At 63.6% G+C, this 55,489-nt stretch carries 57 protein-coding genes (2 of these 57 cut by a window edge); 29 read left to right on the forward strand and 28 right to left on the reverse strand.

Annotated elements, in window-relative coordinates:
* Nucleotides 1-469 carry the 3' end of a serine protease gene (locus ACZ52D_RS03570; RefSeq protein WP_464442567.1) on the forward strand. Its footprint begins 1,307 nt before the window's first position, so only the last 469 of its 1,776 coding nucleotides appear in the window; the start codon falls outside the window, past its left edge; it ends in the stop codon at nt 467-469.
* A 95-nt stretch (nt 470-564) separates the two neighbouring features.
* Here the strand turns inward: ACZ52D_RS03570 and ACZ52D_RS03575 are convergent, their stop codons facing one another.
* The 4 genes from ACZ52D_RS03575 to ACZ52D_RS03590 form a co-directional block, all read right to left on the reverse strand.
* Nucleotides 565-1,206: an SDR family NAD(P)-dependent oxidoreductase gene (locus ACZ52D_RS03575; RefSeq protein WP_222455295.1), complete on the reverse strand. Its 642-nt coding sequence runs from the start codon at nt 1,204-1,206 to the stop codon at nt 565-567.
* Nucleotides 1,207-1,242: 36 nt separating this feature from the next.
* Nucleotides 1,243-1,767, reverse strand: a complete 525-nt coding sequence (locus tag ACZ52D_RS03580) for a DUF1178 family protein (RefSeq protein WP_464442568.1) — start codon at nt 1,765-1,767, stop codon at nt 1,243-1,245.
* 67 nt (nt 1,768-1,834) lie between these two features.
* Entirely contained in the window at nt 1,835-2,608 is a 774-nt protein-coding gene (locus tag ACZ52D_RS03585) for an EcsC family protein (RefSeq protein WP_369926050.1), read from the reverse strand.
* A 47-nt stretch (nt 2,609-2,655) separates the two neighbouring features.
* A complete protein-coding gene (locus tag ACZ52D_RS03590; RefSeq protein ID WP_222455298.1) occupies nt 2,656-3,144 on the reverse strand; it encodes a GNAT family N-acetyltransferase in 489 nt (162 codons plus the stop codon).
* 106 nt (nt 3,145-3,250) lie between these two features.
* Between ACZ52D_RS03590 and ACZ52D_RS03595 the strand changes: the two genes are divergently transcribed.
* Both ACZ52D_RS03595 and ACZ52D_RS03600 read left to right on the forward strand, forming a co-directional pair.
* A complete protein-coding gene (locus tag ACZ52D_RS03595; RefSeq protein ID WP_222455299.1) occupies nt 3,251-3,856 on the forward strand; it encodes a flavin reductase family protein in 606 nt (201 codons plus the stop codon).
* Between the two features lie 9 nt (nt 3,857-3,865).
* Nucleotides 3,866-4,507: a CatB-related O-acetyltransferase gene (locus tag ACZ52D_RS03600; RefSeq protein WP_417474237.1), complete on the forward strand. Its 642-nt coding sequence runs from the start codon at nt 3,866-3,868 to the stop codon at nt 4,505-4,507.
* A 106-nt stretch (nt 4,508-4,613) separates the two neighbouring features.
* Here the strand turns inward: ACZ52D_RS03600 and ACZ52D_RS03605 are convergent, their stop codons facing one another.
* The gene (locus tag ACZ52D_RS03605) at nt 4,614-6,257 is read right to left on the reverse strand and encodes a SulP family inorganic anion transporter (RefSeq protein WP_369926043.1); all 1,644 of its coding nucleotides are present in this window, start codon (nt 6,255-6,257) and stop codon (nt 4,614-4,616) included.
* Between the two features lie 384 nt (nt 6,258-6,641).
* Between ACZ52D_RS03605 and ACZ52D_RS03610 the strand changes: the two genes are divergently transcribed.
* Together ACZ52D_RS03610 and ACZ52D_RS03615 are read left to right on the forward strand one after the other, a co-directional pair.
* Nucleotides 6,642-7,505, forward strand: a complete 864-nt coding sequence (locus ACZ52D_RS03610) for an S-methyl-5'-thioadenosine phosphorylase (protein WP_464443112.1) — start codon at nt 6,642-6,644, stop codon at nt 7,503-7,505.
* 352 nt (nt 7,506-7,857) lie between these two features.
* Nucleotides 7,858-8,397, forward strand: a complete 540-nt coding sequence (locus tag ACZ52D_RS03615) for an adenine phosphoribosyltransferase (protein WP_222455302.1) — start codon at nt 7,858-7,860, stop codon at nt 8,395-8,397.
* 255 nt (nt 8,398-8,652) lie between these two features.
* Here the strand turns inward: ACZ52D_RS03615 and ACZ52D_RS03620 are convergent, their stop codons facing one another.
* The 11 genes from ACZ52D_RS03620 to coxB form a co-directional block, all read right to left on the reverse strand.
* Entirely contained in the window at nt 8,653-10,071 is a 1,419-nt protein-coding gene (locus ACZ52D_RS03620; RefSeq protein WP_464442569.1) for an FAD-binding oxidoreductase, read from the reverse strand.
* 94 nt (nt 10,072-10,165) lie between these two features.
* A complete protein-coding gene (locus tag ACZ52D_RS03625; RefSeq protein ID WP_464442570.1) occupies nt 10,166-11,008 on the reverse strand; it encodes an MBL fold metallo-hydrolase in 843 nt (280 codons plus the stop codon).
* 288 nt (nt 11,009-11,296) lie between these two features.
* Complete coding sequence (locus ACZ52D_RS03630) at nt 11,297-11,887, reverse strand: GNAT family N-acetyltransferase (RefSeq protein WP_222455305.1); 591 nt, start codon at nt 11,885-11,887, stop codon at nt 11,297-11,299.
* Nucleotides 11,887-13,149 carry a M16 family metallopeptidase gene (locus ACZ52D_RS03635; RefSeq protein ID WP_464442571.1) on the reverse strand — a complete coding sequence of 421 codons (1,263 nt, stop codon included), beginning with the start codon at nt 13,147-13,149 and terminating at the stop codon, nt 11,887-11,889. Before ACZ52D_RS03635 ends, ACZ52D_RS03630 begins: the two co-directional genes overlap by 1 nt.
* A complete protein-coding gene (gene thrC, locus ACZ52D_RS03640) occupies nt 13,146-14,534 on the reverse strand; it encodes a threonine synthase (RefSeq protein WP_464442572.1) in 1,389 nt (462 codons plus the stop codon). The genes ACZ52D_RS03635 and thrC overlap by 4 nt, the downstream gene beginning before the upstream one ends.
* Before the next feature lie 5 nt (nt 14,535-14,539).
* Nucleotides 14,540-15,223 (reverse strand): SURF1 family protein, encoded by a 684-nt coding sequence (locus ACZ52D_RS03645; RefSeq protein ID WP_464442573.1) that lies wholly within the window; start codon nt 15,221-15,223, stop codon nt 14,540-14,542.
* A 116-nt stretch (nt 15,224-15,339) separates the two neighbouring features.
* Nucleotides 15,340-16,149: a cytochrome c oxidase subunit 3 gene (locus ACZ52D_RS03650; protein ID WP_417474249.1), complete on the reverse strand. Its 810-nt coding sequence runs from the start codon at nt 16,147-16,149 to the stop codon at nt 15,340-15,342.
* A gap of 24 nt (nt 16,150-16,173) precedes the next feature.
* The gene (locus ACZ52D_RS03655) at nt 16,174-16,761 is read right to left on the reverse strand and encodes a cytochrome c oxidase assembly protein (protein WP_369926029.1); all 588 of its coding nucleotides are present in this window, start codon (nt 16,759-16,761) and stop codon (nt 16,174-16,176) included.
* Nucleotides 16,761-16,949: a hypothetical protein gene (locus ACZ52D_RS03660; RefSeq protein ID WP_222455311.1), complete on the reverse strand. Its 189-nt coding sequence runs from the start codon at nt 16,947-16,949 to the stop codon at nt 16,761-16,763. Before ACZ52D_RS03660 ends, ACZ52D_RS03655 begins: the two co-directional genes overlap by 1 nt.
* Before the next feature lies 1 nt (nt 16,950).
* A complete protein-coding gene (gene cyoE / locus ACZ52D_RS03665) occupies nt 16,951-17,892 on the reverse strand; it encodes a heme o synthase (RefSeq protein ID WP_222455312.1) in 942 nt (313 codons plus the stop codon).
* A gap of 99 nt (nt 17,893-17,991) precedes the next feature.
* Entirely contained in the window at nt 17,992-18,837 is an 846-nt protein-coding gene (gene coxB, locus ACZ52D_RS03670) for a cytochrome c oxidase subunit II (protein ID WP_369926026.1), read from the reverse strand.
* On the opposite strand from coxB, the gene ACZ52D_RS03675 reads away from it, so the two are divergent.
* The 6 genes from ACZ52D_RS03675 (at nt 18,731) to ACZ52D_RS03700 (ending at nt 26,283) form a co-directional block, all read left to right on the forward strand.
* Nucleotides 18,731-19,006, forward strand: a complete 276-nt coding sequence (locus tag ACZ52D_RS03675) for a hypothetical protein (RefSeq protein WP_417474428.1) — start codon at nt 18,731-18,733, stop codon at nt 19,004-19,006. The two genes, coxB and ACZ52D_RS03675, sit on opposite strands and share 107 nt — an antisense overlap.
* A 25-nt stretch (nt 19,007-19,031) precedes the next feature.
* On the forward strand, nt 19,032-20,453 hold the full coding sequence (tldD, locus tag ACZ52D_RS03680) for a metalloprotease TldD (protein ID WP_464442574.1): 1,422 nt from the start codon (nt 19,032-19,034) through the stop codon (nt 20,451-20,453).
* Nucleotides 20,454-20,719: 266 nt separating this feature from the next.
* A complete protein-coding gene (gene dprA, locus ACZ52D_RS03685) occupies nt 20,720-21,910 on the forward strand; it encodes a DNA-processing protein DprA (RefSeq protein ID WP_464442575.1) in 1,191 nt (396 codons plus the stop codon).
* A gap of 231 nt (nt 21,911-22,141) precedes the next feature.
* A complete protein-coding gene (gene topA / locus ACZ52D_RS03690) occupies nt 22,142-24,784 on the forward strand; it encodes a type I DNA topoisomerase (RefSeq protein ID WP_464442576.1) in 2,643 nt (880 codons plus the stop codon).
* Nucleotides 24,785-24,931: 147 nt separating this feature from the next.
* Entirely contained in the window at nt 24,932-25,654 is a 723-nt protein-coding gene (locus ACZ52D_RS03695) for a CoA transferase subunit A (RefSeq protein ID WP_464442577.1), read from the forward strand.
* On the forward strand, nt 25,654-26,283 hold the full coding sequence (locus tag ACZ52D_RS03700; protein ID WP_464442578.1) for a CoA transferase subunit B: 630 nt from the start codon (nt 25,654-25,656) through the stop codon (nt 26,281-26,283). Before ACZ52D_RS03695 ends, ACZ52D_RS03700 begins: the two co-directional genes overlap by 1 nt.
* Nucleotides 26,284-26,341: 58 nt before the next feature.
* Here the strand turns inward: ACZ52D_RS03700 and ACZ52D_RS03705 are convergent, their stop codons facing one another.
* Complete coding sequence (locus tag ACZ52D_RS03705) at nt 26,342-26,818, reverse strand: hypothetical protein (protein ID WP_464442579.1); 477 nt, start codon at nt 26,816-26,818, stop codon at nt 26,342-26,344.
* Nucleotides 26,819-27,028: 210 nt separating this feature from the next.
* Here ACZ52D_RS03705 and ACZ52D_RS03710 point away from each other — a divergent pair, with 210 nt between their 5' ends.
* Nucleotides 27,029-27,598, forward strand: a complete 570-nt coding sequence (locus tag ACZ52D_RS03710) for a TetR/AcrR family transcriptional regulator (protein ID WP_464442580.1) — start codon at nt 27,029-27,031, stop codon at nt 27,596-27,598.
* Between the two features lie 7 nt (nt 27,599-27,605).
* Here ACZ52D_RS03710 and ACZ52D_RS03715 read toward each other — a convergent pair whose 3' ends face one another.
* A complete protein-coding gene (locus ACZ52D_RS03715) occupies nt 27,606-28,430 on the reverse strand; it encodes a lytic transglycosylase domain-containing protein (protein WP_464442581.1) in 825 nt (274 codons plus the stop codon).
* Nucleotides 28,431-28,784: 354 nt separating this feature from the next.
* On the opposite strand from ACZ52D_RS03715, the gene ACZ52D_RS03720 reads away from it, so the two are divergent.
* The 17 genes from ACZ52D_RS03720 to ACZ52D_RS03800 all read left to right on the forward strand — a co-directional run bounded on the left by ACZ52D_RS03720 (nt 28,785) and on the right by ACZ52D_RS03800 (nt 44,848).
* Nucleotides 28,785-28,964: a Flp family type IVb pilin gene (locus ACZ52D_RS03720; RefSeq protein WP_222455322.1), complete on the forward strand. Its 180-nt coding sequence runs from the start codon at nt 28,785-28,787 to the stop codon at nt 28,962-28,964.
* Between the two features lie 313 nt (nt 28,965-29,277).
* Nucleotides 29,278-29,457 carry a Flp family type IVb pilin gene (locus ACZ52D_RS03725; protein ID WP_222455322.1) on the forward strand — a complete coding sequence of 60 codons (180 nt, stop codon included), beginning with the start codon at nt 29,278-29,280 and terminating at the stop codon, nt 29,455-29,457.
* Between the two features lie 85 nt (nt 29,458-29,542).
* Entirely contained in the window at nt 29,543-29,719 is a 177-nt protein-coding gene (locus ACZ52D_RS03730; RefSeq protein ID WP_222455323.1) for a hypothetical protein, read from the forward strand.
* A gap of 119 nt (nt 29,720-29,838) precedes the next feature.
* Nucleotides 29,839-30,696 carry a Flp pilus assembly protein CpaB gene (gene cpaB / locus ACZ52D_RS03735; RefSeq protein ID WP_464442582.1) on the forward strand — a complete coding sequence of 286 codons (858 nt, stop codon included), beginning with the start codon at nt 29,839-29,841 and terminating at the stop codon, nt 30,694-30,696.
* 224 nt (nt 30,697-30,920) lie between these two features.
* On the forward strand, nt 30,921-32,327 hold the full coding sequence (locus tag ACZ52D_RS03740) for a type II and III secretion system protein family protein (protein ID WP_464442583.1): 1,407 nt from the start codon (nt 30,921-30,923) through the stop codon (nt 32,325-32,327).
* 15 nt (nt 32,328-32,342) lie between these two features.
* Nucleotides 32,343-32,972 (forward strand): OmpA family protein, encoded by a 630-nt coding sequence (locus ACZ52D_RS03745; RefSeq protein WP_464442584.1) that lies wholly within the window; start codon nt 32,343-32,345, stop codon nt 32,970-32,972.
* Nucleotides 32,973-33,129: 157 nt separating this feature from the next.
* Nucleotides 33,130-34,356, forward strand: coding sequence for an AAA family ATPase (locus tag ACZ52D_RS03750; RefSeq protein ID WP_464442585.1), 1,227 nt, complete (start codon nt 33,130-33,132; stop codon nt 34,354-34,356).
* 24 nt (nt 34,357-34,380) lie between these two features.
* A complete protein-coding gene (locus tag ACZ52D_RS03755; RefSeq protein WP_369926006.1) occupies nt 34,381-35,820 on the forward strand; it encodes a CpaF family protein in 1,440 nt (479 codons plus the stop codon).
* Nucleotides 35,820-36,788: a type II secretion system F family protein gene (locus ACZ52D_RS03760; protein ID WP_222455329.1), complete on the forward strand. Its 969-nt coding sequence runs from the start codon at nt 35,820-35,822 to the stop codon at nt 36,786-36,788. Before ACZ52D_RS03755 ends, ACZ52D_RS03760 begins: the two co-directional genes overlap by 1 nt.
* 10 nt (nt 36,789-36,798) lie before the next feature.
* On the forward strand, nt 36,799-37,779 hold the full coding sequence (locus ACZ52D_RS03765) for a type II secretion system F family protein (protein ID WP_222455330.1): 981 nt from the start codon (nt 36,799-36,801) through the stop codon (nt 37,777-37,779).
* Between the two features lie 4 nt (nt 37,780-37,783).
* The gene (locus ACZ52D_RS03770; protein ID WP_464442586.1) at nt 37,784-38,374 is read left to right on the forward strand and encodes a tetratricopeptide repeat protein; all 591 of its coding nucleotides are present in this window, start codon (nt 37,784-37,786) and stop codon (nt 38,372-38,374) included.
* Between the two features lie 29 nt (nt 38,375-38,403).
* Nucleotides 38,404-39,252, forward strand: a complete 849-nt coding sequence (locus ACZ52D_RS03775) for a tetratricopeptide repeat protein (protein WP_222455332.1) — start codon at nt 38,404-38,406, stop codon at nt 39,250-39,252.
* A 3-nt stretch (nt 39,253-39,255) separates the two neighbouring features.
* Nucleotides 39,256-39,753 (forward strand): prepilin peptidase, encoded by a 498-nt coding sequence (locus ACZ52D_RS03780; RefSeq protein ID WP_369926002.1) that lies wholly within the window; start codon nt 39,256-39,258, stop codon nt 39,751-39,753.
* 123 nt (nt 39,754-39,876) lie between these two features.
* A complete protein-coding gene (locus ACZ52D_RS03785) occupies nt 39,877-41,184 on the forward strand; it encodes a hypothetical protein (protein ID WP_222455334.1) in 1,308 nt (435 codons plus the stop codon).
* Nucleotides 41,185-41,260: 76 nt separating this feature from the next.
* Nucleotides 41,261-43,678 (forward strand): ligase-associated DNA damage response DEXH box helicase, encoded by a 2,418-nt coding sequence (locus ACZ52D_RS03790; RefSeq protein WP_464442587.1) that lies wholly within the window; start codon nt 41,261-41,263, stop codon nt 43,676-43,678.
* A gap of 37 nt (nt 43,679-43,715) precedes the next feature.
* Nucleotides 43,716-44,366 (forward strand): ligase-associated DNA damage response endonuclease PdeM, encoded by a 651-nt coding sequence (gene pdeM / locus ACZ52D_RS03795; RefSeq protein WP_464442588.1) that lies wholly within the window; start codon nt 43,716-43,718, stop codon nt 44,364-44,366.
* A gap of 74 nt (nt 44,367-44,440) precedes the next feature.
* Complete coding sequence (locus ACZ52D_RS03800) at nt 44,441-44,848, forward strand: PaaI family thioesterase (RefSeq protein WP_464442589.1); 408 nt, start codon at nt 44,441-44,443, stop codon at nt 44,846-44,848.
* An 88-nt stretch (nt 44,849-44,936) separates the two neighbouring features.
* Here ACZ52D_RS03800 and folD read toward each other — a convergent pair whose 3' ends face one another.
* The 10 genes from folD to ACZ52D_RS03850 form a co-directional block, all read right to left on the reverse strand.
* Complete coding sequence (folD, locus tag ACZ52D_RS03805; protein WP_222455338.1) at nt 44,937-45,827, reverse strand: bifunctional methylenetetrahydrofolate dehydrogenase/methenyltetrahydrofolate cyclohydrolase FolD; 891 nt, start codon at nt 45,825-45,827, stop codon at nt 44,937-44,939.
* 36 nt (nt 45,828-45,863) lie between these two features.
* Complete coding sequence (locus ACZ52D_RS03810; RefSeq protein WP_222455339.1) at nt 45,864-46,169, reverse strand: chorismate mutase; 306 nt, start codon at nt 46,167-46,169, stop codon at nt 45,864-45,866.
* Nucleotides 46,170-46,227: 58 nt separating this feature from the next.
* The gene (locus tag ACZ52D_RS03815) at nt 46,228-47,904 is read right to left on the reverse strand and encodes a formate--tetrahydrofolate ligase (RefSeq protein WP_222455340.1); all 1,677 of its coding nucleotides are present in this window, start codon (nt 47,902-47,904) and stop codon (nt 46,228-46,230) included.
* 190 nt (nt 47,905-48,094) lie between these two features.
* Complete coding sequence (locus ACZ52D_RS03820; protein WP_464442590.1) at nt 48,095-48,670, reverse strand: MOSC domain-containing protein; 576 nt, start codon at nt 48,668-48,670, stop codon at nt 48,095-48,097.
* 175 nt (nt 48,671-48,845) lie between these two features.
* Nucleotides 48,846-50,759: an ATP-dependent zinc metalloprotease FtsH gene (gene ftsH / locus ACZ52D_RS03825; protein WP_369925991.1), complete on the reverse strand. Its 1,914-nt coding sequence runs from the start codon at nt 50,757-50,759 to the stop codon at nt 48,846-48,848.
* 78 nt (nt 50,760-50,837) lie between these two features.
* Entirely contained in the window at nt 50,838-52,091 is a 1,254-nt protein-coding gene (tilS, locus tag ACZ52D_RS03830; RefSeq protein WP_222455342.1) for a tRNA lysidine(34) synthetase TilS, read from the reverse strand.
* A complete protein-coding gene (gene ybgF, locus ACZ52D_RS03835; protein WP_222455343.1) occupies nt 52,088-52,924 on the reverse strand; it encodes a tol-pal system protein YbgF in 837 nt (278 codons plus the stop codon). The genes tilS and ybgF overlap by 4 nt, the downstream gene beginning before the upstream one ends.
* A 4-nt stretch (nt 52,925-52,928) precedes the next feature.
* Nucleotides 52,929-53,441 (reverse strand): peptidoglycan-associated lipoprotein Pal, encoded by a 513-nt coding sequence (pal, locus tag ACZ52D_RS03840; RefSeq protein ID WP_222455344.1) that lies wholly within the window; start codon nt 53,439-53,441, stop codon nt 52,929-52,931.
* 87 nt (nt 53,442-53,528) lie between these two features.
* The gene (gene tolB / locus ACZ52D_RS03845) at nt 53,529-54,854 is read right to left on the reverse strand and encodes a Tol-Pal system beta propeller repeat protein TolB (protein ID WP_464442591.1); all 1,326 of its coding nucleotides are present in this window, start codon (nt 54,852-54,854) and stop codon (nt 53,529-53,531) included.
* Nucleotides 54,851-55,489 carry the 3' portion of an energy transducer TonB gene (locus ACZ52D_RS03850; RefSeq protein ID WP_464442592.1) on the reverse strand. Its footprint extends 513 nt past the window's final position, so 639 of the gene's 1,152 nt are visible here — the last part of the coding sequence; its start codon lies beyond the right edge, outside the window; the stop codon is at nt 54,851-54,853. The genes tolB and ACZ52D_RS03850 overlap by 4 nt, the downstream gene beginning before the upstream one ends.

A 55,489-nucleotide genomic window follows, 5' to 3' on the forward strand; every position in this document is an offset into this window, starting at 1 on the left:
AAACGGCCTTGCCATCCTGCGCCCCACGGAACCCTTGGTGCCCGCGGCCGTGGCCGAGCTGAGCGCGGGATCGCCGCGGCTTCAGTCGGAAGTCGCCGTTTCGGGCTTTTCCTACGAAGGCGTGCTTGGCGCTCCCAGCCTGACCTGGGGCAAGGTTGCAGATGTCAAAAGCCTTGAAGGCGACGGCGATGTGACCCGGCTGGCGATGACCGTGCAACCCGGCGATGCCGGCGGGCCGGTACTGGATCGGACTGGCGCCGTGCTGGGCATGCTGCTGCCCCAGCGGAACGACGAAAAACAGCTGCCCGAGGAGGTGAACTTCGCAGTCAACGCCGAAACCATCCGCAAGGCGCTGAATGCGGTGGGGGTCTCGCCTGCGGCGCGCTCGGAGGCAACGGCCACGCTGCCCAGCGCCGCGATGACGCGGCTCGCCTCTCGCATGACTGTCCTGGTCAACTGCTGGGAATAAAAGAACAGCGTCTGCCTGGCCGAGCCGGGCAGACGCATTCTAGTCAGAGAGCCGTGAGTTGTGCGACCGGCAACCAGACAGCCGCCAACTGCCGCTCAATACGGGTGGATCCGACCATCCCAGGTGTGAAAACAGCCGGTTGTTTCCAGGCTCAGCACTTCGAATTCATTGATGAGACCAGTGACCGACTCCTCGACGGAGATTTCGCCCTCTTCTCCCCCCATGTCCGTGCGCACCCAGCCCGGGTGGTAAATACCCACCGCAATGCCTTCCGGCTGCAGATCCGTCGCGAGATTGCGGCCAATGTTCAGCGCTGCCGCCTTTGACGCACGATAGGCATAGCTGCCGCCCGGGGCTCGCACCTGGCTGGCCATCTGCGAGGATAAAATCGCGATCCGGGGCGCCTTGGCCAAACGCAGATTGGGCAGCATCGCCTGCACGGTCAGAAACACACCGGTGACATTGGCTGCCAGCGTCTTGCCCCAGACCTCCGCCGTGTAATCCTCCAGGCGCATCGCCTTGTCGATGTAGACACCCGCGTTGCAGACCAAGAGATCAACCGGCCGCCCTTTGATCTGGGCCGCAAAGCGCGCCTGCTGACCGGGATCCGATACATCCAGTTTCACACCAGAGGAATGGTCACGCGAAGTGCCCGTCACCTCGTAGCCGGTCGCCCGCAGCCGCTCCACCAGCGCCTTGCCAAGTCCGCGGCTGGTGCCCGTTACAACTGCATGCATGTGTTCGTCCTTCGTTTCCGGCCTCTGGCGTCGGCCTCAGTTCGTTTTGCGCCCGGGACGGAACGGCAAGGGCACCACCGGCACACCTTCTTCGATCAGCTCCCTGGCCTCTTCCAGCTTTGCCTCACCGTGGATCGCGCGTTCTGGCGCTTCCCCCAGATGCATTGCCCGGGCTTCGTGGACAAAATTGCTTCCCACGTAATCGGAGTTCGCCTCCACTTTCTTGCGCAGTTCCGCCAAGGCCTTTTCGACATCGCCTGACGGACGGCTGAGCATACCGGCGCCCTGGCCTGCGGCGGGTTTGATCGGCGGCGTGCCCGGTGCGGCGTCGGCGGTCCCGGCAGCGGAGAGCGTCTCGCGGGTGTCCGGCTCTCCTACCGAGGATACGGCCTTGCGCCCGGGGCGCACGCGCGGCGCCATGATCGCTTTTTCGACACTGGTGCCACCGCAGACCGCGCAGCTCACCATGCCCGACGCTGCCAATTTGTCAAACGCCGATGCTGACTGGAACCAGCTGTCGAACACATGACCTTCCGCACATTTGAGACTGTATTGAATCATCTCTTTCCCCTTTGCAGGAAGCGGTGATTAAATCTGCAATCCCAGCAAGTTCAAGAGGCGACCGCAGCTATCCTGCGGCTGCCGCGACCTGCAACCGGGTTTGTAGCCGGGCCAACAGCTCATCGGTTGGCAGATCCGCCTCGACCGCGAGGCGCCGCAAGCCGAAATGCACATGAGCCATTTCTCGATAATAGCCCGCATAGACGTAGTTCACAGCGGCGCCGGCAATAGCCCCTGCAATCGGCACCGCCTGCGCCGCGAGCTTTTGCCCCAGCACCACGCCCAGCTTTGGCGCCACCTGCGCAATCAGACGATGGACGCCGCCGGGCAGCCCCAACCGCAGCGACAGGAACCCCAGGTCCGATCCGTCATCTGACGCCAGCGGGCCAGCAGCCGTGAACACCTGGATGCAGTCGAAGGTCACGCTTTCCGCTTCGGGGTTAAACCCCTCGGCCACGGCCGCGCCCTGGATCGTGCGAAGCAGGAACGCCGTGGTGGCAGGCAGTTCCACCAGCGCGCCCGGCAACCCCGCCGCGCCCCCTGCGGCGCCCATGGCTGCACTCAGCACCCGGTCGAAGCCGGGCTTCTGGTCCGGCACCAGTCGCCGTGAGTGGGTGGCCCCCTTCATGGCCAGACGCAGGGCGCTGGCGGTCGAGGCCGTCAAACCAGCCCGCACCGGTTGCGGCAAGCGCTGCAACAGATCCTCTCCGCTGCTGCCAAGACGGTTCAGCAGGTCCACGCCAAACCCGCTCGCAGCCCGGTAGCGCCGCGCCAAGGCGTCGATTTCCGCTTCCAGCTCCTGCGAGGTGAGCCGCCGCGTTTCCGTCAGAATGTCCGTCATTTGCGCCTCCACTGCCACTTTGAAGATCGGCAGCAAACAGGAGGATTTCAACCCTGCCAGCGCTCGACCTTGCCGCAAACCCCGTCCCAGGCTGCCGGATGCAGCGCCAGCCCCAGAACCCGGTCGGGGTTCGTCGGCGGTGGCATCTCGACCCCCTCCAGCCGGGTGAAACCAAACCGCTGATAATAGGGAGCATCGCCAACCAGCATGACCCGGGCCCAGCCACTATCCTGCGCCTTGGCCAGGCTGTCGCGGATGAGCGAACCGCCAAGCCCTTCGCCCTGGCGGGTGGGATGAACGGCAACCGGTCCGAGCAGCAACGCCTCGGCGCCGCCGACGAGAACCGGCCAGAAGCGGATCGCCGCCGCGAGAATGCCATCGGTGTCACGCGCCACCTGGCTGAGACCCGGCACCGGCGGCACCCCATCGCGCAAACGATAGGACGACAGGGCTTCGCGCCCCGGTGCAAAACACAGGTCATACAGCGCCTCGACCTCCCACCGGTCGTTCGCCTGCTCCGCTTTCAGCTCGATCACGCTGCGCTGCCTCCGCCATTCGCCCCCTGCGGGCTGGCGTTCGGCCTAGCACGGGCGTAAGTCTTGGGCAAATACCTAAGCTACAACACCAGAGCAGGAATTCGCGATGTTCTACCGCCCCGAAGACGGCCACGGCCTGCCGCATAACCCCTTCAACGCCATTGTCACCCCCCGCCCCATCGGCTGGATCTCCAGTCGCTCCGCAGATGGTGTGAACAACCTGGCCCCCTACTCCTTCTTCAACGCCGTGGCCTATACCCCGCCACAGGTGATGTTTGCCTCGACCAGCGCCAAGGAGGACCAGGACGGCACCAAGGACAGTGTCGCCAACATCCGCGACACCGGCGTGTTCTGCGTCAACGTGGTCTCTTACGCCCTGCGTGATGCGATGAATGCCAGTTCTGCGGCCTTGCCGAAAGACGTCGACGAGTTCGCCCATGCCGGGCTGGAAACCGTGGAATGCAAGACCATTGATTGCGCGCGCGTCGCCGCGGCCCCTGCCGCGCTGGAGTGCCGCCTGACGCAGATCGTCACCCTGCCGGGTGAAGCCAACAAGGTGGTCTTCGGCGAGGTAACAGGCGTGCATATCCGCGATGACTGCCTGCGGGACGGCACCTTTGACGTCACCACCTTCCAGCCGCTGGCCCGGCTTGGCTACCGGGACTATTCCGTTGTGCGCGACCTGTTTTCGCTAACCCGCCCCGACCAGTGAGGTCCCCAGATGCCGTTGCCAGACCCGAGAAAACGCAATCCCATCACCCTGCCCGACGGCAGCGCACATGCGGGCACCGTCATGCTGTCGGAAGTATTGGAGCACCCCAATTTTAAAGTGGGTGATTATACCTATGCCTCCGATTTCACGCCCCCCAAGGACTGGGCGCAGCATCTCGCCCCCTATCTGTTTCCCGGCTCGCGCGAGCAGCTGATCATCGGCAAGTTCTGCCAGATTGCGCATGGGGTGCGCTTCATCACGGCCTCTGCGAACCACGCGCAGGAGGGGCTCAGCTGCTATCCGTTTCCAGTGTTCGATCCGTCCCGAATGGCCGGGTTCCAGCCCGACACCCGCGACACGGTGGTCGGCAATGACGTCTGGTTCGGCTACGGTGCGCTGATCCTGCCCGGTGCCCGCATCGGTGACGGGGCCATCATCGGTGCAGGCGCGGTCGTGCGCGGCACGGTGCCGCCCTATGCAATCGTCACCGGCAATCCTGGCACCGTCCACAGCTACCGCTTTGCAAAGCCGCAGATCGCCCAGCTGCTGAGCCTGCGGTGGTGGGACTGGCCGGCCGAGCTGATTGCACGCGCCGAACCAGCGCTGCTGGCCGGGGATCTCGACATGCTGGAAAGCCTCGCCCCGGACTGACGACGTAGGGCCTGTGCGTCAACCGCACAGCCAGCATAGCCCTGGGAACGACAAAGGCCCGCAACTCGGCAGAGTTGCGGGCCTTCTTCGTTTTCCGCGGCGTCGATCAGTGGCCACCCAGAATTCCGGTTCGGACCGAGTAATCCACGGCCAGTTCGTATTCCGGATCATCGTCGCTATCGACCATCAGGTGTCCGGCCTTGGTCAACAGCTGGTGACAATCGCGGCTCAGATGACGCAGCACCAGCTTCTTGCCCTCGGCCTCGTATTTGGCGGCGACAGTCTCGATCGCCTGTAGCGCAGACTGATCCACCACCCGGCTGCGGGCAAAGTCGACGATCACCCGCTCCGGGTCGCCCGCCACGTCGAACAGCTCGACGAAACCGTCGGTGGAGCCAAAGAACAGCGGCCCTTCGATCTCGTATACCTTGGCCCCTTTGTCTGTCACGGACTCACGCGTGGTGGCGTGGATACGACGCGCGTTGTTCCAGGCATAGGCCAGCGCCGAGACGATCACGCCGACGACCACGGCAATCGCAAGGTCGGTCAGTACCGTCACCACGGTCACCAGAACGATGACGAAGGCATCGATGCGCGGCACCTTGGTCATCACCTTGAAGCTGTTCCACGCAAAGGTTCCGATCACCACCATGAACATCACCCCAACGAGCGCGGCCAGCGGGATCTGCTCGATCAGCGGCGAGGCGACAACAATGAAGGCCAGCAGGAACAGCGCTGCGGCAATACCCGCGATGCGGGTGCGGCCGCCGGATTTCACGTTGATCATCGACTGGCCGATCATCGCGCAGCCGCCCATGCCGCCGAAGAAGCCGGTCACCACATTGGCAGCCCCTTGCGCAATGCACTCCTGGCTGGCGCCGCCACGCTTGCCGGTGATTTCCCCCACCAGGTTCAGCGTCAGCAGGCTTTCGATCAAGCCGATCGCGGCCAGGATCACCGCATAAGGCAGGATGATCCACAGGGTTTCCAGCGTAAACGGTGCCAGAGCAGTTCCGTACAGCCCCTCGCCGGTGCCGAACGGATTATGGAAGCTGGGCAGGCCGCCCTCGATCGAGGCCATGTCGCCAACGCGCGGCACGTCCAACCCCATCGCAATCACCAGGATCGCCACGACACCGATCCCCGCCAGCGGTGCCGGGATCACATTGGTGATCTTGGGCATGCCCCAGATGATCACCATGGTCAGTGCCACCAGCCCCAACATCAGGAGCAGCGAGCCCCCCTGCAGCCATTCGGTTCCGCCCGTGGCCGGATCCTTGAACTGCGTCAGCTGGGCGAGGAAAATGACGATCGCCAGGCCGTTCACAAAGCCGAGCATCACCGGATGCGGCACAAGACGGATGAACTTGCCCCAATGCATGACCCCGGCGAAGATCTGCAGGATCCCCATAAGAACAACCGTGGCAAAGAGATATTCCACGCCGTGCTCCGCCACCAATGCCACCATCACCACGGCCAGCGCGCCGGTTGCGCCGGAGATCATTCCCGGCCGCCCGCCGAAGACCGCCGTGATCAACCCGACCATGAAGGCCGCGTAAAGCCCGACAAGGGGATGCACCCCGGCGACGAAGGCAAAGGCCACCGCCTCGGGCACCAGCGCCAGCGCCACGGTCAGGCCGGACAAAAGCTCGGTACGGACACGGGCCACGGTAAAGCCCTCGTCCTGCATGATCGATAGGTTGGGCGGAGAAATCTGCTTGGCCAGCAAAGCCACGGCTGCGCGTCTCATAAAAGGTTACCTGCGGTTGGAGGAGGTGTGTTCGCTGCCTGCCCGTTAGCGGAAAATCGCCAATGGGGCAAGGGCGCGGAGGCTCCGCGCCTCCGCCCAGGCAGAGGCAGGCGAAGATTTGTCCCCAAGGTAAGCGTGATGAACGGCCACTGTGCAAACCGCCCCTTGGCTGGTCCGCACCCGGTGCATAGCGTCATGGCCGACAATAGCCGTGGCTGCGCCCCTTCAACACCCTCTGGCCGCCATCGCGAAGTCCCGGCGGCGCAAACCGAGCCCCGCAGCCCCCAAACAGCTTGCTCTTGCCAAATCCGCCATGGCTTGTGCATATCCATGCCAGCATCATCAGGAGGCCAGCACGTGACTGCAGCAACACCCCGTGAAACCATGATCGCCGTAATCGGTGGCTCAGGCATTTACGAGATCGACGGTCTGGAAGGAGCCGAATGGGTCTCGGTCGACACGCCCTGGGGCGCCCCCTCGGACCAGATCCTGACCGGCACGCTGGACGGCGTAAAGATGGCTTTCCTGCCCCGCCACGGCCGAGGACATGTGCATTCGCCCACTGAAGTCCCCTACCGAGCCAATATCGACGCGCTGAAGCGACTGGGGGTGACCGACGTCTTCTCCATCTCCGCCTGCGGCTCTTTCCGCGAAGAAATGGCCCCTGGCGATTTCGTCGTGGTGGATCAATTCATCGACCGCACCTTTGCCCGCGAAAAAAGTTTCTTCGGCACCGGCTGCGTGGCCCATGTCAGCGTCGCGCATCCGACTTGCGAACGGTTGAGCGACGCAGCCGAGGCTGCGGCCCGGGACGCGGGCATCAAGATCCATCGCGGGGGCACCTATTTGTGCATGGAAGGGCCGCAGTTCTCCTCGATGGCCGAAAGCAAGATGTACCGCGAGCAATGGGGCTGCGACGTGATCGGCATGACCAACATGCCCGAGGCCAAACTCGCCCGCGAAGCCGAGCTGTGCTACGCCTCAGTCGCCATGGTCACAGACTACGATAGCTGGCACCCCGAGCACGGAGCGGTGGAGATCACCGAGATCATCGCCACCCTGCAGGGCAACTCCGCCAACGCCCGCGAGATGGTGCGCCGCCTGCCCGGCCTGCTCGGGCAGCAGCGCGCCGATTGCCCGCATGGCTGCGACAAGGCGCTGGAATACGCGATCATGACCGCGCCCGAGAAACGCGACCCGGCCCTGCTGGCGAAACTGGACGCGGTGGCGGGCCGGATGCTGGGCTGATCCCCGTCCCTTGCGATGCAAGGCCGAGGGCGGTTCGACCGGACCGCCCTTTTTTTCTGCGCCGATGGGCCGATCTGGCAGATCTTTCGGCGTTTGTGAGATCAACGCCTTGCACCGAAGGCCGCTGCCGCCTGCCCCGCCGCGGCTGCCACGCCTTCGTCGCGCCAAGTGACTTGCGGGATCGAGGCAGGGCTACAATCGCCATTTTCTGGGCGGCATCGCTGGGTAGCACTGCTGCGCGGCAAGCTCACGATTGCCCGTTCCCCCTTGCAACAACAGGCTGCTTGGGCGAAACCCCGGTTGGCCCCGCTTTCGCGAGGTCTCCGATACCGCTGCCCCATGGAGCCGACAGATGCCCAAGAAGCCCGACGTCAAAGACTATATCCGCACCATCGTGGACTTCCCGCACGAAGGGATCATGTTCCGCGACGTGACCACGCTGTTTGCCGATCCGCGCGGCTTCCGCATGGCGATTGACCAGATGCTGCACCCCTACGCGGGCGAGCAGATCGACAAGGTGGTCGGGCTCGAGGCACGTGGTTTCATCCTCGGTGGCGCCATTGCCCACCAGCTGAGCGTCGGCTTCGTGCCGATCCGCAAGAAAGGCAAACTGCCCGGCACCACCATCAGCCAAGAGTACAAGCTGGAGTATGGCGAAGCCATCGTCGAGATTCACGATGATGCCATCAAGCCGGGCGAAAAGATCCTGGTGGTCGATGATCTGCTGGCCACCGGCGGCACCGCGGGCGCGGGCATCAAGCTGATCGAGCGGCTGGGCGGCGACATCGTTTCCTGTGCCTTCATCGTCGATCTTCCCGAACTGGGCGGCCGCAAACTGCTCGAGAGCATGGGCATGGACGTGCATGTGCTTTGCGAGTTCGAAGGCCTGTAAGCCGACACGTCATCAGGCTTCCATCGTGACGCTATGGCTGGTGGGCTCTCCCGCCCGCCGAGCGGCTTTTAGTTGCAAAAAGCCGCTGACCGTTGGGCATGGCCTTTCAGGCCTACAAGGCCTGAAAGGCGCGCCGTGCCATGCGCGGCGCCGGGCCCAAGGCTGCCAGCCAGTCCGGCAGCGCCGGGCTGGCGCAGGCGTGGGAGCGCAACGAGGCCAGAGCGCGCTACTGTTCAGTTTCAGCCTGCGTATGTTTCAGTCCGCACGCAGCACTGCACCGGGGTTCATGATCCCATTGGGGTCCAACGCCTGTTTGATCGCGCGCATCGCCGCGAGCCGCGCCGGATCGCCGTAGCGTTCCAGATCTGCGACCTTCAACCGCCCCACTCCATGTTCGGCACTGAACGAGCCACCGAACTGCGCCACCAGCTCATGCACCGCGTCCTTGATCGCACCGCGTAGATGGTCAAAAGCCTGCCGCGGCTGCCCCTGTGGCGGAAACACGTTGTAATGCAGGTTGCCGTCTCCCAGGTGACCAAAACAATTGATGCGAAAATCCCCGAGCGCCGCCACGACACGCCCCCCCTGTTCAATGAACTCCGGTATCTGACCGATAGGAACCGAGATATCGTGGCTGGACACCGACCCGATCATCTTGTTCGCCTCGGGGATATGCTCACGCATGGACCACAAAGCGTGCCGCTGCGCCTCGGATTGCGCGATGACACCATCGTCGCTCAGTCCTGCGTCGAGTGCCGCCTCGAACAGGGCCGCAAGGGCTTCTTCGGCGTCCAGGCCACGCGGCAGGCCCAGTTCGATCAGTACCGACCACTCCGGCGCCTCGGCAAACGGCTGGCGGACCTGTGGCAGACATTCGGACAGGAAGTCCAGCCCTTGCCGGTGGATCAACTCGAACGCGCTGACGGCTTCACCGGCGTGATCGCGCGCCAGCGCCAGAAGCGCCACCGCTGCCGCAGGATCGCGCACGGTGAAGACCGCGGTGCCGCAAGAAGCGGGCTGCGGTGACAGTTTCAATGTAGCCGCCGTGATGATGCCCAGCGTGCCTTCCGCACCGATCAGCAGGTTGCGCAGATCATAGCCGGTGTTGTCCTTGCGCAGCCGTGTCAACCCGTGCCAGATGTCGCCGTTGGGCAGCACCGCTTCCAGCCCCAGGCACAGATCGCGGGCATTGCCGTAGCGCAAAACGTTGACCCCGCCGGCATTCGTCGACAGCACACCGCCGACACGAGCCGAGCCCTCAGAGGCCAGTGACAACGGAAACAGCCGCTTGGCGCTGTGCGCGGCCGCCTGCACATCGGCCAGAATCGCGCCCGCTTCCGCGATCAGCACGTTTTCCGAGGGGTGCACCGCACGGATTGCCGCCATCCGCTCCAAGGAGATCAACAGCGGCGCGGCGCCCTCCGGCATGAGCTGCCCCCCAACGAGGCCCGTGCCGCCGCCGTAGGGCACCACCGGCACCCTGGCGGCATTGGCCTCGCGCACCAGCGTGGCCACCTCCTCGGGACTGCGCGGCAGCGCCAGAACACCTGCCTGCCCCTGATAGCGCCCCCGTGGTTCCTCCAGATAGCGGGGCTCGGGCGGGCGCAGCACCTCCTGCGGCAGGCAGGCAGACAGACGGGCAGCAAAGGCGGAATCGGCAGGGTTCAATGACATGTCGAATGCATGCCGCATCCGGCGGCGGCAGGCAAGAAAATGGAACGCAACACCGTCATCCCCGCCATCGCAACCACGCGTCGCATCGCGGCACCTATTCCTCTGCCGCCAGATAGCGTGGGCGCAGCACAAAGACGGTGGGGCGATCGGGCAACGTCCGCAGCGATACATCAAGGGAGCTACGCCCATCGTCCACCACATCGAACTGGGTCGCCACCTGTGACAGGAAGCGCTGCAGCGACGGGTCGGTGAACCAATGCATCGGGATGATCACCGAAGACTTGAGCCGCCCCAACACCTTCAGCATCTCGTCCAGCGGCAGGGTAATGCCGCCGTCCACCGCCGCCATCACCACATCCAGCCGCCCCAGCGCGGCGTATTGCGCCGCTGTCGGGATATGATGAAGATGCCCGAGATGACCAACGCACAACCCCGCGACCTCAAACACGAAGATCGAGTTGCCCTGAGGTTCGACACCGCCAAACATGCTGCGAATGTCGGTCGGCACATTGCGGATCAGCATCTCGCCAAGGTCCAGATGATGGTGAACGCCGCCCCCTGCCTCGGCCCAGCCGGGCAGCACATGCGCAATCCCCGGATCCGGCTGTGAGGTCCAATGCGTGTTATGCGCGTGGTTCATCGTGACGACATCCGGGATCATCGGCGCAGATCCGATAAAACCGGTGTAATCGGTCACCACGTTCAAGCCACCATTGGTGCGCAACAGAAAGGACGCGTGGGCAATGTAGCGTATGTGCAGAGTATCTGCGGCCACAGGCTGTCGCCAGCTGGCCCGGTGCAGATAGTGCAGGCCCGGCGCTGATTCCGCCAGCGCAATGCAATGGCTGGCCCGGCGCTCTTGCGCCTGCAGCTGCACGCCGGTCAGGACGCCTGCCAGGCAGACCCACAAGCACAGGAAACGAGACAGAATACCCATGCAGCAGGTTGTAGTGCGCAAAGTGCAGCTGTCAGCCTGCCACCCGTGAAATCTCCGCAAGACGTCCCGCCGTAGCGGTAAGAATTGAAGAACCAGCGTCAAATTTGGTCACGCGCTGTCGGCAACGCCCCAACAACGTGCCCGGTCAGAAGAACGAGAATTGCGCCAGACATACGCTGTGCCGCATACTGGATGGAACAGGACACAAGGCCTGCCCTCCCAATGACCCAAAACCCAATCGGGACGTTTCTGTCGCCCTCAGGCTCGGGTACTGGACTGCTGCGTGGCTCAGGCCTGACCGGCCAGCGTCTTGCCCCTGCGGTCGTGGCGCAATGCGGCGTAGAGCACATGCGTACGCCAGCGACCATTGATCTGAAGATAGGACTGCGCGACACCTTCATACTTGAAGCCGGATTTTTCCAGCAATCCCCGTGAGGCGGCGTTCTCCGGCAGGCAGGCGGCCTCGATGCGCGACAGTTCCAGCTTGTTGAAGGCGTGGTGCACCACGGCGCCGATCGCTTCGCGCATGTAGCCCTGACGCGCGAAAGGCTGACCAGTCCAGTAGCCCAGCGTTCCCGCCTGGGCCGGGCCGCGACGAATGTTGTCCAGGGTGATGGCCCCCAACAACATCTGATCGTCGCGTCGGATCAGGAACAACGGCAACGCCGTGCCGGCAGATACAGACCGGCGCGCCCAGTAGACCCGGTTGGTGAAGCTCTTGCGGCTGAGATGGTCAGCCGCCCAACCCGGCTCCCAGGGCGTCAGGTAGGCCTGACTTTGCTGCCGCAGCGCTGCCCAGCCGTGAAAATCCGAATGCACCGGTGGCCTGAGCGTCAGGCGTTCCGTTTCGATGCGAACCTTACGGCGGGTGAGCAGCATCAGGCGGCGCGCCTCTCCTGCAAGCGGGCCAGCGAGGGGGCCTTGTCGACCGGGCCATAAAGCGCCAGTGCCGCCGGAGCGCTGACCGCCATGGTTTCAGCCAGTTCGCGCACCTGCCGGGTGGTCACCGCATCAATGCGCGCCACGGTGTTTTCCAAGGTCGGCACCCGGTCCCAGATCTGCACCAGCCGCGCCAACCGTTCAGCCCGATTGGACGGGCTTTCCAGCCCCATCAGCATGCCGGCCTTCATCTGCGCCCGGGCGCGCTCGACCTCGGCGTCGGTCATGTCTTCCGCCGCGCGTTTCATCTCGTCGATGGTGATGCCTGCCAGCTCCGCCAGCTGATCGCCGGAAGTGCCCGCATAAATCGTCATCGAGCCAGTGTCGGAGTAGGAGCCCGCCTGCGAGAAGATCGTGTAGCACAGGCCGCGTTTCTCGCGCACTTCCTGGAACAAGCGTGAGGACATGCCGCCACCAAGCGCACTGGCATAGATCTGCGCGGTGTACATCGACTGGTCGCGGTAGCCCGGGCCTTCGATGGCAAGCGCAAAATGCGCCTGTTCCAGGTCCTTGATCTTGCGCATCTCGCCGCCGGTAAAGGTCGCGCCTTCTTCAACATGGGCGGCTTTGGGCTCCAGATGCCCGAACATCTGCTCAGCCAGACGCACCAGCACGTCGTGGTCCACCGCACCCGCAGCGGCCAGGATCATCTGACCGGGCCCGTAGTGTTCGCCGACAAACCCCTCGAGGTCTTCGCGGCAGAAGCTGCTGACACGCTCCGCCGGGCCCAGGATGGTGCGGCCAAGCGCCTGGTCGCGGTAGCATTCCTCCTGCAGCCAATCAAAGATCACGTCATCCGGGGTATCCAGAGACTGGCCGATCTCCTGCAGGATCACCCCGCGCTCGACCTCGATTTCCCGCGTGTCGAACACCGGGTTCAGCAGGATGTCCCCGATCACGTCCACGGCCAGCGGCACGTCGTCTTTCAGCACCCGTGCGTAATAGGCCGTGACCTCGCGGCTGGTGTAGGCATTGATATAGCCCCCCACATCCTCGATCGCCTCGGCTATTTCCAGCGCGCTGCGCGACTTGGTGCCCTTGAAGGCCATGTGCTCCAGAAAATGGGCGATGCCGTTCTGCTCAAGCCGTTCGTGGCGACCGCCGGCGGTCACCCAGATCCCGATCGCCGCGGATTCCAGTCCCGGCATATGCTCGGAGACGATGCGGAACCCGTTGGCGAGTGTGTGCTGCTGTACGGTCAATGCGTGATGTTCTTTCTAATGTGATCCTCAAGGGCGGCCAGATCATTGGAGATCCGGGTCACCCGTTCCGATCTCTCATACAGGTCTGCCATGCGCGGGGGAAGAGGCGGATGAATGCCGCTGGCATCCTCGACCGCTGCCGGGAATTTGGCCGGATGCGCCGTCGCCAAGGTGATCATCGGCACCTCGGCCTTGCGATGCTCGTTCGCAACTTTCACCGCCACCGCGCCATGCGGACACAGCAGCTCACCCGAGGCTGCCAGTTCCGACTTGATGGTCGCCAGTGTCTCCTCCTCGGAGGTGCGGCCCGAGGCGTAGGTCTCGCTCAGAGCTTCCATCGCCCCTTGCGAGACGTCGAAGCCGCCGTTCTTCAACTCGTCCATCAGCTGCGCCACGGCACCGCTGTCCTGGTCGTAGGCATAGAACAGCGCGCGCTCGAAGTTGGAGGACACCTGGATATCCATAGACGGAGAGATCGACGGGCGGGTATCGCCCTTGTAATACCCCTGCCCTGACAGGCAGCGGTGCAGGATGTCGTTCTGGTTGGTGGCGACCACCAGCTGGTCAATGGGCAGGCCCATCTGCTTGGCGATGAAACCTGCGAAGATGTCGCCGAAATTGCCGGTCGGCACGGTGAAGCTGACCTTGCGCTGCGGCGCGCCCAGGGACACGGCAGAGGAGAAGTAATAGACCACCTGCGCCAGCACGCGGGCGATGTTGATCGAGTTCACGCCAGCCAGCTTGACGCTGTCGCGGAAATCGAAGTCATTGAACATGTCCTTCACGCGGGCCTGACAGTCGTCGAAATCGCCATCGACGGCCAGCGCGTGCACATTGGCATCCTGGGGCGTGGTCATCTGCCGACGCTGGACCTCGGAGACGCGACCATGCGGGTAGAGGATGAAGACATCGACATTGTTCAGCCCCCGGAAGGCTTCCATCGCCGCCGACCCGGTATCGCCGGAAGTGGCACCTGCGATGGTGACCCGGTCGCCGCGGCGCTCCAGTGCGGCCTGGAACAGCTGGCCGATCAGCTGCATGGCGAAATCCTTGAACGCCAGCGTCGGGCCGTGGAACAGCTCCAGCAGGAAATGGTTCGGCGCCAGCTGTTTCAACGGCGCGCGGGCGGCGTGACCAAACCCCTGGTAGGCGCGGTCAATGATGGCGCGGAATTCTTCGTCGGTGAAACAGTCGCCGATGAAAGGGCGCATCACGCGAAAGGCGGTTTCCTCGTAGGACAGGCCCGCCAGCGCCGCGATGTCGTCATGGGACAGCTGCGGGATCTCGGCCGGTACATAGAGGCCGCCGTCGCGGGCAAGCCCGGTCAGCATCGCGTCTTCGAATGTCAGCTCGGGCGCTTGGCCCCGGGTGGAGATATATTTCATCGCCTTCAGCTCTTTGGTTCAGGGCGGCTGCGCCGCAGAAAATAGAGGCTCATCGCAGCCCAGATAAAGGCCAGCGAAAACCAGGTGATCGCATATTGCAAGTGGTTGTTGGGGATAGAGGCAGTATCGACCGGCATCGGATTCACACCGCTATTCTCGCCCGCGGGGGGCGCATTCAAGATGACCATCACCGGTTCGGTGTCCAGCTGCTGCGCCATGGCATCGGCATCTCTGGCGTACCAGATACCCTCGTCCAGATCTGGCGCAGGTGTGTAGCTGTCGACTTCCTGCGGCCAGTGGACGTTGCCGGAAATGGTCGCCGGACCGCGCAGCCGCTGTGCTGTTTTGTCGGAACCTGCAACAAAGCCGCGGTCAATCAGGATGCGACGGCCATTGGGCAACGTGAAGGGCGAGATCACACGGAAGCCCGGACCAATATCCTTGAGCGACGTGACCACGAACAGATCCGGTGCGTCGATCTCGCCGCTCAGCCGGACCGGGCGGTACTTGTCCGCCTCTCGATCCAGCGCGGTCGGGAGGTCAACCGCAGGCTCTCCATGGATGCGGTCCTCTATGGTTGCCAGGATCCCCTCTTTCCAGGTCATGCGCTGCAGCTGCCAGGTTCCCAGCCCGATCAGAATGGCCAGGCCTGCGCCGCTCACGATCAACAGGAAAATGACACGCCGCATCGACGCCGCTCCGCTTCAAAGTTCAGGGGCGCGCAAGGGAGTTCCCTGCGCGCCCCGTGTGTGGCCTCATGCCCGCGGATAATCAACCGCAAACATGTATCGGGTACACCGCGCCCTTACAGGCCGGCGGTGCCCCAGATGTAGACTGCAACGAACAGGAACAGCCAGACGACGTCCACGAAGTGCCAGTACCAGGCTGCGGCCTCGAAGCCGACGTGCTGCTCGGGGGTGAAGTCGCCCTTCATCGCGCGGATCAGGCAGACCGTCAGGAAGATGGTGCCGATGATGACGTGGAAACCGTGGAAGCCGGTTGCCATGAAGAAGTTGGAGTAGAATTCGTCTTCGCCGAACTTCCAGCCTTCATGCAGCAGGTGCGCGTATTCATAGCCCTGCAGGAAGGTGAAGGCGATGCCGAAGGCGATACCGATCGACAGGCCCTGGATCAGCGCCTTGCGGTCGTTGTTGTGCACCAGCGCGTGGTGCGCCCAGGTCACCGCACAGCCCGACAGCAGCAGGATCAGGGTGTTGATCAGCGGCAGGTGGAACGGATCGACGGCGTAGATCTCCGGCGGGATGTACTCGCTGCCCTCATAGGCTTCCATCGGGTACATGGCGTGTTTGAAGAACGACCAGAACCAGGCGAAGAAGAACATCACCTCGGACATCACGAACAGGATGAAGCCGTAGCGCAGGCCGATGCGAACGACCGGAGTGTGATCCCCAACGCGGCTTTCCTTGACGACCTCGGACCACCAGGCAAAGGCGGAATACAGGACGGCAACAAAACCGATCCAGAACGGCCAGGCCGTGAAGCCCTTCATCCAGAACACCGCGCCAACCAGCATGACAAAGGTGCCCAGCGACGAGGCCAGCGGCCAGATCGACGGCGGCAGAATGTGATAATCGTGATTTTTAGCGTGCGCCATTTAAGTGTCCCTCACCAAAGCGGCCTAGTTCGTGGTTACGTCTGCCCCGGTGCCATTCCCGGTGTCGAGAGCGGCATAGCCCTCGGGCAGATCGATTTCATGAAACGTGTACGACAGCGTGATCGTATGCACGTATTTTGCATCCCGGTCGTCAATGATTTCGGGATCAACATAGAAGGTCACGGGCATCTGCACCCGCTCCCCCGGCTGCAAAACCTGCTCGGTAAAGCAGAAGCAGTCGATTTTCTCAAAGAAATAGCCGGCCTGATACGGCGTCACGTTGTAGGACGCCTGACCGGCGACCGGACGATCGGTCGGGTTGTAGGCCTCGTAAAAGGCCAGCCCGGTTTCGCCCAGCTTGATCTCCATCTCGCGCTGCACCGGCTTGAACTCCCAAGGCATGCCGCGCTGCTTGGAGCCGTCGAAACGCACCTTGATGGTCTGGTCCAGCACCGTGTCGGACCCGGCAGTCGCCACCTGGGTCACCCCGCCAAAGCCGGTGACCCGGCAGAACCAGTCGTAAAACGGCACGGACGCCCAGGACAGGCCGCCCATCACCACGACGACGCCAACCAGCTGCACAACGGTTTTTTGCGGTCCTTGCAATGCCATCAGTTCTGCTCCAATTCGGCCGGGCTCTGCGAGCTTGACTGGCTGTCCGGCAGCTGAAACCCGGGCGCGGTCACCTTGACCAGCGTCAGCGCCATCACCAACACCACGAAGGCCGCCAGCAGGATCCCGACGCCGAGATTGCGACCCGAGCGACGCTTGTGGATCTCATGTTCCTTGCGCAGCGCCATGTTACCAGCCTCCCAGCCCGTAAGGTTTGAGCAGCGCCTCGGCCAGGATCGCGCCGAAATGCAGGAACAGGTACAGCAGCGACAGTTTGAAGAAGCTGCGCTCAACCTTGAAGTTGTCTGCCTCGGAATCATCCTCGTCGCGACGGCTGATCTTCCAGGCGCCATGCAGGAACAGCGCGTTCAGCACCAGCGCAACGGCCAGATACAGCGGCCCACCGATACCCGAGAATGCCGTCCCAACGGCCAGCACGGCCAGCAGAACGGTATAGCCAAGGATATGCAGACGCGTGGAGCGGCGACCATGGGTCACGGTCAGCATCGGCACCCCGGCATCGTCGTAGTCAGAGCGCATGAACAGGGCCAGCGCCCAGAAGTGCGGCGGCGTCCACATGAAGGTCAGCAGGAACATCAACCAGGGTTCGACCGACATGCTGCCAGTGGCCGCGATCCAGCCGATGACCGGCGGGAACGCCCCGGCAGCACCACCGATGACGATGTTCTGCGGCGTCGCGCGCTTCAGCCACATGGTGTAGACGACAACATAGAAGAAGATGGTGAAGGCCAGGAAGGCACCGGCAAAGACATTGGCGGCCAGCGCCAGCATGATGACCGAAAGCCCCGAAAGCGCGAGACCCAGCGCCAGTGCCTCACCCGCCTCGACCTTGCCCGCAGGAATCGGACGTCCCTTGGTGCGCTTCATCACACGGTCGATATCGGCATCCCACCACATGTTCAGCGCACCCGAGGCACCGCCACCGATGGCGATGAACAGAATCGCGGCGAATCCGACGACCGGATGAACAGACACCGGCGCCGCCAAAAGCCCCACGAGCGCGGTGAACACCACCAGCGACATGACACGGGGCTTCAGCAGGGCGAAGTAGTCGCCGAAGCTGGCTTCGTCCTCATATGCCCGGCTTGCGTTGATGCTTGCGTCGCTCATCTTGGGTTCCTTGGCGGCAACGGGTGCGCAGGACTGCGCACCCAGATCTTGTCGTTCTCGACCGGCCCGCGCCTCTACGGCGCAGCGGCGGGTCGGCTATCAGTTGGAGGCAACCTGATAGGAGCGCGGGGTGCCCGCGTATTCCTCGATCGCACCTTCCAACCAGGCGTCATACTGCTCTTGCGTCACCACTTTGACGGTGATCGGCATATAGGCGTGGTCCTTGCCGCAGAGTTCGGAGCACTGACCGAAGTAGATGCCCTCATTGCCTTCTTCGACCTTGAACCACAGTTCGGCCAGACGGCCCGGCACGCCATCCTGCTTCACGCCGAAGGCGGGCATTGCCCAGGAGTGGATCACGTCCGCGGCGGTCACCTGCATCACGACGGTCTTGCCGGAGGGCACAACAACCGCGGTGTCGGTGGCCAGCAGGTAGTCATCTTCTGCGTAACCGTTTGCGGCCAGCTGGTCTTTCGGCAGCAGGAAGCTCTCGAAGCCGAATTCATGGTCGGTGTACTCGTAGCCCCAGTACCACTGGTAGCCGGTCACCTTGATGTTGATGTCACCTTCCGGGATTTCCTGCTGCGCAAACAGCTGCGGCAGCGAGAAGGAGCCGATGAAGACCAGGATCAGGATCGGAATAACTGTCCAGGCGATCTCGATCGGGGTATGGTGGGTGAATTTCGCCGGGGTCGGGTTGGCACGGCGGTTGAACCGCAGGATCGCCCACAGCAGCAGGCCTCCCACGAACACACAGATCGCGGTGATGATCACCAGGATCATGTGGTCCAGGCTGCGGATCCCCTCCATCAGCGAGGTGGCTGCCGGCTGGAATCCCATGCCGCCGTTGACCGGCTTACCAATGGTTTCCAATCCTTCCTGCGCCATTGCGGGAAGGCTGGAAAGGCCGGCGAAAAGGCCCGAAAGCGTCAAAGCGTTTTTCATATCTCTACCTGATCGGTTGATCGCGTTATTCCTGCGGCAGCCTGAGCGTTCGGAATCGATGATTCCACAAAACGCACCTGCCCCGTTGTCTTTGACGCCGCTTAAAATCATATTCGGGACAACAGATAAAGAGGCAGGCAAGCGTCAAACCGTCGCTTTCTTGATTTAGATCAAAAAAATCCGAGGACCGTGCCATGGAAACCCCCGCCTTTCGCCCGTTTGAAACCACGCTGCCGGAGACAGAGGCGCTGGCGGTGCTGCGTGATGCTCTGAGCGGGGCCGAGGATGGCGAGATCTTCACCGAACGCCGCAAGTCGGAAGCGCTGTCCTTTGATGACGGGCGGTTGCGCAGCGCCAGCTATGACGCCTCCGAAGGGTTCGGCCTGCGCGCGGTGAACGGCGACGTGGCAGGCTACGCCCATTCAACCGACGTCTCCATAGCGTCGCTGAAACGGGCCGCCGAGACGGCAAGGCTGGCCGTCGGCGACGGCGGCGGCACCTACGCCGATGCACCGCAGGCCACCAACAAGAAGCTTTACACCGACGCCGACCCCATCAGCGCCATGCCATTTCCGGTGAAGGTGGAAACGCTGCGCGAGATCGATGCCTTTGCACGGGATCTCGATCCGCGCGTCGTACAGGTTTCCGCCTCCCTCGCCGCATCGCTGCAGGAGGTCGAGATCCTGCGGGCCGACGGCGTGCGCGTTCGCGATACCCGCCCGATGGCACGGCTGAACGTTTCGGTGATCGTCGAAAAGGACGGCCGCCGCGAAAGTGGCTCTGCCGGAGGCGGCGGTCGGCTGGGACTGGACGGGCTGGTCGACCCCAAGCATTGGCAGGCCCAGGTGCAGGAGGCCCTTCGCATCGCCTTGGTCAACCTCGACGCGGTGCCCGCCCCTGCCGGCGAAATGGACGTGGTGCTTGGCCCCGGCTGGCCCGGCATCCTGCTGCACGAGGCGATCGGCCACGGGCTGGAAGGTGACTTCAACCGCAAGGGCTCATCCGCCTTTGCCGGGCTGATGGGGCAGCAGATCGCCGCCAGGGGCGTGACCGTGCTGGACGATGGCACCATTCCCGACCGGCGCGGGTCGATCACCGTGGATGACGAGGGCACGCCAAGTCAGAAGACGACCCTGATCGAGGATGGTATCCTGGTGGGCTTCATGCAGGACCGCCAGAATGCGCGTCTGATGGGGGTTTCCCCCACCGGCAACGGCAGGCGGCAAAGCTACGCCCATGCGCCGATGCCGCGCATGACTAACACCTACATGCTGGGCGGAGAGGCCGATCCGGGTGAACTGGTGGCCAGCATCAAGGACGGCATCTGGGCGGTTGGCTTTGGCGGCGGTCAGGTCGACATCACCAATGGCAAGTTCGTATTCTCCTGCACCGAGGCCTACCGCGTGAAGGATGGAAAGGTGGGCGCGCCGGTGAAGGGCGCAACCCTGATCGGCGACGGCGCCACAGCGCTGAAGCAGATTCGCGGCCTTGGCAACGACATGGCTCTCGATCCGGGCATGGGGAATTGCGGCAAGGCCGGACAATGGGTGCCGGTCGGCGTGGGCCAACCATCCGTATTGATGGGCGGGCTAACGGTAGGTGGGTCGGCGACCTGAGTCGCCTGAAGACCAAAGACCGCAAAAGGGCCGCAAAGCTCCGCCCGCTAACGTAACGACGCCATAAATTCCGCCTCCAGGGGTCAATCTCTGCGAGGCGGATACCCGAGCAGCGCCGGCGGCCGGCTCGAATTTACCCCTGCTTTTCTCAGCTTTTATAGAGACTTAGGAAAATTTTCCGGGAATTCGTAAAAACAGCGATGACGTTCACCACCTGTTAACCGAGTGAAGGTTAATTCTGGTTTTGCAAACAGGCGGAGCAACGGATGACCGGAGAAGCACATTCTTCCACTCACCCCCCACTCCCACCCACCACGGAAGACGCCCGGTATTCCCAGCTTCGTCTGTTGCGCTCCAAGCGGGTCGGCCCGGTGACATACCACCGGCTGCTCGCGCAATTTGGTTCAGCGCAGAACGCGCTGGATGCGTTGCCTGAAGTGGCACGTTCCGCAGGCCTGAAGGGGTATGAAACATGCCCTGCCGATGCGGTGGACGCTGAAATCAAGCTCGCAAAAGCCGCCAAAGCGCGGCTTTTGTGCTGTTCGGACCCCGAGTACCCTGCCCCGCTTGCCGCGCTGAAAGATGCGCCTCCCCTGCTCTGGGCGATCGGCGACCTATCGCTTCTGCAGCGCCCCCTGATCGCAATTGTCGGAGCTCGAAACGCGTCCTCGCTGGGGCGGCGCATGACCCGCACGCTCGCGCAGGATCTGGGTGCGGCGGGCTATGTTGTCGTCTCCGGGCTCGCGCGCGGGATCGACGCCGCCGCCCATGAAGCCGCGCTGAACAGCGGCACCATCGCGGTGCAGGCCGGTGGGGTCGACGTGATCTATCCAGCCGAGAACACCCGGCTCGCCAGCGCGATTGCCGAAACTGGTCTGCGCGTATCCGAGCAGCCGATGGGACGCACACCGCAGGCGCGCGATTTTCCAAAGCGGAACCGGATCATCGCCGGGCTTGCCTCTGCCGTGGTGGTGATAGAGGCCGCAGCAAGGTCCGGAACCCTGATCACCGCCCAGGACGCGCTTGACCTCGGTCGTGAAGTGCTGGCGGTGCCGGGCCACCCGTTCGACCCGCGCAGCTCCGGTTGCAACCGGCTGATCCGCGACGGGGCGGTTCTGGTTCGCAATGCTGCCGATGTGATCGACGCTTTGCCTCCCGCACAACCAGCGCAGCCGCGGCCCCGACCCCAGCCCGCGACCAATCAGAGGTCACCCGCAGAAGTGCCTGCGGCACAGCCGCAACACCGCAGCCTTGCCGAGACGCATGCCCTGCACCAGCAGATTCTCGATCGCCTCGGCCCCTCGCCCACCTCTGAAACCGTGCTGATGCGGGATCTGGCCCTGCCGCCGCAGGACCTGGCTCCGGCGCTGACCGACCTGGAACTCGACGGCAGCATCCTGCGCCAACCCGGCGGGCTGCTGTCAAAATGCGCCCCCGATGATGACACCGCACATTGACGGCATGCTGTGCGCAAAACGCACGAGTGGCCACGCGAAAACAGCCGCCGCACGGCCACCGATCGGCGCAATCGCCGCGGTCGGCGATGCCGCGAAACCCGCCTGCTAGCACGCATGATCGGTATGGTCACACGGCTGCAACGGGGCCGCAGATTGACATTCTCCCCTTGCGCCCCACATGTTGCCCCGCCATAGAACCCGCAAAAGCGGTCCGAAGAGGTTAGAGAATTTATGCCAGTTGTCGTCGTCGAATCCCCGGCCAAGGCCAAAACGATCAATAAATATCTTGGTCCCGACTATACGGTTCTGGCGTCCTACGGCCATGTGCGCGACCTTCCGGCCAAGAACGGCTCGGTCGATCCGGAAGCCGATTTCGACATGACGTGGGAAGTCGCCAATGATTCCCGCAAACACGTCAAGGCCATCGCCGACGCGCTGAAAGAAGACAACGCGCTGATTCTCGCAACCGACCCCGACCGCGAAGGGGAAGCGATCAGCTGGCACCTGCAGGAAGCGCTGACCAAGCGGCGCTCGATCAAGAAGGACACGCCCGTCAGCCGCGTCACCTTCAACGCGATCACCAAGGAAGCGGTGACCGAGGCGATGAAGAACCCCCGCCAGGTCGACATGCCGCTGGTCGAGGCCTATCTGGCCCGCCGCGCGCTGGATTATCTCGTGGGTTTCAACCTCTCGCCGGTGTTGTGGCGCAAACTGCCGGGCGCGCGTTCGGCCGGGCGTGTCCAGTCGGTCTGCCTGCGCCTGATCGTCGAGCGCGAGATGGAAATCGAAGCCTTCAACCCGCAGGAATACTGGTCGGTGCGCGCCCATCTGGCGACCCCACGCGGCCAGGAACTGGAAGCGCGGCTGACGGTTCTGGGTGGCGACAAGCTGGACAAGTACAGCCTGAAGAACGCCACGGCCGCGGAACTGGCGGTGCAGGCAGTCGCATCCCGGCAGCTGTCGGTGCAGTCGGTCGAGGCCAAGCCCGCCGCCCGCAACCCCTCCGCCCCCTTCATGACCTCCACCCTGCAACAGGAGGCCAGCCGCAAGTTCGGCATGGGCGCGCGTCAAACCATGAACGCCGCCCAACGTCTTTATGAAGCCGGTTTGATCACCTACATGCGGACCGACGGCATCGATATGGCCCCCGAGGCGGTCGAAGCCGCCCGCGCCGAGATCGAGAAACGCTACGGCGCCGAATACGTGCCCGCAACACCCCGGATCTACAAGAACAAGGCCAAGAACGCCCAGGAAGCGCACGAGTGTATCCGCCCGACGGATATGAGCCGCGATGCCGCCAGCCTCAAGGTCTCCGAAGACGACCAGCGCAAGCTCTACGACCTGATCTGGAAGCGGACACTGTCCTGCCAGATGGAAGGCGCCCGACTGGAGCGCACGACCGTCGACATCGGGTCGGACGATGGCCAGGTGGTGCTGCGCGCAACCGGCCAGGTCATGCTGTTTGACGGTTTCATGCGCGTCTACGAAGAAGGCCGCGACGACGTGACCGACGAGGACGACAAGCGCCTGCCGCAGGTCATGGAAGGCGAGGCCCTCAAGTTCGCGTCCTCCCTTGCTGCGCAAGCTGAAAAAGCGGGCCAGGAGGCCTCGGTTCTGTCCGAGAACGGTGCCGTCCTCGCGCTGCAGCACCACACCCAGCCGCCGCCGCGCTATACCGAGGCGACACTGGTCAAACGCATGGAAGAACTCGGCATCGGCCGCCCTTCGACCTACGCCAGCGTCATCACCACGATTCAGGACCGCGAATACGTCCGCAAGGACAAGAACCGCCTGTTCCCGGAGGACAAGGGCCGGATCGTCACCATCTTCCTGCTGAACTTCTTCCGCAAGTACATCGGCTACGAGTTCACCGCCAACCTCGAGGAAGAACTGGACGAGGTCAGCGCAGGCGAGCGCGATTACAAGGATCTTCTGGGCAAGTTCTGGCGGGACTTCTCCGCCGCGATCGCGGAGACCTCGGAACTGCGCATCACCGAAGTTCTGGATGTTCTGGACGACGCGCTGGCGCCGCAACTCTACCCGCCGCGGGAAGACGGCACCGATCCGCGTATCTGCCCGAAATGCGGTCAGGGTCAGCTGCACCTCAAGACCTCGCGCACCGGCGGCTTTGTCGGCTGCGGCAACTACCCGGAATGCAACTACACCCGACCGATCTCGGGCGAAGGCGCCGAAGGTTATGAGCGGGTGCTGGGCGAGGACAACGGCGATGAAATTCACCTGAAATCCGGTCGCTTCGGTCCCTACGTACAGCGCGGCGAGGCGACCCCCGAGAACAAGAAACCTCCCCGCTCCTCGCTTCCCAAACAGGGCAAGGATTACCTACCGGGCTGGGGCCCGAACGACATCACGCTGGAGCAGGCGGTCACCCTGCTGACCCTGCCGCGCGAAATCGGCCAGCATCCGGATGGCGGTGTGATCCAGTCGAACCTGGGTCGCTTTGGCCCCTATATCGCGCATCAGCTGCCGGATGAGGAAAAGCCGGTCTACGTGAACCTGAAGGAAACGCTGGACGTTTTCGAGATCGGCATGAACCGCGCCGTGGAAATGCTGGCCGAGAAACGCGCCAACCCCGGTCGCGGTCGCCGCGCAGCCGCCAAACCCCTGAAGGAGCTGGGCGAACACCCCGAGGGCGGCGGCGCCATCAGCATCATGGACGGCCGCTATGGCCCCTACGTCAAATGGGAAAAGGTGAATGCCACCTTGCCCAAGGACGTTGAACCCAAGGACGTCACCCTGGAGATGGCTGTGCAGCTGATTGCCGAGAAGTCCAGCAAGGGCGGCAAGAAGAAAACTGCGCCCAAGAAGAAGGCGGCCCCGAAGAAAAAGGCCGCCGCCAGCAAGGACAAAGCCTGAGATAGCATCTCGCAAGGCCGGGACTTCCCCGGCCTTGTGCCCGGTCCGACCGGGTTCCGTAGAAATACGGGTTTCTCTCCGTATCGTTGACTTGGCGCAGCCCCGGCGGCAGAACACCAATCAAACGGTAGTTGTTGGGAGAACTCCATGAAAAAGGTTTACGCCAACGCCGCCGAAGCACTCGACGGGTTGCTTCATGACGGCATGTTCATCGCGGCAGGGGGCTTTGGCCTCTGCGGCATTCCGGAGCTTCTGCTGGAGGCCATCAAGGAAGCAGGTACCAAAGACCTGACCTTCGCCTCGAACAACGCCGGTGTTGACGATTTCGGCATCGGCATCCTGTTGCAGACCAAGCAGGTCAAGAAAATGATCTCCTCCTACGTGGGGGAAAACGCCGAATTCATGCGCCAGTACCTGTCGGGTGAGCTGGAACTGGAATTCAACCCGCAAGGCACGCTGGCCGAACGCATGCGTGCTGGCGGTGCTGGCATCCCGGGCTTTTTCACCAAGACCGGTGTCGGCACGGTGATCGCCGAAGGCAAGATGCAGAAACAGTTTCCCACCGGCCCCGATGGCGCCTTGGAAGACTACATCATGGAAGAGGGCATCTTCGCCGATCTTGCCATCGTGAAGGCCTGGAAGGCGGATGAGACCGGCAACCTCGTGTTCCGCAAGACCGCGCGCAACTTCAATGTGCCCGCCGCCACCTGTGGCAAGGTCTGCGTGGCGGAGGTCGAGGAAATCGTGCCCACCGGCTCGCTGGATCCGGACGCAATCCACCTGCCCGGCATCTATGTGCACCGCATCATCCAGGGCAAGCATGAGAAACGCATCGAACAGCGCACCGTGCGCAAGCGGGAGGAAGCATAATGGCTTGGGATCGCAATCAGATGGCGGCACGTGCCGCGCAGGAACTGCAGGACGGCTGGTATGTGAACCTTGGCATCGGCATTCCGACGCTGGTTTCCAACTACATCCCTGAAGGCATCGAAGTGACGTTGCAGTCGGAAAACGGGATGTTGGGAATGGGCCCCTTCCCCTACGAGGGCGAAGAGGACCCGGACCTGATCAACGCCGGCAAACAGACCATCACCGAGCTGCCGCAAACCGCGTATTTCGACTCGGCGCAATCCTTCGCGATGATCCGCGGCGGCAAGATCGCAATGGCGATCCTCGGCGCCATGGAAGTGGCCGAAAATGGTGACCTGGCCAACTGGATGATTCCCGGCAAGCTGGTCAAGGGCATGGGCGGCGCCATGGATCTGGTCGCGGGCGTCGGTCGCGTGGTGGTCGTCATGGACCACGCCAACAAGCACGGCCAGTCCAAGGTTCTGAAGGAATGCACCCTGCCCCTGACGGGCAAGGGGGTGGTGGACCGGATCATCACCAACCTTGGCGTTCTCGACGTGGTCGAAGGCGGGCTCAAGATCGTCGAATGCGCCAGCGGCGTCAGCGAAGAAGAGCTGCGCGCCGCCACCGAAGCGACGATCGTCAACTGACCTGTCAGACAGCTATTGGAAAGGCCCGCCAGCGAACTGGCGGGCCTTTATCGCTTGATCAGGCGTCAGCCGCGTCCTCCGGGCGCGCTCTCGGCCGCAGTGTGTTCCACACTGCCCCCTGCGGGGGATTGACAATTTCATACATGAACACCCGTTTATCGTGCCAGTTAACCAGGCGTTCCTCGCCATTTTCGAACACCACGACACAATAGCTGCCATCATCTGGGTCGCAGCTGTCTTGGCCAAGAATGGTGACGATGACCGGGTCGATAAAATGGCGGCTGACCAGCACCTGCGCCTTCACCATCTTGCCGGACACGTAAAGACCGCCGAAGAACAGGCCTATTGCCAAGCAAATGAACCCGGGACCGGAGAGGTTCTTGAACGGGCTTGCCTTGGCAAGGCTTGGCGCGAAGGCCACGAACAAGAGCCTCCCAAAGAAGCCGACGAATGCGATAACGCCAATCAGGACAAAATTTCCCGTTAGCTGCTGGGAACCCGCAGCCACAGCTGAGGGGTCAAATCCAAAATCCAAAACGAATCTCCAACATAATGAAGCTCTAAAATACGCTCTCCAAATCAATGCTTTGAGGCAAAAGAATGACCGGCTGCGCCAACCTTTCACCTTTCCGCCAAGCGAAGGCGAACGGCCACTGCAGAGTTTGACGCGACGCCGCCATGCCCCTCGGCTATGCCAAGCGCTCATGGAATTGTATGTACTGATCAGTAAACAAAAGGACGAATCATGCGCCCGAACAAACGTGACGAGCTGGTCCGCAAGGCGTTGGACGTGTTTTATGCCAAGGGTTTTCACGCCACTGGCATGGATACGCTGGTCAAGGAAACCGGCGTGTCCAAAACGTCGATGTACAAGCATTTCCGCACCAAGGAGGAGCTTATCGCCGCAGTCCTGGGCTTGCGGGACGAGGAGTTTCGCAGCTGGCTCTTCACCCGGATGACGGAATTGGCCGAAACACCCCGCGGGCAGCTTCTGGCGATGTTCACCGCCCTAGCTGAGTGGTTCGAACACCCCCAATTCGCCGGCTGCATGTTTGTCAAAGCCAGCGCCGAGTTTCAGGATCACGCTCATCCGCTCTACCGGCAGTCGACGAAACACAAGCAGCTGATACTGGACCACCTTGCCGAACTGGCACATCACGCAGGAGCGGCCGACCCGGTAAAGCTGGCGCGGCAGTTGCTCACCTTGAAAGAAGGCGCGACCGCCCTTGCCGCCATGTCGGCAACGCCGTCCCCTGCCACGGATGCGCTGGCGACTGCGCAGCTGCTCGTACAAACGCAACTGCCCGAAAGCTGACTGCCCTCTACTGACCCAACCGAAAGACGCACCCGTCCGAAATCAGCTCGGGCGGCGTCATGCAAAGCCCCTTGGCCACCTGATAGGCTGCCAGGACCTTGGGCACGTAGTCCAGCGTTTCGGCATAGGGTGGAACGCCCTTATGCGCCCGAACGGCCCCCTCCCCCGCATTATACCCGGCAAGCACCAGGATCGGATCTCCCTCGAAGGCCCCCATCAGCCAGTCGAGGTAGCGGATGCCGCCCGCGATGTTTTGCGGCGCCAGCAAGGCGTCGGCGACGCCAAATCGTGCCGCGGTATCTGGCATCAGTTGCATCAGCCCCTGTGCCCCGGCCGAACTGACTGCGTCCGCCCGCCCTGCCGACTCCACCGCGATCACCGCCAGCACCAGGGCAGGTGACACATTGGTGCCAGCCGTGTGGGTCAGGATTGGAACCGCATGCGCTTTCGCGATCTCCTGCATCAGTTGCAGGCGTGGTGCCGACAGCCCCTGGCCTGCCTGCAACGCCATCAACGCCTGCTCCAAGCGGCCACGCCCGCTATCTGACGCGGCATCGATCTTGTCCCAGAACCAGCCATACCGCCCGCGCGGCACCATGGCCGCAGCTTCCGTACCCGCCTCGGCCTGGGCCGCTTGATCGGTCTCTGTTCCAGCTGCCTGGGCCGCCGGATCGATCTGCACGGTGATCCGCTTGCCGCTCTCTCCGGGTTGGGGAGGTTTGATCCGTTTCGCCTCAAACGACGGAAATGCCTTGGGGCCCACAGCCTGCGCCCCCGCCGCCAGCGGCGCGAGACAGGCTAGAAAAGTCAGCAATACAACAGGGATCGTCATGGCCGGGCCTGAATGCACGTGGTGTCTGCACAGAGTCGGAAACTTGCCACCGCAACACCAGCCCTGGCAGCCCGAATTCTGGCACGATTGCCACATTTGCGCCCATATGAGACCGAAAAACCACGGCCCCGCGGCTCTTAACGGAAATTTAATGCAGCAGATTCCGCGCGTTACCCGATCACTTGCCAAAAAGTAAAAATTGGGCCGCGGCTTTCGGGTTTCGGCCCAAATGCTGCCATTCTGACCGGGCTATATGGGGTCATCCAAGCCGGACAGTGGTCAAGCAGGTGAGAGAGCGGACCCTGGCGAGATGGCGGGATAGGCAAATTTAGAGATCCTTTGGAGGGACCAACCATGATCAAGTTTTTCAAGAACTTCCGCAAAGAAGAATCCGGCGCAGTGACCGTTGACTGGGTTGTGCTGACCGCTGCCGTGGCCGCGCTGGGTGGTGTTGTCTACACCGCTGTTCAGGATGGTGCATCCGATCTGGCCAGCGACACCGGGTCCTTCCTGGCAACCAAGACCCCGACCTAATCGTCGCCGGAATTCTAGCGCAAAACATTTCGGGGCCGCTCTACAAGGAGCGGCCCCTTGGCTTGCAAGCCCCTTGAAGCTGTTCGGCGCGCTAGGGCTCAAGTGAAATAGTTACTTCAACACCAACCGCCCCGAAACGCAGCAGGTCTAATTTCACTTTAGGGCAAAAACCTCAGGATTGCGCCCAATTAAGGCCCTATTCACAAAGCTTAATGAACCCATCTCCTACAAGGTTGGTCAGAAGGAGAGAGCTGACCAAGGTGCCAAGTAGAGAGCTATGAACAAGCTACCGTTTCCTTTGGAGGGACCAACCATGATCAAGTTTTTCAAGAATTTCCGCAAAGAAGAATCCGGCGCCGTTACTGTTGACTGGGTTGTTCTGACCGCTGCCGTGGCCGCCCTCGGTGGTGTTGTCTACACCGCGGTACAGGATGGTGCCTCCGATCTTGCCAGCGATACCGGGTCCTTCTTGGCGACCAAGACCCCGACCTAACCGTCCGAAGCCACGCATCGGCGGCGTCGGACGGACTCGGCGTCGCCCCTGCCATGATCATTCCCAAGGCAGTGAGGTTCGGGACATGAAAAAACTATGGTCTTACATTGCGGAGGACGACGGGGCCATCACCGTCGACTGGGTAATTCTCTGCGCCGCCGCCATCGGGCTTGCCGTGCTGATTGCCGGTGCCACGCAGGATGGCGCACTCGGCCTGGCCCAAGGCCTGGCAAACTTCATGAGCAACTGGAACTTCGGCTAAGGCAGCCGTTGCGCTGCCCTCGCCCGCTCCACCCCACGACTTAACCGGCCCTTTCGCTGTCCGCCCCCTTGGTTCCGGACCCCGCGCGCAAGGTCGGCACGTTGAGGAAAGGAAACAAAATGCGTGCAGTTTTCGGACTGGTCCTGATTGTCGGCGTGGCCCTCGCGGGCGGCGCCGTGATGATGGCGAAGAACTACATTTCGGCCTATCAGACCGAACTGGCGCGTGAACGGGCCGCGCGCGCCGAAGCCGTTCCGACGGTGGACGTCTTTGTCGCCACGAAGCCGCTGAAATACGGCGAACGCCTGTCCAAGGATGCGGTGCGTGCAGTACGCTGGCCGCAAAACGCGATCCCGCAAGGCGCCTTTACGGAGATCGACACCTTGTTCCCGCCGCATGCCGGCGATGACCTGCGTGTCGTGCTGCGCGCGATGGAGAAGGATGAGGCGATCCTAGCCGTAAAAGTGACCGAACCGGGCGAAGACGCGGGCATCACGTCGCGTTTGCAACGCGGCATGCGGGCCTTTGCGATCAAGGTCGATGTGTCCTCCGGCGTGTCCGGTTTCCTGCGCCCGGGTGACAAGGTCGACGTCTACTGGACCGGCATGATGCCCGGAAGCGGCGGCGGCCACGGCGAGGTGACACGCCTGATCGAAACGAATGTGGAACTGGTCGCGGTCGACCAGAGCGCGGGAGGCGATATCAACGAAGCGATTATCGCGCGCACCGTCACCGTTGCCGCCCATCCACGCCAAGTCGCCGCGCTGGCCCAGGCCCAGACCACCGGACGGCTGTCGCTTGCCCTGGTCGGCGCCGGAGATGACACCGTCGCCTCGGTCGTCGAGGTTGACCAGCGCACCCTCCTGGGACTGGGAGCCGTCGAAGCTCCGCAGGAAGTGGAACAGGAAAAAGTATGTACCATCCGAACCCGTCGCGGCGCGGAAGTCGTTGAAATCCCGATCCCCTGCACCAACTAGGCCGCGGCGCAAAAGCACCGCCCCTGCCGTCCTTTAGCCCCTCGGCCCGCATTCGGTTTCTGAACGGGGGCCGAAACTGTGTTGCCCGGGCCACACAATGCGACGCCTTCAGAAGGATCTGCGAAGCCATTGATTCTTGCAAAAATTCACCATCTGCACCACAGTGCCAGAAACAGCGGGCAACAAGACCCGGAATTTGAGGCGTGATCGGAAAGGCAGGTCACATGAAATTCATGAGGTTCATGGCGGCAGCCCTGTTGGGGCTTTCGCTTACTGGCATTCCGACGGTCGATAGGGCCGAGGCCCAGTCCCTGCGGGTGGTGAAACGCGGCACCGCATCCACGCTGGATGTCCCGATGAACCGTGCGGTTGTGGTCGAAAGCGAAACGCCCTTCGCCGAACTCAGCATCGCCAACCCCGGCATCGCCGACATTTCTTCACTGTCGGATCGCACCATTTACGTCTTGGGCAAATCGCCTGGGCTGACCACGCTGACTCTGCTGGACGGCTCTGGTCGCCTGATCACCAACGTTGACGTGCGGGTCGCCGCCGATGTGACGGAGTTCAAGGAACGCCTGCGCCAGATCCTGCCAAACGAAAAGATCGAGGTCCGCACCGCCAATGACGGCATCGTACTGTCCGGCACCGTGTCGAGCGCGGCGCGATTGCAGCGGGCGCTCGACCTTGCGGAACGCTACGCGCCCGAGCGCGTCAGCAACCTGATGTCGGTAGGCGGCGTGCAGCAGGTGATGCTGAAGGTGCGCTTTGCCGAGATGCAGCGTTCGGTGTCCAAGTCGCTCAGCGCCTCCCTGGGCTTCAGTGGCGGGACCAGCACCGGCCGCGTCGGCGGCACCAACACGCTGAACAACGCCGGTTCGCTGGCAAATTCGCTGGCCGGCAACATCCCGGCCGCCAATGAGAACGCTGGCGCCTTCCTCTTTGGCTTCAATGCCGGATCGGTCCAGGTCAGCCTGCTTTTGGAAGCGCTGGAACAGAAAGGCGTGGTGCGCACACTGGCCGAACCCAACCTGTCGGCCCTGTCCGGGCAGGAAGCAAAGTTCCTCGCCGGTGGGGAATACCCTGTGCCAGTGGCCCAAGAAGACGGCGTCATCACTATTGAATTCAAGCCCTTCGGGATCGAGCTCAACTTCATTCCGCGGGTCATCGACGGCGATCTCATCAATCTGGAACTGAACGCCGCGGTATCCGCCATCGACCCCTCGAACTCGCTGGAGTTGAGCGGCCTTACCATCGACGCCTTCTCCCGCCGCGAAACCTCCACCACCGTTGAAATGCGCGACGGCGAGAGCTTTGCCATCGCCGGTCTGATCCGCGACGAGTTTCTCGACAATTCCTCGCAGCTGCCCTGGCTGGGCGATGTGCCGGTGCTGGGCGCACTGTTTCGCAGCGCGGACTACCAGCGCGAGCAGACCGAATTGGTCATCATCGTGAGCGCCCACCTGGTCACTCCGACCCGGGGCGAGGCGTTGACACTTCCAACCGACCGGGTGGCGCCCCCCAGCGAGAAGGACCTGTTCCTGTTCGGACGCACCTCCCGCACCAAGAACGGCCCCGCCGCGGAAGTCGCCAAGCAGGATTTCAACGGCTCTTACGGCTACGTGCTGGACTGATAGGGAGTGGCACAGATGATCAGAACCGCTGCAATTCTCGGCCTGCTGCTGACGGCCGCTGCCTGCGAAAGGGAAGCTGGCCAGGAGCTGAACCGCAGGGGCACCTTCGGCGAGGCGACCTTGAACAATTCGGCGGTTATGAGCGGCCAGCGCCACTACGCGGTCCAGCTGGCCGGACGGTTCGCCAAGGAAGTTCCGACCACCATCAACTTTGACTTTGACAGTGCGCGGCTGGATGCCACGGCCCGGCGGGTTCTGGACCAGCAGGCCCATTGGATCAGGCAATTTCCGGAAGTGCGCTTCCGCGTCTTCGGCCACACCGATGCGGTGGGCAGCAATGCCTATAACAAATCGCTCGGCCTGCGCCGGGCGCAGGCGGCGGTGAACTATCTGGTTTCACGTGGAATCAGCCGCAGCCGTCTTGAGGCCGTGGTCTCCTACGGCGAAACCCAGCCGCTGATCCCGACGCCCGAGCGCGAACGCCGCAACCGTCGCACCGTGACCGAGGTCAGCGGCTTCCTGAAACGCCACCCCTCGGTTCTGGACGGCAAATACGCCCAGATCATCTATCGCGAATACCTCGAAAGCGCGATCCCGGCCACAACGCTGACCGAGCAGAAATCGCTGGAACGCACGCTGGAGTAACCTGGGCGAGCCTCGCTCCCGTCGTAGACGAGTTGTTAACATTCCCCAGATTTGGGGCTTTTTGGCCCCAAATTCGCCCAGATTGCCGCCGACATTGTTTCCAAGAGGTGGAGTGTGCCCATGGCCCGCTTCACTGATGTGAACAAGGAATACGGCAATGAGTGGAACGCCCCAAACAGACCCCCCGGCGATTGTCGCCTGCACGATCAGTCGTGACGTGCAGAACTTCGATCTGTTGATCGAGGACATGGAAGCCGCGCTGGGAGAAGCCTGGGGAGATCTGGGATTTTCCGAAGCCCTGGCCTTTTTCAACCAGCCCGAAGCCGAGGCGCTGCAATTTGTCGCCCTGGCCATCGACAGCGTCGACGAAGGCGATCTGCCGCTGATGGGAGAGATCATCACCCAGGCCAAGGCGCGTGGTATCCGCGTAATCCTGATTGCCGAAGACGTCACCCCGGCGGCCCTGCACACGCTGCTGCGCCAGGGGGCTGACGAATTCGTGCCCTATCCCCTGCCGGAGGGAGAGCTTCAGGCCGCGATCGATCGCCTGCGCGCCCCGGAACCCGAGGTCGCGCCCAACCCGCACCAGCTGCAATCGGGCAGCCAGCGCGAGGGGGCCGTGATCGTCTGCCACGGGCTGGCGGGCGGCACCGGCTCCACGACCATGGCGGTCAACCTCGCCTGGGAACTGGCCGCGCTCAGCCGGGATGACGAACCCACGGTCTGCCTTCTGGACCTCGACCTGCAACATGGTTCGGTGTCCACCTACCTCGACCTGCCGCGCCGTGAGGCGGTGATGGAGATGCTCAGCGAAACCGAGAGCATGGACGAGGACCTCTTTGGCCAGGCCCTGCTGTCGTTCCGCGAAAAGCTCCAGGTGCTGACTGCGCCGGCCGAAATGGTGCCGCTGGACCTGCTCGCGCCGGAAGACATCGCCAGGGTCATCGAAATGGCCCGGAGCCATTTCGATTTCGTGGTGATCGACATGCCCCACACGCTTGTGCAGTGGTCCGAAACGGTGCTCAGCATGGCGCATGTCTATTTTGCGTTGATCGAGCTGGACATGCGCTCTGCCCAGAATGCCCTGCGCATGAAGCGGGCCTTGCAGTCGGAAGATCTGCCGTTCGAAAAACTGCGGTTTGCCCTCAACCGGGCGCCGAAATTTACCGATCTGACCGGCAAGAGCCGCGTGAAACGCATGGCGGAATCGCTCAGCATCTCCATTGACCTGCAGCTGCCGGACGGAGGCAAACCCGTGCTGCAAAGTTGCGACCACGGGCTGCCGCTGGCCCTGTCAGCGTCCAAGAACCCGCTGCGCAAGGAAATCGCCAAACTGGCCGCGTCGCTGCACGAACTGGGTCAGAGCGAAGCCGAAGCCGCCTGAACGGCAAAAACTGGGGGCGAGTAGATGTTTTCAAAGTACAAGAAGCAAGCCGCGAAACCTGCACCAATGCCAATCGAGCCTGTCGCGACAGCAGCAGCGGCGGCGGACAAACCCGCGATCAGCCTGCGCCGCCCAGCTCCGCGCAAGGCCGCCGAAGCGCCGACGATGGACAAGGAGCGCAAGCGCAAGGAACGCCTGAGCGAGATCAAGATCCAGCTGCACCGGGAATTGTTGGAAAACCTCAACCTGGCGGCGTTGGAACGGGCTGGTGAGGCCGAGCTACGTGCGGAAATTGCAAGTATTGCCACCGAGATCCTGGCAGAAAAAAGCATCGTTCTGAACCGGGAAGACCGCCAACAGCTGAATAAGGAACTCTACGACGAGGTCACAGGCCTTGGTCCCCTGGAAGCACTGCTGCAGGACGATAGCGTCAGCGACATCCTGGTGAACGGGCCGCAACAGATCTTTGTAGAACGCGGCGGCAAGCTGGAACTCAGCGACATCACGTTCAAGGATGAAAAGCACCTGATGCGGATCATCGACAAGATCGTGTCCGCCGTGGGTCGCCGCGTCGATGAATCCAACCCCTATGTCGACGCCCGCCTGGCAGATGGTTCGCGCTTCAACGCTATGGTCCCCCCCATTGCGGTGGACGGCTCACTGGTTTCGATCCGGAAGTTCAAAAAAGACAAGCTCGGCATCGACGATCTGGTAAAATTCGGCGCCTTCACAGAAGAAATGGCTGCATATCTGCAAGCCGCCGTCTCCACGCGCCTCAACATCATCGTCTCGGGCGGTACCGGTTCGGGCAAGACCACGACGCTCAATGCGCTGTCATCCTTCATCGACAACTCCGAACGGATCCTCACCATCGAGGACACCGCCGAACTGCAACTCCAGCAGACCCACGTGGGCCGGATGGAAAGCCGCCCGCCCAACGTCGAAGGCAAGGGCGAGGTGTCGCCGCGCGACTGCCTGAAGAACGCGCTTCGGATGCGGCCCGACCGCATCATCGTGGGCGAGACCCGCGGCGAGGAAGTGATCGACATGCTGCAGGCCATGAACACCGGCCACGACGGCTCGATGACGACGATCCACGCGAACTCCGCCCGCGACGGTATCTCGCGGCTTGAGAACATGATCGCGATGGCCGGAATCGAGATGCCGATCAAGGCGGTGCGCAGCCAGATCGCAAGTGCTGTGAACCTCATCGTGCAGGCCTCCCGCCTGCAGGACGGCTCGCGCCGGATGACCTCGATCACCGAGATCACGGGGATGGAGGGCGACGTCATCTCGATGCAGGAGATCTTCCGCTTCCAGCGCGTCGGCCTCACCCCCGACAACAAGATCATCGGCCATTTCACCGCCACCGGCGTGCGCAGCCATTATTCCGAACGCTTCCGCCTCTGGGGCTATGACCTGCCGCCCTCGATCTATGAACCCACGGTGATGGAGACGCGCTGATGCAACTGAGTGCGGAACCACTGATTTACGGATTGATCTTCTTTGGCGTGCTGGCGCTGGTGGAAGGGCTGTATCTGTTCACCTTCGGCAAGTCGATCAGCCTTAACAGCAAGGTCACGCGCCGCCTGGAGATGCTGGAAAAAGGCGGCAACCGCGAAAAAGTCCTGGAGCAGCTCCGCAAGGAACTCGGGCAGCACGCCAAGTCGCAGTCGATCCCGCTCTACTCGTTGCTCTCCGAACGGGCACAGAAGGCTGCAATTGCCTTTTCGCCCAAGCAGTTGATCATGATCATGGCCGGGCTGGCGGCCGTGGCCTTCCTTGGCTTGACCATTGCCACCTCCGCCCCCCTGCCCGTCCGTGTTCTGGGATCGATCATCATCGGCGTTGGCGCGGTCTTCTTCTGGGTCAACAAGAAGGCTGCCAAGCGCATGGCGCTGATCGAAGAGCAGCTGCCCGACGCGGTGGAGCTGATGGTGCGGTCCTTGCGCGTCGGCCATCCGTTTTCCTCCGCGGTGCAGATCGTCGCCAATGAGGTCGAAGACCCGCTGGCGACCGAATTCGGCATCATCGCCGACGAATGCGCCTATGGCCGCGACGTCGGCGAGGCGCTGAAGGAAATGGCCGAGCGACTGGACATGCAGGACATGCGCTTCCTCGCCGTCGCGGTGACCATCCAGCAGCAGTCGGGCGGCAACCTGGCCGAGGTCCTGGCAGGGCTGGCCAAGGTGATCCGCGCCCGCTTTCGACTGTTCCGCCGCGTCAAGGCGATTACGGCCGAGGCACAGTGGTCGGGCAAGTTCCTGTCAGGCTTTCCGTTGTTCTGCCTGATTGCGATCCTGGTCAAGGATCCCGGTTACTACGACAGCGTGCTGGATCACCCCTGGTTCATTCCGGCCTGCTTCGCGGTGGGGCTGATGCTGACCGCCAATCTTTTTGTCATGCGCATGCTGACCAACATCAAGGTCTGAGGAGGCGAGCATGGAATTTCTGTCCGGCATCAATGACTACCTGACCGCCAATTTCGGCGAGCTCGGTCCGCTGCTCGCCCTCGGCATTGCCGGGTTGTTCATGATTCTGCTGGCAGTGCCGCTGCTGTTGAACCAACCCGAAGACCCGCTCAAGAAGCTGCAAAAGAACATCGCGCCAGAAACCCGCGCCAAACCGCAGAAGGAGCGGCTGCGGCAGGCTGACCGCAACGAACAGCTTCAGAAATTCGCCTCTTTCCTCGAGCCGCAAAACGCGGACGAGCTGTCAGCGATGGAGCTGAAGCTGCGTCAGGCGGGCTATCACTCCAAGGATTCGGTGCGGATCTTCCATTTTGCCCAGTTTGCCCTCGGGCTGCTGGGGCTCGCGGCCGGGCTGTTCTTTGTCTACGTGCTGAAGGCCGACATCGATTACGACAGCCAGCAGATGGCGATCCGCATCATCGGCCCCGGCGCGGTGGGCTACATGCTGCCGAAATACTGGATCACCCGCCGCATCGAAGAGCGCAAGCAGAAGATCACCGAAGGCTTTCCCGATGCGCTCGACATGATGCTGGTCTGCGTCGAGGCCGGCCAGTCGCTGGACCAGGCCATCGTCCGCGTCGCCAAGGAGCTGCATGCCTCCTACCCCGACCTTGCCGAGGAATTCGAGGTCGTCGCCCACGAAATGAAGGCGGGCAAGGAAAAGGACAAAGTGCTGCGCGACATGGGCACCCGCTGCGGGGTGCAGGATGTGTCCTCCTTCGTGACCGTGATGATCCAGTCGGCCAGCTTTGGCACCTCGATCGCCGATGCCCTGCGGGTTTATGCAGGCGAGATGCGCGACAAACGCGTGATGCGCGCCGAAGAGGCCGCAAACAAGTTGCCCGTGAAGATGACCCTTGCCACAATGGGGCTGACCGTGCCGCCGCTGCTGATCATCCTGGTCGGCCCGTCGGTACAGGGCATCATGAACATGGGTAACGCAGGCAACTGACAATATGAAACGATTTGGACGGGCGCTCCCTGTCCACCGATACCGTGCCATCGCCGCAGCCTGCGCGACCGCGGTCGCCGCGGCCTGCGCGCCGGGCGGTCTGAAACAGGACCGCGGCAGCCCCTGGGCCCCCGGCACCGATCTGCGGGCCGAGGCCGAGGACGGACTGGTGGTCGGCCACCGATTGATGGCCGCCAGCGAGTACGAGCTGGCGTTGGAGGCATACACCCGGGCCGCCCTCGACCATGGGCTCACCGCAGAGATCCTGTCCGGCATGGGCAGTGCAAAACTGGGCCTGCGTCAACTGGGCCAGGCAGAGCAACTGTTGCGTCAAGCGGTCGAGGCGGATCCCACGTGGCCAGAGCCGATGAACAACCTCGGCGTGGTACTGATGGAGCGCGGCAAGACCGCCGAAGCGGTGCGGGTGTTCCAGCGGGCCTACGCGCAGGACAATGGCGAAAGTGACGCAATCCGCGATAATTTGCGGCTGGCCCTCGCAAAGATGGAAAAACCCGCGCATACTGAGCCGCAAAATCAAGATTACAAATTGGTGCGACAGGGTGGCGGCAGCTACCTGATTCGTCAGACACCATGACCGAGGCAGAGCAGTAAAAGGACGCACAAATGCGCCAGCAGCTTATTCTCTCCGCGACCCTGGCCGGGGCGCTGGTCTTGTCGGCCTGCGCGGACAAGGCGGATGAAACCGTCGAGCGGGCCTTTCAGGACGTCAATGTCATCGATGAAAGCAACCTCAACGACGTGATGCTGACCGTCGCCGATCCCAATGAGGCGGTCACCTACTTCCAGCGCGCGCTCAAGGACAATCCGGATCGCATCGATCTGCACCGTGGCTTGGCCCATTCGCTGATCCGGGCCAAGCGCACGACCGAAGGCGCCGCCGCCTGGAAGAAGGTCGTCGCGATGGCAGGTGCCACCAGCGAGGATCGCGTGCAGCTGGCGGGCGCCCTGGTGCGCAGCGGCGACTGGGACGGCGCCAAGGCGCAACTGGACGCCGTGCCGCCGACGCATGAAACCTACGAGCGCTACCGGCTCGAGGCGATGGTGGCCGACGCGGCACGGGACTGGAAGCGCGCCGACAGTTTCTACGAGATCGCGACCGGGCTGACCACGACACCTGCGAAGGTGATGAACAACTGGGGCTACTCCAAACTGACCCGCGGCGATTTTGCCGATGCCGAGCGGCTGTTCGGCGAAGCGATCCGCCAGGACCAGAGCCTGTTCACCGCCAAGAACAACCTTGTTCTGGCCCGCGGCGCGCAGCGCAATTACACCCTGCCGGTGATTCCGATGGATCAGACCGAACGGGCGCTGCTGCTGCACACCTTGGCACTGTCGGCTGTCAAACAGGGGGATGTCACCACCGGTGAGAACCTGCTGCGCGAAGCCATCGACACCCACCCGCAGCATTTCGAGGAAGCCGCCCGGTCTCTGGCCGCATTGGAAGGCGGCTGATTCATGCAGTTCCCGGCCCATGCCGCGATGTGGTTTTTGCCCTTCATCTTGCCACTGTGTTACGCGGTGGCGCTGACCGACCTGCGTGGCATGCGCATCCCCAACTGGGCGGTGGACAGCCTCGGCGTGATCTTCATCCTCGGCGGCGCGATGTTGATGCCCACTTGGGTCAGCTATGGCTGGCAACTGTTGCATCTGCCGGTCGGAATCGCGCTGGGGTTCCTGTTCTACGCCGCAGGTGCCGTGGGCGCCGGAGACGCCAAATTTGCCGGCGCGGCGGCCCCCTTCTTTGCCATCGGCGACCTGCGACTGTTGCTGGTCATCTTCGCGGCGGTGCTGCTGGCGGGCTTTGCCGCCCACCGGATCGCGAAACACACGCGGCTGCGCCAGCTGGCACCGCATTGGCAAAGCTGGGAGACCGGCAAAAGCTTCCCCATGGGCCTGTGCCTCGGTGCGACGCTGGCACTGTACCTGATCCTCGCGGCATTCTACGGGCGCTGACGCTGCCGCTTTCGCGGAAATGCTACAGCGCCGCCCCGCTGTTGCCACAGTCCTGACTAACCTGTTGCCAACCCCGTTTCCGTTTGCGGGGTCCGACCCGGTAGCAGCGACAAGGCAACGCCCATGAACATGCAAAACGTCACCGTCACCGCGCCGCCCCCACCCAAGGGGCTGGAACAGATGCAGCTGCCGCTGGTGATGATGCGGGATATCCTGCTGAAGACCATCTTCCGCAAGAACGTCGAAACCGTCTCCGAGATCGCCGCCGCCATCTGCCTGCCCGCCTCCGTCACCCAGGAGCTGGTCGACATCGCCCGCGAACAGAAGCTGCTGGAGGCCACCGGCACGCTGAACGCCAACAGCGGCAACGAGATGGGCTATCAGCTGACCGATGCGGGCAAGGCGCGCGCATTGGATGCGCTCAGCCAGTCCGAGTATTTCGGCGCCATGCCGGTGCCGCTGGCGGTCTACAGCGAACAGGTCAAGCGCCAGTCGATCCGCAACATCCAGGTCACCCGCCAGCAGCTGACCAGCGCCATGGGACACCTGGTGCTGCCCGACAGCCTGCTGGATCACCTCGGCCCCGCGGTCAGCGCCGGGCGTTCGATCCTGATGTACGGCCCGCCGGGCAACGGGAAATCCTCGATCTCCAACGGTATCCGCGACGCGCTGGGGGACAACATCTATGTGCCGCGCGCCATCGAATATGCAGGCCAGGTCATCACCGTCTATGACCCCATCGTGCACACCGAAGTGGCGCAGGAGCCCGAAGACCCCAATTCCCTGCGCCGCCGCCGCCGCTTTGATGAACGCTACGTGCTGTGCCAGCGCCCAACCGTGATCACCGGGGGTGAACTGTCGCTCGAGATGCTGGACCTGGTCTACAACCCCACCGCGCGCACCTATCAGGCGCCGCTGCAGCTGAAATCCACTGGCGGCATCTTCATCGTCGACGACCTCGGCCGCCAGGCAGAGCCGCCGCAGGCGCTGGTCAACCGCTGGATCGTGCCGCTGGAGGAAAGCAAGGACATCCTGGCGCTGCAATCGGGCGAAAAATTCGAGGTGCCGTTTGACACGCTGGTGATCTTTTCCACCAACTTCCACCCGAATGAGATTTTCGACCAGGCGGCGCTGCGGCGGATCTTCTTCAAGATCAAGATCGACGGGCCGAACCAGGAAAACTTTCTCAAGATCTTTGCCATGGTCGCCCGCAAGAAGGGGATGCCGCTGGATGAAGCCTCGCTGGTGCACCTGCTGAAACAGAGATACCCCGAGATCAACAACATCTACTCCAACTACCAGCCGGTGTTCCTGATCGACCAGATGATCGCGATCTGCGATTTCGAGGGCATCCCCTACCAGATGACGCCGGATCTGATCGACCGGGCCTGGGCCAACATGTTCGTGAAGGACGAAACCATCGTGAAATGACCGTCGCGCGACATTTTTTCATGACTTTGGGCGAAACCCTTTAGCAAAGCCCTGCGGCAGTGCCTACATCTGGTGGATGTTCGATCTGCCGCCCGCCCTTCATGACTGGTTTGCCGCCAAAGGCTGGTCCATCCACCCGCACCAGCAGGCCATGCTGGAGCGCGCGGACCAGCCTTGCACCCTGCTGATCGCACCGACCGGCGGCGGCAAGACCATGGCCGGCTTCCTGCCCACGCTGGCCGAACTCGCCGATGGCCGTCACGAGGGGCTGCACACGCTCTACATTTCGCCGCTGAAGGCCTTGGCAGCCGACATCAAGCGCAACCTGCGCACCCCGGTCGAGGAAATTGGCCTGCCCATCCGCATTGACGACCGCACCGGTGACACGCCCGCCTCCCGCAGGCGCCGTCAGCGGGCCGATCCGCCGCATATCCTGCTGACCACCCCCGAAAGCCTGGCACTGCTGATTTCCTACCCAGATGCCGAGCACACCTTCCGCGGGTTGCAACGGGTGGTGGTGGACGAAATTCACGCCCTTGCCGAAAGCAAGCGGGGCGATCAGCTGATGCTGGCACTGGCCCGGCTGCAGACGCTGTGCCCGAACCTCCGCCGGGTGGGGCTTTCGGCCACCGTGGACGATCCGCAGGCCATAGCACAATACCTCGCCAACCACCCGAAGCCTTGCGAAATCCTGCTCGCCGACCCCGGCCCCGCCCCCGACATCCGCATGCTGGAAACGGAGGAAGCCCCGCCCTGGGCCGGCGGCGGCGCAGCATATGCCATCCCGGCGGTGATGCAGCAGATCAAGGCGCACCGGACCACGCTGATCTTCCACAACACCCGCGCCCAGGCCGAGATCTTCTTTCGCAACCTCTGGCTCGCCAATGACGACGCGCTGCCGATCGGCATCCACCACGGCTCGCTTGACCGCACCCAACGCGAGCGGGTCGAAGCGGCAATGGTCCGCGGAGAGCTGCGCGCCGTGGTCTGCACCGGCTCGCTCGACCTCGGCATCGACTGGGGCGACGTGGACCTAGTCATCCAGGTTGGCGCGCCCAAGAACGTGAAACGGCTGGTGCAGCGCATTGGCCGCGCCAACCACCGCTACAACGCCCCCTCCAAGGCGCTGTTGGTGCCCGCCAACCGCTTCGAGGTGGTCGAATGCCGCGCCGCGCTGGAGGCCGTGCGCGACAACGATTTGGACGGCAGCCCACGCGGTCCCGGCCCGCGGGACGTGCTGTGTCAGCATATCCTGATCACCGCCTGCGGCGGCCCTTTCGATGCCGATGCGCTCTTCGGCGAAGTCACCAGCGCGGGCGCTTACGCGGCACTGTCCCGCGCCGAATTCGATGCCTGCCTCGGGTTCTGCGCCACCGGCGGCTATGCGCTGCGCGCCTATGACCGCTGGCAGCGGCTGCAGCAGCGCACGGACGGGCGCTGGCAGCTGCGCGACCCGCGCGCCGCCGCCCGCATCCGAATGAACCTCGGCACCATTCAGGACGCCGACCTGATCAAGGTGCGCCTGAAACGCAGCCGCGGCGGCAAGCCGCTGGGCGAGGTGGAGGAAGCCTTCGCTGCCACCCTCACCCCCGGCGACACCTTCCTGATCGGCGGCCAGACCGTGCGCTACGAATCCTTGCGCGAGATGACGGTGGAGGTCACCCGCAACGCCAGCAAAAAGCCCAAGATCGCGGTGTTCTCCGGCACCAAGTTCGCCACCTCCACCCAGCTCAGCCACCGTATTCTGGAGATGTTCCGCCAGGACAGCTGGCCCGGCCTGCCCCGCCATACCGCCGAATGGCTGGCCCTGCAGCGCGAGGTCTCCGAACTTCCCCGCGCCGGATCGCTGCTGATCGAAAGCTTCCCGCACCAAGGCCGCGCGCACCTCTGCATCTACGGCTTCGCCGGGCGCAACGCGCAGCAGACGCTCGGCCTGCTGCTCACCAAGCGGATGGAGGAGCTGGGCCTCGACCCCTTGGGCTTTGTCGCCACCGATTACGCCACCCTGATCTGGGGGCTGCAGGAGGTCACTGATCCCGCACCGCTGTTCGAACCGCGCGCCCTGCGTGACGGGCTGGAAGGCTGGCTGGCCGGCAACGCGGTGATGAAACGCGCGTTTCGCGGTGCCGCCACCATCGCGGGCCTCATTGAACGCAACACCCCGGGCGCGCGCAAGAACGGGCGGCAGGCGACCTTCTCCTCCGACATCCTCTATGACACGCTGCGCAGGTACGACCCCGATCACCTGCTGCTGGACATCACCCGCGAGGAAGCCCTGCGCGGGCTGGTCGATTTTGGCCGGATCGAGGAGATGCTGGACAGGATCAACGGGCGGATCACGCTGCGGCGGCTGCAGCGGATCTCGCCCCTGGCAGCGCCGCTGCTGCTGGAGATGGGCAAGGTCCCGGTCAAAGGCGCAGCGCAGGAAAAGCTGCTGCAGCAGGAGGCCGCAGCGCTGATGCGGCAATCCGGACTGGACCGGCTGCCGCAATGACCCTTGCCTGTGGCGCGGCGCGCGATAAGACCAGCCTATGACCGGATATGATTTCACCCTCGCAGCCGCCCGCCTCACAGCCCTGGCCAGCGGCGCGCTCTGGTGGGCGGATCACCGTCTGCTCTGCGTCTCCGACCTGCACTTGGGAAAGTCCGAACGCCACGCCCGGCGCGGCGGCAGCCCCCTGCCCCCCTACGAGGGACGCGACACGCTGCGACGGCTGGAAACGCTGGTGACCGCGCTGGATCCGGCAACCGTGGTCTGCCTCGGCGACAGCTTTGACGATGATGCCGCGGCCCGCACCCTGCCTGCGGCGGAGCTGGACCAGCTGCGCAGCCTCATGGGCCGCCGCCGCTGGATCTGGATCGAGGGCAACCACGACCCGGCCCGGGTGGCTTTCGGCGGCGAAACCCTGGCCGAGCTTGCCTGCGGCCCGCTGACCTTCCGCCACATCGCCGCCCCTGCCGCCAGGGCCGAGGTCTCCGGCCACTACCACCCCAAGGCACGGCTGCGCAGCGCCGCGCGCCCCTGCTTCCTGCTCGACCGCTCCCGCCTGATCCTGCCCGCCTTCGGCACCTACACCGGCGGCCTTCGCAGCAGCGCCCCCGCGCTGACCGCGCTGATGGCACCGGACGCGCTGGCCATCCTGACCGGCCCGACGGCGCTGCCGGTGCCGATGCCGCGCTGACTGCCGCAGCGTCACTTCCTGCGCACCACCACCGGTCCTCTATGCTGCGGTCACAGCAGCAGAAGGACCCCGCAATGGAAGACCGAATCCGCAGCAGCTTTGCCAGGCAGAGCATGATGCAGACCCTGGGCGCAGAGATTGCCAGCGTTTCGACCGGCGAAGTCGTCATCACCGCCCCGATCCTGCCCGGCAGCCGCCAGCAGCACGATGTCGCCCATGCCGCCCTCAGCTTTGCCATCGGCGACACTGCGGCGGGCTATGCGGCACTCACGATCATGCCGGAAGATCACGAGGTGATGACCGCGGAGATGAAGATCAACCTTCTGGCCCCCGGCGCCGGAGACATGCTGCGCGCGACCGGCCGCGTCATCAAACCCGGTCGCCGCCTGGTCATCGTCACCGCAGAGGTCCATGCCCGCACCAAAGGCGAAGAAAAGCTGATCGCCCTCTTGCAGGGCACGATGGTGCCCGTGGCGGCCTGACGCCGCCGGACTTTCATCTTTCAAAAAATACTCCCGCCGGAGGCGGTCCGGCGGGAGCATTAATGTCAGACAACTCTGTTCTGCGACGTCAGGCAGTCAGCCCTTCCGGCTCCGCCAGGTTGTTGGCGCGGCAGCAGGCGGTGACGGTATTGGCCAGCAGGCAGGCAATGGTCATCGGGCCGACGCCGCCCGGCACCGGGGTGATGGCGCCTGCGCGCTCGGCTGCCGAGGCAAAATCCACATCGCCAACCAGCACGTTCTTGCCGTCACGTTCGATGCGGTTGATGCCGACGTCGATAACGGTGGCGCCTTCCTTGATCCAGTCGCCCGGCACCATTTCCGGGCGGCCCACCGCGGCCACCACGATGTCGGCGCGGCGCACCACATCCGGAAGATCCTTGGTGCGCGAATGCGCGATGGTCACAGTGCAGCTGTCACCCAGCAGCAGCTGCGCCATCGGCTTGCCCACGATGTTGGAGCGGCCGATCACAACCGCGTCCATGCCCGACAGCGAGCCATGGTGGTCGCGCAGCATCATCAGGCAGCCCAGCGGGGTGCAGGGCACCATGCTCTTCTGCCCGGTGCCCAGAAGGCCAACGTTGGAAATGTGGAAACCGTCCACGTCCTTTTCCGGCGCAATCGAGTTGATCACCAGATCCTCGTCCAGGTGCTTGGGCAGCGGCAGCTGCACCAGGATGCCATGCACGGCGGGATCATTGTTCAGCTGATCGATCAGCGCCAGCAGGTCAGCCTCGGAGGTATCCGCCTCCAGCTTGTGCTCGAAAGAGTTCATGCCGACCTCGACGGTCTGCTTGCCCTTGGAGCGGACATAGACCTGGCTCGCCGGGTCCTCACCCACCAGCACCACCGCCAGACCGGGAGTGATCCCGTGGTCCTGTTTCAGCCGCGCCACATGCTCGGCCACCTGGCCACGCACCTTGGCCGCAAAGGCCTTGCCGTCAATCAACGTTGCAGTCATTTGATTTCTTCCTTTCAGCCGCAGGCGCCAACCTGCCTACTCCTCCCGGATCACCCGCGCTTCGCGGGCGATCGACCATTCCACCAACTGCCGCCACAAGGCTTCGACCAAGGCAGGGTCCAGCGCCTCGTCCTCTGCCGCGGCCCGGACCTTGGCGATCACATCTTCGACCCGGGCCGGGATGCGCGCGGGCCAGCCGTTTTCCTGCTTCAGCGCAATCGCCCGGTCGATATAGCCCGCCCGCTGCGCCAGCAACGCCACCAGCTTCCGGTCCAGAAGGTCAATCTGCGCCCTCAGGTCTTCCATCGAGGCGCAGTCTGCGGGTGGTGTCGGTTCGGTCATCTCTCAAAACTCCAGCGGCCCGGATTTCCCCGAGCCGCTGAATGTCGCAATTTCGGGCTTAGAACAAGCCTTCGATCTGACCTTCCGCATTCAGGCGGATGCTTTCCGCCGCAGGCGTGCGCGGCAGGCCCGGCATGGTCATGATCTCGCCGCAGACCACCACGATGAAGCCGGCACCGGCGGACAGGCGCACTTCACGCACCGGAACCGAGTGTCCGACCGGCGCGCCGCGCAAGCTCGGATCAGTCGAGAAGGAGTACTGGGTCTTGGCCATGCAGACCGGCAGGTGGCCGTAGCCCGCGTCTTCCCACTCGCGCAGCTGGTTGCGGATCTTGTTGTCCGCCAGCACCTCGTCGGCGCGGTAGATGCGCTTGGCGATGGTTTCGATCTTCTCGAACAGCGGCATGTCGTCCGGGTAGATCGGCGAGAAGTTCGCAGTACCGGAGTCGGCCAGGGCAACCACTTTCTCCGCCAGTTCGGCAGAGCCTTCAGAGCCCAGTTCCCAGTGGCGCGACAGCACCGCTTCGACGCCGTGAGAGGCGCAGTAATCCTTCACCGCCTGCACTTCGGCATCGGTGTCGGTGACGAAGTGGTTGATCGCGACCACCACCGGCACACCGAAGGATTTGACGTTCTCGATGTGGCGGCCGAGGTTGGCGCAACCGGAGTTCACGGCCTCGACGTTCTCTGCACCGAGGTCTGCCTTGGCAACGCCGCCGTTCATCTTCATCGCGCGCACGGTGGCAACCAGCACAACCGCGGACGGCGCGATGCCCGCCTTGCGGCACTTGATGTTCATGAACTTCTCGGCACCGAGGTCGGCACCGAAGCCCGCTTCGGTCACCACGTAGTCGGCAACTTTCAGCGCGGTCTTGGTGGCGATCACCGAGTTGCAGCCGTGTGCGATGTTGGCAAACGGGCCACCGTGCACGAAGGCCGGGTTGTTTTCCAGCGTCTGCACCAGGTTCGGCTGCATCGCGTCCTTCAGCAGCACGGTCATCGCACCTTCGGCCTTGATGTCGCGGCAGTAGACCGGGGTCTTGTCGCGGCGGTAGGCCACGATGATGTCGCCGAGGCGCTTTTCCAGGTCCTTGAGGTCGGTCGCGAGGCACAGGATCGCCATGACTTCGGAGGCCACGGTGATGTCAAAACCGGTTTCGCGCGGGAAGCCGTTGGACACGCCACCGAGCGACGCGGTGATCTGACGCAGGGCGCGGTCGTTCATGTCGACCACGCGGCGCCATGCGACGCGGCGGATGTCGATTTCCTGCTCGTTGCCCCAGTAGATGTGGTTGTCGATCATCGCCGACAGCAGCGAGTGCGCCGAGGTGATGGCGTGGAAGTCACCGGTGAAGTGGAGGTTCATCTCCTCCATCGGCACGACCTGGGCGTAACCGCCACCTGCAGCGCCGCCCTTCATGCCGAAGTTCGGGCCCAGGCTCGCTTCGCGGATACAGATCATCGCGTTCTTGCCGATGCGGTTCAGACCGTCGCCCAGACCCACGGTGGTGGTGGTCTTGCCTTCGCCCGCCGGGGTCGGGTTGATCGCAGTCACCAGGATCAGCTTGCCATCTTCGCGGTCCTGCACCGAGTTGATGAAGGACTGGCTGACCTTTGCCTTGTCGTGGCCATAGGGCAGCAGATCGTCGTTGGAGATGCCGATCTTTGCACCGATCTCCTGGATCGGCTTCTTGTTCGCCTCACGGGCGATCTCGATGTCACTCTTGTAGCTCATGGCAAGGTTCCTGCTGAGTTTGCATACAGTCGCCGGCACGCGGACGCCGGTTTCCTCGTAGACTTAGCCAATATGCGGCAAAAAGCGCGCATGATTTCCGACATTATCCTGCCTTGAAACGGCGTAGGCGCAATCGGTCGGCCGCGATAATCCCTCCCCGCGGCGGCTGGCATCGGTCAGGAAAGGGTGGTCAGGGGGCCCAGGCCCGTTGATCCGGCACAAACAGGCTGAGGACCTGCCCGACGACAAGCCTGCCCGGCCGTTCGACCCAGGCGGTGATTCCCCGCCGGTTCTCTGCCGCGCGTTTGAAGCGCGGACCAAACCCGGCGTGATCCTTTTCGATCTCCCGCCCCGGCAGCACGCAGGGGCGGTTCTCGATGTCGGTCGTCAGGGTCACACCGTCCGGCCCCTGCAACCGCGAGGCGGGTGGCAGGTGGCTCAGGTCGGGGATTCCGCGCAGCACAAGCGTCGCCCCCAGGTGTTCAGGTTGCAATTGCGCCAACCCCATGTCGGCGGCAATCAGGGCCATTTCCTCCTCCGAGAGTATGCTGAGTTGGCGGGTATTGCGAATCTCGGTACCTTCGGGGTGCAGGTTACGCACCCGCACGCAGGAGGCCCGGTTCTCGCCCGCGTGACGCTCACCCGCCACACCTCCGAACCCAAGATCCAACTGGTCGCGCGGAACCGCCCGCAGCCCCGCACCCGCAGGCACCATGCCCAGCCATGCGATTTCACCCTTGAACCCGCTGTCACGAAAAACCGGCATCGTACCCCCCTGCTTCGGCAATTGTCTGTACCGGCACGCTACAGGTTTTTCCGGCAGGCACCAGCGGCCATGCCGCCACGGCCGTCCTGTCGGCGCAGCACTCGCAAAAGAAAACGCCCCGCAAGCCGGAATGGCATGCGGGGCGCTTCAGTCATCTATGACTATGACCCAGTGGTCAGGTTGTCGGTTCCGGCTCCAGGCCACCCTCGGGCGGGTTTTTCTTCGGCTTGGCCTTGGGGATCGCGGTGACCGAGGCGCTGCCTTCGTCCTCACCACCATCCTCATCATCGCCCGCCTGGGGCGGTTCGCCCTTCATCACGCGTTTGATCTCGTCACCGGTGAGTGTCTCGTATTCCAGAAGCCCCTGCGCGAGACGTTCCCACTCTTCGCGATGTTCCAGCAGGATCTGGTAGGCGCGCTCGTAGCCTTCCTGGATGAAGCGTTTCACTTCTTCCTCGATCAGCTCCTTGGTATGGGCCGAGACCGAGAAGCCCGCGGTGTTGCCGGAATAGCCTTCATGCGCCTCGGCATAGTCGATGTTGCCGACCTTGTCGGACATGCCCCAGCGCATCACCATGGCACGGGCCAACTGGCTGGCCTGCTGGATGTCACCGGCAGGACCGTTGGAGACGTGATCTTCGCCGTACTTGATGATTTCGGCCGCCTTGCCCGCCATGGTCATCGCCAGCTTCTGCTGACACTCGTCACGGTGCCAGTTCAGCCGGTCCATTTCCGGCAGGCTGACCACCATGCCAAGCGCGCCGCCGCGCGGAATGATCGTCGCCTTGTAGACCGGGTCACACTCCGGCAGCACCAGGCCGACTACGGCATGGCCCGCTTCGTGATAGGCGGTCTTTTCCTTCTGATCCTGGGTCAGCACCATCGAGCGGCGCTCGGCCCCCATCATCACCTTGTCCTTAGCGTTTTCAAAATCTTCCATGGTGACAAAGCGACGGCCGACACGGGCGGCCATCAGCGCGGCCTCGTTCACGAGGTTGGCCAGGTCCGCGCCCGAGAAGCCGGGGGTGCCGCGGGCGATGATGCGCAGATCCACGTCCGGACCCAGCGGGGTCTTGCGGGCATGCACGCCGAGGATCTTCTCGCGACCCTTGATGTCGGGGTTGCCGACGGTCACGTTGCGGTCAAAGCGGCCGGGGCGCAGCAGCGCCGGGTCCAGCACGTCCTTACGGTTGGTCGCGGCGAGGATGATGACGCCTTCGTTTGCCTCGAAGCCGTCCATTTCCACCAGCAGCTGGTTCAGCGTCTGCTCGCGCTCGTCGTTGCCGCCGCCGTAACCGGCGCCACGGTGACGACCGACCGCGTCGATCTCGTCGATGAACACGATGCAGGGTGCGTTCTTCTTGGCCTGCTCGAACATGTCGCGCACGCGGCTCGCACCCACACCGACAAACATTTCCACGAAATCCGAACCCGAGATGGTGAAGAAGGGCACCCCTGCCTCGCCAGCGATGGCGCGGGCCAGGAGCGTCTTACCGGTGCCCGGAGGGCCGACCAGCAGCGCGCCCTTCGGGATCTTGCCGCCAAGGCGGGAGAACTTCTGCGGGTTGCGCAGGAATTCGACGATCTCTTCCAGCTCTTCCTTGGCTTCGTCGATACCGGCGACATCATCAAAGGTAACACGGCCATGCTTTTCGGTCAGCATCTTGGCCTTGGACTTGCCGAACCCCATGGCGCCGCCTTTGCCGCCGCCCTGCATCCGGTTCATGAAATAGATCCAGACGCCGATCAGCAGCAGGAAGGGCAGAAGCGTGATCAGGAAAGACTGAAAGCCGGACTGCTGCTGCTTCTCAGCGCGCACCGGGATATCGTTTTCAATCAGCAGCGCGGTGACTTCGGCATCGCCCGGCTTGATCGTGATGTAGTTCTGCCCATCGGTTGTGGTGTAGCGCACCTGTTCTCCGTCGAGGGTGACGGTGCTGACCTTGCCGGTTTCGACCGAGCTGACAAAGTCAGAGAAAGTGCGTTCACGGCTCTGCATCGTGCTGCCGGAACCGCTGAACAGATTGAACAGCGCCAGGATCAGCAGAAACAGAACAACCCAAAAGGCGATATTGCGAGCGTTGCCCAAGGAAAGTTCTCCCTATCATTTAGGCACACCTGACCGGTGGCCTGCGTTGCCCTTAAAATAAGGATCATTCGGGCAGGTTCAATGCGATAAAAGGGATGCGAAGAACTCTTCTTCGTTTCCGGCATGTTCTGCCGTCCACCCGTTGCCCAATCCGGCAGCAGGTGCGGCAACCAGATCGCTCCCGCGCCACAGAGCCGGGGTCGATTCCAGCACCGGTTGCGGCACACCGGGCAGGCGCCAGCCTGCGCTCCCCGCCAGCCCCTTGCGCCCCAGCGCGCGCACCTCGCAGCCTTTCGCGTCACCGCCAAAGACTGTCCAGCGCCCGTCCCACAGCTGCCCCGGCAGCCCGACCTGATCGCGCAAGGCGTTGTATTCTCGGCAGATCCAGATCTGCTTGGAGGTGGTCAGCAGATGGCAGCCCGAAACCGTCGCAGCGCCCCCGTTCCGGGCCGCCAGCACGGCGATCTCCATCGGCACCCGCCGCGGCGGATAATCGCTGGCCGCAACCCACTGGATCGCCTTCACCAGCAGGCGGTAGCCCGTTTCGCTGGGCAGCGTTCGGAACTTGCGCTGGCACAGCACCACCGCACCGGCCTGCACATGCGCCATGTCGCGCGCCGCCAGGAACACGTACCAGTCGAGCGCCTCGCGCGCCTTGGCGAGATGCTGCGCAACCTTGGACAGCACCGTCGGCGTCAAGCCCAGCGGCGCAAGCTCCGCCAGGGCGCGACGGGCACGCACCCGTTCGTAACGCAGATCGCTGTTGCTCGGGTCCTCACACCACTCGTGGCCCGCCTCGGTCAGATAATGGCGCAGCTCGCTGCGCGTCACCTCCAGCAGCGGCCGCATCAGGGTAACCCCGTTGTGGACACGGCTGGGCGGCATGCCCGACAGCCCGGACACCCCCGCGGCGCGCGCCATGCGCATCAGCAGCGTCTCGGCCTGATCATCCGCCGTATGCGCCACACAAAGCACCGGGATCCCCTTGCGTCTGGCCCAGCTGGTCAGCAGTTCATAGCGGGCCTCGCGCGCCTGCTTCTGCAGGTTCCCCTGCCCCGGCCCTTCGCGCCATTCGATGGTGTCATGCGCAATGCCCATCCGGGCCGCGGTGCGCCCAACAAAGGCCGCTTCGTCGGCGGACTCCGGTCGCAAGCGATGATCGATCGTCGCGGCGAACAGTTCCACCGGCTCCTGCGCGAAACAGGCCTGCATCAGGTGCAGCAAAGCCATCGAATCGCTGCCGCCCGAGACGGCCATGCCCAGTCTGGCAGGTGGCTCTGGCGGGAACTGACGGCGCAACAGCCCCTGGATATCCCGCCTCAGTCCCGTCAAGAACAGCCCAGCTTGTCCATCTCGGCCTGGGCAGCGGCCACCGGCTCTGTGCCGGGGAAGCGGACGGCGACCTCGGCCAGCGTCACGCAGGCCTGATCCGTCTGCCCCAACCGACCCAGGGCCGCGCCCAGCTCGAACAAGGCCTTTGGCGCCACCGGCCCGGTGGCATTGCCACTGAAGGCGGCCAGATAGGCGCGCGCCGCCTCGCGCGTGTCGCCCAGACCGTCCAGCGCCTTGCCTCGGCTGAAATCAGCCGCCGCGGCCAGCGGGCTGCCCGGATAGGCCTGGTTGAAGGCCGCGAATTTCTCCGCGGCGTCCTGGTACTGGCCTTCCGCCAGCAGCGCCTCGGCGGCATCAAAGTCCGCCTGCTCGCCAACCGCCAGCTCACCCGTGGCCGTGTCAGCCGCGTCCCCGGTCTCGACAGGAGACAGGTCTCCCACCCCGGCGGGCAGCTCGCCACCGCCCAGGGTCGTTGTCTCACCCAGAGCCCCGACATCGCCGCCTTCCAGCTCCACCAGGCGGAATTCGAGGTCCCCGATCCGGTTGGTGCCGTCGGTGACGATCCGGTTGATCCGATTCTCGAGGTTCTCGGTCTGTAGCGTCAGCCGCTGCAGCTCGCTCTCGATGGCCCCGACACGGTCGAGAACCGTGCTGCCCGAGGTATCGACCAACGGGGATCCCGTCGTCGACAACTCCCGCTTCAGGCGCTGGATTTCCACGTGCAGCACCGTCAGCTCCTGGCGGATGTCCGCCAGGGTCTGTTGATTCTGCGCGCCCAGGGGCAGCGGCAGCGCCACGACGACAGCCAGAAGCGCGGTGCGGAGGCGTCTCATCACCTTACCCCACCAGGCCACCGGCCAGCACGGTCACGGCGCGGCGGTTCTTGGCATAGCAGCTCTCTTCCGAGCAGATTTCCAGCGGCCGTTCCTTGCCGTAGCTGACCACCTTGATGCGGCTACCGGCAATCCCTTGCGAAATCAGGTATTCACGCGCCGCATTGGCCCGGCGCGCGCCCAGTGCGAGGTTGTATTCGCGGGTGCCCTTCTCGTCGGCGTGGCCTTCGATCGTAACCACGTAATCCGGATTCTGGGTCAGCCAGCGCGCCTGGCCCTGCAGGGTTGCCTGGGCTGCGGGTGACAGGCTGGACTGGTCATTGGCAAACAACACACGGTCGCCGATCGTTTCCCGGAAATAGGCCGGGCTGGCCGGATCCAATGCGCCCACGCCGATACCTGCGCCACCGGCGCCAGCCCCGGCACCGCCATTCACGTCATCGCTCCAGGGCGTGTTGCCACAGGCCGTCAACCCCAGTACGGCCACTGCCGCAATTGCCAATTTGAAACCGCTCATGATGTCCGCCTATCCCTTTGCGTTTCTTGTCCGGACGCTAACACAACCGCGATCCGGGTTCCATGCGGCTGTCGCCACCTGTTGCCGTTAGTGTTGCAGCGGCGACCACGCCGGATCGGAGGCCCCGTCGGGCGTCTTCACCGGCTTGAGGTTGCGCCCGGTGATATCCACCGAGTACAAGAGCGCCCGGCCTGTGCTGCCCTGGCTTTCACGGGTGAACATGATGACGCGCCCGTTGGGAGCCCAGGTCGGCCCTTCATCCAGGAACGACGCGGTCAACAGTCGCTCCTCGCTGCCATCCGTGCGCATCACGCCAATGTGAAACCGGCCCTTGTTCTGCTTGGTGAAGGCGATCATGTCGCCGCGCGGCGACCACACCGGCGTGCCATAGCGCCCCTTGCCGAAGCTGATCCGCCGCGCCTCGCCACCGCCTGCGGGCATCACGTAGAGCTGCTGACTGCCGGAGCGGTCGCTTTCAAACACGATCTGGCGGCCATCGGGAGAGAAGGACGGCGCGGTCTCGATCGACGGCGCGGAGGTCAACCGCGTCTTCGCCCCGGTGTCGATATCCATGGTGTAGAGATCGGTATTGCCCCCCTGCGTCTGCGAGTAGACGATGGTGCGCCCGTCGGGCGCAAACCTTGGGGCAAAGCTCATGGTGCCATCACCGCTGGACAAGACCTTGCGTTGCACCTGGCCAACATCCAGCACATGGATCTGCGGAAAGCCGCTTTCGTAGCTGGTATAAAGCACCCGGTCGCCGGTGGGCGAGAACCGCGGCGCCAGCACCAGTGAGGCGCTGTTGGTCAGGAACTGCACGTTCGCCCCGTCATAGTCCATGATCGCCAGCCGCTTGCGACGGTCGTTCTTGGGACCACTTTCGGAAACATAGACCACCCGGCTGTCGAAATAGCCACTCTCACCGGTGATCCGGCTGTAGATCGCATCGGCCACTTTGTGCGCCATGCGCCGCCAGCCATCGGTGGTGCCGGTAAACTGCAACCCGCTGCCAAGCTCGCTTTCGGCGAAGACGTCATATCCGCGGAAACGCACGGTCAGCCGATTGCCGTTGATGCCGACCGCGCCGGTAATCAGGGCCTGCGCATTGACCGCCTTCCAGTCGGCGTATTTCACCGGGCTGTCAAAGTTCGTCACCGTCGAGATATGGGCGCTGGCAGGCACCTCTCGAAACAGGCCGGTGCCGCTCAGGTCGGCGGCAATCACCCGCGCGATCTGGCGCGCATAATCTGCCGCCGCAGGGGTTTCAGGCACGAAATCCGGCACCGCATAGGGCAAGGGTTCAATCACGCCCTGGTCGATTTCAATGCGGAGCGGCCCGGACTGAGCCACGGCCACATCCGCCCCGGCCAGTGCCGAGGCTCCGATCAGAAGGGCTGCCAGGTAATTCCTCATTTGATCCGCATCCTTTCGGGATTGAATGTCATCTCAATATCGCGCCAATGGTCGTATTTTTCAGGGGGAAGATTGAACCCCCTGCTGCCACAGCGGATAATCGCGCGCCGAGCTGCCTCATACGCCTGTTTCGCCGCCGACGCGGAGCCGCCGGAGCTGGACAGCATCCGAATGGAGCCGGTGTCCGGCTTGCCGCTTTCCTGCAGCGAGACCCCGACGACCACGGTTGTGTTCAGCGCTTCCGTCGACAGCGAGCCGACATTCCAGCACTGCGAGACCGCCACCCGCAACGCATCCTTTTCCCCCAGCGTCAGCGGCGGGCCGGACGGCTCCGGCGCCTGCACCTCGCCGCCGCCCGCAAGCGCTTCGGCCAGGGCATCCTCAACCGCGGATGACGTGTCCGCCGGGGCCGGGTCCGCAGGCTGCTGCGGCTTCGCCGCTTGGGCGGTTTCGGTCACCTCCGGCTCAGGCTCGGGTTTGGGCGCGGGACGCTCGGGACGGCTTCTGGGCCGCACCGAGGTCGTCGGCGCGGCGGAGGCGGCGATCTCCTCGCCCTTGTTTTCCTCGGTCACGATGCGATCACTGGCAGCCTCGGGCGCGGTGGCCTCCTGCACCTCCTGCGGCGCTTCGGCCCC

This window comes from Leisingera sp. S2M4 (genome assembly GCF_055398055.1).

What these genes read in the sequence shown, in the direction of transcription:
- ACZ52D_RS03575 (WP_222455295.1), bottom strand. Translation starts at nt 1,206, where the DNA reads ATGCATGCAGTTGTAACGGGCACCAGCCGCGGACTTGGCAAGGCGCTG.
- ACZ52D_RS03580 (WP_464442568.1), bottom strand. Translation starts at nt 1,767, where the DNA reads ATGATTCAATACAGTCTCAAATGTGCGGAAGGTCATGTGTTCGACAGC.
- ACZ52D_RS03585 (WP_369926050.1), bottom strand. Translation starts at nt 2,608, where the DNA reads ATGACGGACATTCTGACGGAAACGCGGCGGCTCACCTCGCAGGAGCTG.
- ACZ52D_RS03595 (WP_222455299.1), top strand. Translation starts at nt 3,251, where the DNA reads ATGTTCTACCGCCCCGAAGACGGCCACGGCCTGCCGCATAACCCCTTC.
- ACZ52D_RS03600 (WP_417474237.1), top strand. Translation starts at nt 3,866, where the DNA reads ATGCCGTTGCCAGACCCGAGAAAACGCAATCCCATCACCCTGCCCGAC.
- ACZ52D_RS03605 (WP_369926043.1), bottom strand. Translation starts at nt 6,257, where the DNA reads ATGAGACGCGCAGCCGTGGCTTTGCTGGCCAAGCAGATTTCTCCGCCC.
- ACZ52D_RS03610 (WP_464443112.1), top strand. Translation starts at nt 6,642, where the DNA reads ATGATCGCCGTAATCGGTGGCTCAGGCATTTACGAGATCGACGGTCTG.
- ACZ52D_RS03615 (WP_222455302.1), top strand. Translation starts at nt 7,858, where the DNA reads ATGCCCAAGAAGCCCGACGTCAAAGACTATATCCGCACCATCGTGGAC.
- ACZ52D_RS03620 (WP_464442569.1), bottom strand. Translation starts at nt 10,071, where the DNA reads ATGTCATTGAACCCTGCCGATTCCGCCTTTGCTGCCCGTCTGTCTGCC.
- ACZ52D_RS03625 (WP_464442570.1), bottom strand. Translation starts at nt 11,008, where the DNA reads ATGGGTATTCTGTCTCGTTTCCTGTGCTTGTGGGTCTGCCTGGCAGGC.
- ACZ52D_RS03630 (WP_222455305.1), bottom strand. Translation starts at nt 11,887, where the DNA reads ATGCTGCTCACCCGCCGTAAGGTTCGCATCGAAACGGAACGCCTGACG.
- thrC (WP_464442572.1), bottom strand. Translation starts at nt 14,534, where the DNA reads ATGAAATATATCTCCACCCGGGGCCAAGCGCCCGAGCTGACATTCGAA.
- ACZ52D_RS03645 (WP_464442573.1), bottom strand. Translation starts at nt 15,223, where the DNA reads ATGCGGCGTGTCATTTTCCTGTTGATCGTGAGCGGCGCAGGCCTGGCC.
- ACZ52D_RS03650 (WP_417474249.1), bottom strand. Translation starts at nt 16,149, where the DNA reads ATGGCGCACGCTAAAAATCACGATTATCACATTCTGCCGCCGTCGATC.
- ACZ52D_RS03655 (WP_369926029.1), bottom strand. Translation starts at nt 16,761, where the DNA reads ATGGCATTGCAAGGACCGCAAAAAACCGTTGTGCAGCTGGTTGGCGTC.
- ACZ52D_RS03660 (WP_222455311.1), bottom strand. Translation starts at nt 16,949, where the DNA reads ATGGCGCTGCGCAAGGAACATGAGATCCACAAGCGTCGCTCGGGTCGC.
- cyoE (WP_222455312.1), bottom strand. Translation starts at nt 17,892, where the DNA reads ATGAGCGACGCAAGCATCAACGCAAGCCGGGCATATGAGGACGAAGCC.
- ACZ52D_RS03675 (WP_417474428.1), top strand. Translation starts at nt 18,731, where the DNA reads ATGCCGCCGTTGACCGGCTTACCAATGGTTTCCAATCCTTCCTGCGCC.
- coxB (WP_369926026.1), bottom strand. Translation starts at nt 18,837, where the DNA reads ATGAAAAACGCTTTGACGCTTTCGGGCCTTTTCGCCGGCCTTTCCAGC.
- tldD (WP_464442574.1), top strand. Translation starts at nt 19,032, where the DNA reads ATGGAAACCCCCGCCTTTCGCCCGTTTGAAACCACGCTGCCGGAGACA.
- dprA (WP_464442575.1), top strand. Translation starts at nt 20,720, where the DNA reads ATGACCGGAGAAGCACATTCTTCCACTCACCCCCCACTCCCACCCACC.
- topA (WP_464442576.1), top strand. Translation starts at nt 22,142, where the DNA reads ATGCCAGTTGTCGTCGTCGAATCCCCGGCCAAGGCCAAAACGATCAAT.
- ACZ52D_RS03695 (WP_464442577.1), top strand. Translation starts at nt 24,932, where the DNA reads ATGAAAAAGGTTTACGCCAACGCCGCCGAAGCACTCGACGGGTTGCTT.
- ACZ52D_RS03700 (WP_464442578.1), top strand. Translation starts at nt 25,654, where the DNA reads ATGGCTTGGGATCGCAATCAGATGGCGGCACGTGCCGCGCAGGAACTG.
- ACZ52D_RS03710 (WP_464442580.1), top strand. Translation starts at nt 27,029, where the DNA reads ATGCGCCCGAACAAACGTGACGAGCTGGTCCGCAAGGCGTTGGACGTG.
- ACZ52D_RS03715 (WP_464442581.1), bottom strand. Translation starts at nt 28,430, where the DNA reads ATGACGATCCCTGTTGTATTGCTGACTTTTCTAGCCTGTCTCGCGCCG.
- ACZ52D_RS03720 (WP_222455322.1), top strand. Translation starts at nt 28,785, where the DNA reads ATGATCAAGTTTTTCAAGAACTTCCGCAAAGAAGAATCCGGCGCAGTG.
- ACZ52D_RS03725 (WP_222455322.1), top strand. Translation starts at nt 29,278, where the DNA reads ATGATCAAGTTTTTCAAGAATTTCCGCAAAGAAGAATCCGGCGCCGTT.
- ACZ52D_RS03730 (WP_222455323.1), top strand. Translation starts at nt 29,543, where the DNA reads ATGAAAAAACTATGGTCTTACATTGCGGAGGACGACGGGGCCATCACC.
- cpaB (WP_464442582.1), top strand. Translation starts at nt 29,839, where the DNA reads ATGCGTGCAGTTTTCGGACTGGTCCTGATTGTCGGCGTGGCCCTCGCG.
- ACZ52D_RS03740 (WP_464442583.1), top strand. Translation starts at nt 30,921, where the DNA reads ATGAAATTCATGAGGTTCATGGCGGCAGCCCTGTTGGGGCTTTCGCTT.
- ACZ52D_RS03745 (WP_464442584.1), top strand. Translation starts at nt 32,343, where the DNA reads ATGATCAGAACCGCTGCAATTCTCGGCCTGCTGCTGACGGCCGCTGCC.
- ACZ52D_RS03750 (WP_464442585.1), top strand. Translation starts at nt 33,130, where the DNA reads ATGAGTGGAACGCCCCAAACAGACCCCCCGGCGATTGTCGCCTGCACG.
- ACZ52D_RS03755 (WP_369926006.1), top strand. Translation starts at nt 34,381, where the DNA reads ATGTTTTCAAAGTACAAGAAGCAAGCCGCGAAACCTGCACCAATGCCA.
- ACZ52D_RS03760 (WP_222455329.1), top strand. Translation starts at nt 35,820, where the DNA reads ATGCAACTGAGTGCGGAACCACTGATTTACGGATTGATCTTCTTTGGC.
- ACZ52D_RS03765 (WP_222455330.1), top strand. Translation starts at nt 36,799, where the DNA reads ATGGAATTTCTGTCCGGCATCAATGACTACCTGACCGCCAATTTCGGC.
- ACZ52D_RS03770 (WP_464442586.1), top strand. Translation starts at nt 37,784, where the DNA reads ATGAAACGATTTGGACGGGCGCTCCCTGTCCACCGATACCGTGCCATC.
- ACZ52D_RS03775 (WP_222455332.1), top strand. Translation starts at nt 38,404, where the DNA reads ATGCGCCAGCAGCTTATTCTCTCCGCGACCCTGGCCGGGGCGCTGGTC.
- ACZ52D_RS03780 (WP_369926002.1), top strand. Translation starts at nt 39,256, where the DNA reads ATGCAGTTCCCGGCCCATGCCGCGATGTGGTTTTTGCCCTTCATCTTG.
- ACZ52D_RS03785 (WP_222455334.1), top strand. Translation starts at nt 39,877, where the DNA reads ATGAACATGCAAAACGTCACCGTCACCGCGCCGCCCCCACCCAAGGGG.
- ACZ52D_RS03790 (WP_464442587.1), top strand. Translation starts at nt 41,261, where the DNA reads ATGTTCGATCTGCCGCCCGCCCTTCATGACTGGTTTGCCGCCAAAGGC.
- pdeM (WP_464442588.1), top strand. Translation starts at nt 43,716, where the DNA reads ATGACCGGATATGATTTCACCCTCGCAGCCGCCCGCCTCACAGCCCTG.
- ACZ52D_RS03800 (WP_464442589.1), top strand. Translation starts at nt 44,441, where the DNA reads ATGGAAGACCGAATCCGCAGCAGCTTTGCCAGGCAGAGCATGATGCAG.
- folD (WP_222455338.1), bottom strand. Translation starts at nt 45,827, where the DNA reads ATGACTGCAACGTTGATTGACGGCAAGGCCTTTGCGGCCAAGGTGCGT.
- ACZ52D_RS03810 (WP_222455339.1), bottom strand. Translation starts at nt 46,169, where the DNA reads ATGACCGAACCGACACCACCCGCAGACTGCGCCTCGATGGAAGACCTG.
- ACZ52D_RS03815 (WP_222455340.1), bottom strand. Translation starts at nt 47,904, where the DNA reads ATGAGCTACAAGAGTGACATCGAGATCGCCCGTGAGGCGAACAAGAAG.
- ACZ52D_RS03820 (WP_464442590.1), bottom strand. Translation starts at nt 48,670, where the DNA reads ATGCCGGTTTTTCGTGACAGCGGGTTCAAGGGTGAAATCGCATGGCTG.
- ybgF (WP_222455343.1), bottom strand. Translation starts at nt 52,924, where the DNA reads ATGAGACGCCTCCGCACCGCGCTTCTGGCTGTCGTCGTGGCGCTGCCG.
- pal (WP_222455344.1), bottom strand. Translation starts at nt 53,441, where the DNA reads ATGAGCGGTTTCAAATTGGCAATTGCGGCAGTGGCCGTACTGGGGTTG.
- tolB (WP_464442591.1), bottom strand. Translation starts at nt 54,854, where the DNA reads ATGAGGAATTACCTGGCAGCCCTTCTGATCGGAGCCTCGGCACTGGCC.